This window comes from Acidovorax sp. Leaf73 (genome assembly GCF_916855635.1).
GTDB lineage: Bacteria > Pseudomonadota > Gammaproteobacteria > Burkholderiales > Burkholderiaceae_C > Acidovorax > Acidovorax facilis.
In genome coordinates this window covers 453,005-510,675 of sequence record NZ_CAKASI010000004.1, presented here as the reverse complement: position 1 = coordinate 510,675, position 57,671 = coordinate 453,005, and the positions used below count along the sequence as shown (strand labels likewise).

The following is a 57,671-nucleotide window of genomic DNA, read 5'->3' as shown; positions in this document are numbered from 1 at the left end:
GTTTTCAGCCGGCTCGACAGCCTGCGCAACTGGTAGATCAAAAAAATTCCCGGCTCGCACCACGCGACCCGGGATTTTTTCTTGGGGACTCCGCACCGCGCGGCTGCGTGAAACTGGCGTGGCCGAGGCCAGCACCCCCGCGCCAGGGCCGCCAAGCTGCGAATGCAGCGTTGCACTTGCGGGCGCTGGGGAAGGGCGCAAAGCGCCCACGGGGTGCTTTATTTCAACCGCTGGATGAGGGACGATGTATCCCAGCGGTTGCCACCCATTTTCTGCACATCGGCATAAAACTGGTCCACCAGGGCTGTCACCGGCACGCGTGAACCGTTGCGCTTGGCCTCATCGAGCACCAGGCCCAGGTCCTTGCGCATCCAGTCCACGGCAAAGCCAAAGTCGAACTTGCCGTCCACCATGGTCTTGCCACGGTTGTCCATCTGCCAGCTTTGGGCGGCGCCTTTGCCGATCACGTCGAGGACCTGTTTCATGTCCAGCCCCGCGTTCTGGCCAAAGGCCACGGCCTCGGACAGGGCCTGCACCAGCCCGGCAATACAGATCTGGTTGACCATCTTGGCCAGCTGGCCCGAGCCACTGGCACCCAGCAGCGTGAAGGCACGCGAGAACGCCATGGCTACGGGTTGGGCTGCCTCGAAGGCTGCGGCATCGCCGCCGCACATCACGGTGAGCAGGCCGTTCTGCGCGCCAGCCTGGCCGCCCGATACGGGGGCATCCACAAACTGCAGGCCCAACGCCTGGGCGGCTGCGTACAGCTCGCGCGCCACCTCGGCCGATGCCGTGGTGTGGTCCACAAAAATCGCACCCGGCTTCATGCCCGCAAAGGCGCCGTCCGCACCCAGCGTCACAGAGCGCAGGTCATCGTCGTTGCCCACGCAGCAGAACACGATGTCCGCGCCCGCAGCGGCTTCGCGCGGCGTTGCCGCATGTTTTGGCGCCTTGGCGCTTGCATATTCTGCGCACCAAGCTATTGATTTGGTAGCGGTCCGGTTGTAAACCGTCACCTCATGCCCGGCCAGTGCAAGGTGTCCGGCCATCGGGTAGCCCATCACACCCAAGCCCAGAAAGGCGACCTTGCGGGAAGGGGTGGCGTCGTAGTTGCGGGGGTTGGTGCTTGGCATGGAAATGGTTCTTGTGAGAAAAGGCCGCCATGTTGACGGCGTTTGAAACTGGCGCGGCCTGGGCCAGCGGACGCCGTGGAACTGGCTTTGCCAGGCCACTGGCGTCGTCCCCCTTCCCGCGCGCCGCGCAAGAGAAGGGGGAAGCGGCGCAGCCGCTCAGGGGGTTGTCACACAATCGCGAAATGCTCGGTACCCGAAGCCAGGTCTGGCGACTTGGCGCGCTGGCTGTTGAGCTTGATCTGCAGGCGCAGGTCATTGAGCGAGTCGGCATTGCGCAGCGCGTCTTCGTAGCTGATCACGTTGGCCTCGTACAGGTCGAACAGCGCCTGGTCAAAGGTCTGCATGCCCAGGTTGCGGCTCTTTTTCATGATCTCCTTGATCTCGGAGACATCGCCCTTGAAGATCAGGTCGGAGATCAGCGGCGTGTTCAGCATGATCTCTACCGCAGCCGCACGGCCCTTGCCGTCCTGCTTGGGGATCAGGCGCTGCGACACCATGGCGCGCAGGTTCAGCGACAAATCCATCAGCAGCTGCGCGCGGCGCTCTTCAGGGAAGAAGTTGATGATGCGGTCCAGCGCCTGGTTGGCGCTGTTGGCGTGCAGCGTGGCCAGGCACAGGTGGCCGGTTTCGGCAAAGGCCACGGCGTGTTCCATGGTCTCGCGGTCGCGGATTTCGCCCATCAGGATCACGTCGGGCGCCTGGCGCAGCGTGTTCTTGAGGGCCGCTTCCCAGCTGTCGGTGTCCAGCCCCACTTCGCGCTGCGTGACCACGCAGTTCTTGTGCGGGTGCACGAATTCCACCGGGTCTTCCACCGTGATGATGTGGCCGAACGAGTTCTCGTTGCGCCAGTCCACCATGGCGGCCAGCGTGGTCGACTTGCCCGAGCCCGTAGCACCCACCAGGATGCACAGGCCGCGCTTGGTCATCGTCACTTCCTTGAGCACCTGCGGCACGCCCAGGCCGTCGATGGTGGGCAGCGTGAGCGGAATCGTCCGCATCACCATGCCCACGTGTCCTTGCTGGATGAAGGCGTTGACGCGAAAGCGGCCGATGCCGGCGGGCGAGATCGCGAAGTTGCACTCCTTGGTGCGTTCAAAGTCGGCCACCTGCTTGTCGCTCATGATGGCGCGCGCCAGCGTGAGCGTGTGGTTGGGGGAGAGGGGCTGGGGCGACACCTTGGTCACCTTGCCATCCACCTTGATGGCGGGTGGAAAGTCTGCGGTGATGAACAAGTCGCTGCCGTTGCGGCCCACCATCAACTTGAGCAGGTCATTGATGAATTTACTGGCCTGATCGCGTTCCATCAGAAGTTCTCCCGGGGCTGTTCGTCGGCTGGACGATCATTGATCTTTTCGTGGCGCATCATTACTTGTGGTTGTCGCTCAGGCGCGCACTCACCACACGCAGGCGCAGCGACAGCTTGCGGGCCAGCAGTGCAATCAGGCTGGCTGCAAGCTGCGGGTCCTTGGTCATCATGTCGTCCATGGCTTCGGCGCTCAGCACGGCGATCTCGCAGTCGGTGAGCGTGGTGCAGGCCGAAAAGCGGATGCCGCTGTCGAGCAGCGACATCTCGCCCAGGATGTCACCGGGCCGCGTCTCGGCCAGGCGCAATTGCTCGCCCCAGGGCTGCACACGGTCCACGGCGATGGTGCCCGTGAGCAGCACCACCATGAAATTGCCGTACTCGTCCTGGCGGATCACATCGCGGTTGGACGGGATGGCCGCAAATTCGAAGAAGCGCTCCATGCGCTCCACGGCGTCCTTGTCCAGGTGCGCCATGTACTTGTCCTTGGCCCACAGCCCTTGCAGCAGCTTGCCGCCTCGGCTGGTGGGCAGGCGTTTGGCACCTACTTCCACGGCACGTGCCTCCCAGGGCACCAGCATCGAATCGTCTACGCCCTGGCCTGCAAAGGCCGTGGAGAACAGCACGGAATCCGTGTGGTCCTCCGCAGGCTTGCCGCCCCGGGTTTTCATTTTCAGAAGGCTCAGAATGCCTTTCATATCGGGCTCCGGTATGCGGCGCCTGCGGGGGCCGCAAAGTCGTTCATGGGTGTGTGATGCGGGGGGCTCAGCCAGGGAAGTTCTCGGGGATCTTGGCCTTGCTGCGGGCCTCGGCCGGGCTGATGATGTTGCGGCGCACGAGGTCGGTGAGGTTCTGGTCCAGCGTCTGCATACCCACGCTGTTGCTGGTCTGGATGGTGGAGTACATCTGCGCTACCTTGGCCTCGCGGATCAGGTTGCGGATGGCGCTGGTGCCCAGCATGATCTCGTGCGCGGCCACGCGGCCCGAGCCATCCTTGGTCTTGCACAGTGTCTGCGAGATCACTGCCTGCAGCGACTCGGACAACATCGCACGCACCATTTCCTTTTCTTCGGCGGGGAACACGTCGATGATCCGGTCAATGGTCTTGGCAGCGCTGGAGGTGTGCAGCGTGCCAAACACCAAGTGGCCCGTTTCCGCCGCCGTCATGGCCAGGCGGATGGTTTCGAGGTCGCGCATTTCACCCACCAGAATGGCGTCCGGGTCTTCGCGCAGTGCGGACTTCAGCGCGGCAGCGAACGACAGCGTCATCGGCCCCACTTCGCGCTGGTTGATCAGGCACTTCTTGGATTCGTGCACGAACTCGATCGGGTCTTCCACCGTGAGGATGTGGCCGTATTCGGTTTCGTTGAGGTAGTTCACCATGGCCGCGAGCGTGGTGGATTTGCCCGAGCCCGTAGGCCCGGTCACCAGCACCAGGCCGCGCGGCTTGAGGGCCAGGTCGCCGAAGATCTTGGGTGCGTTGAGCTGCTCCAGCGTCAGGATCTTGCTTGGAATGGTCCGGAACACGGCGGCGGCGCCCCGGTTCTGGTTGAAGGCGTTGACGCGAAAACGTGCCAGGCCTTCGATTTCAAACGAGAAGTCGACTTCCAGAAACTCTTCATACGTCTTGCGCTGGGCGTCGCTCATGATGTCGTACACCATGGCATGCACCGTCTTGTGGTCCAGCGCATCGACGTTGATGCGCCGCACATCGCCGTGGACCCGGATCATGGGCGGCAGGCCTGCGGAGAGGTGCAGGTCGGAGGCCTTGTTCTTGACGCTGAACGCGAGCAGTTGGGTAATGTCCACGGAATCCCTCTATCGTTTGGTACGCTTGCCAAACATTATGACCACGATTGCTAACAACCTCCAACAGGTTCTGGGCAGGATGGCGCAGGCGTGCAAAGCCGCCGGGCGCGATCCGGCCAGCGTTTCCTTGCTGGCCGTTTCCAAGACCTTTGGCGCCGATGCGGTGCTGGAGGCCGTGGCCGCCGGCCAGCGCGACTTCGGCGAAAACTACATCCAGGAAGGCGTGGACAAGATTGCAGCTGTGCACGCTGCCTTGCCCGGTGCAGCTTTGCAGTGGCACTGTATTGGCCCCATTCAGAGCAACAAGACCCGCCTGGTGGCCGAGCACTTTGACTGGGTGCATACGGTGGACCGGCTCAAGATCGCCGAGCGCCTGTCGGCCCAGCGGCCCGATCACCTGCCGCCGCTGCAGATATGTATCCAGGTCAATATCGATGGAGGCCCCACCAAGTCAGGGGTGGCTCCTGCTGAAACGCTGGAGTTGGTGCGGGCTGTCGCAAAACTGCCACGGCTGGTGGTGCGGGGGCTCATGAGCATTCCGGACCATGCTCCTGAATTTGGAGCGCAACTGGCAATCCACACCAGCGCCAAGAGGCTTTTTGACCAAATATCTGCCTTGGGCGAACCGGGCCTGGGGAAGTTCGACACCCTGTCCCTGGGCATGACGGCCGATCTGGAGGCCGCCATCCAGGCGGGCAGCACGCTGGTGCGCGTGGGCACCGGCGTGTTTGGTGGACGGACCTACCCCGCCGCCTGAGCGGGCTCAGCCCGGCAGCGTGAAGCGCGCCACGCAATCCAGCGCTGCCGTCACGTCCGCCTCGCTCACATCCAGGTGCGTCACCCAGCGCAGCCGGGTGGCGCCGCCATACAGGCTGCTGGTCACGCGCACGCCGTGCTGCGCCAGCCAGGCGGTGAAGGCTGGGGCCACCTCTGCGTGCAGGTCGGTGAAGAGGATGTTGGTCTGCCACGGCAGCACGGTGAGCTTGCCCTGCAGCACAGGGTGGCTGCGGTTGGCTTCAGCCAGCCCTTGCGCCAGCCGGTCCAGGCGGGCGTGGTCTTCCGCCAGGCGCCGCACATGGTGCTGCAGCGCATAGTGGCCGGCAGCCGCCAGCACACCCGCCTGTCGCATGCCACCGCCCAAAATCTTGCGGGTGCGGCGCGCCTGCCGGATGAAGTCGCGCGAGCCCAGCACCAGCGAGCCCACAGGCGCACCCAGGCCCTTGCTCAGGCACAGCGACGCGGAATCAAAGTGGCTGCACAGCGCGCGCGCTTCCGCGTACACATCGGTACCGTTGCGCGCGGCATTGGCCGTGGCGGCGTTGAACATGCGTGCGCCGTCCAGGTGCATGGCCAGCCCCCGGCTGCGCGCCAGCTGTGCCACCCCGGCGATGTAGGCGGGCGGCAGCACCTGGCCGCCGGTGGTGTTCTCCAGCACCACGAGGCGGGTGCGCGCAAAGTGCGGGTCATCGGGCTTGATCGCGGCGGCGATGTCGGCCAGACGCAGGGTGCCGTCAGGCTGCGTTTCCACGGGCTGGGGCTGGATGGAGCCCAGCACCGCCATGCCACCCGCCTCCCAGCGGTAGGTGTGCCAGCTCTGGCCCACGATGGCCTCGTCGCCGCGCTGGCAGTGGCCCCACAGTGCGATCAGGTTGGTCTGCGTGCCCGAGGGGGCGAACAGCGCAGCCTCGAAACCCAGCAGCTCGGCGGCATGTTCCTGCAGTGCGTTCACTGAAGGGTCGTCGGCAAACACATCGTCGCCCAGCGGGGCCTTGAACATGGCCTCGCGCATAGCGGGCGTGGGCTGGGTGACGGTGTCGCTGCGAAAGTCGGGCATGGGCGCGGTCCTTGTGGGTCGGGTCAATGAATGCAATGACCGGCCATGGTAGCGGCGGCCTGTGGCGGTTGCCGCTGTGGGGATTTCGGCGCCCTTCGGCGCCGTGGCATCAAGGCCGCGTCATCTTGCACTCGGTGCCTTGGGCTATTTCATTGCCGGTGTAGGCCGCATCGGTGCGAAAGCCATAGTTGGTGCCTTCCCAGCCCACCTTCACGGCCTTGCCGTCCACCGGCGCGATGGTGTTGACCACCTGGGGTAGCAGCAGCTGGTGGTCTTCGCCGCGCATGCGCACGGGGCCCACCACCGAATCAATCGTCAGGTCTTCCAGCGCGCGAGCCACGTTCACCGGGTCGGTGGACTGGGCCTTGTTGATGGCGGCGGCGAGGAAGCGCGGCGTCATCTCGATGCGCGGCGCGAGGAAGTCCTTGCCCGTCTTGGTCTTGTAGGTCTTGGCCAGCGCGTCCACCTTGGGGGTGTCGGCCTGTCCGGGGTGCCATTCGGCCACCCAGGTCAGCTGGCCTTGCTTGGCCTGCGACACCGCCAGCACCGTGCCGGGGATGGAGCCCGCGCTGTGGTTGAAGTAGCGCAGGTTGTAGCCCGCGTCACCCGCCGCCTTGAGCAGCAGCGTCATGTCCTGCCCCCAGTTGCCGGTGATGACCGAGTCGGCCTCGGTGCTCTTGACCTTGGCGAGGTAGGGCGCAAAGTCCTTCACGCGGCCGATGGGATGCAGCGCCTCGCCCACAAACTGGATGTCGGGCCTCGCCAGGCCCACCATCTCGCGGCCATAGTGCGCCCACTGCTTGCCGTGCGCGTAGTCCTGGTTCAGCAGGTACACCTTCTTGATGTCCGGCTGCTTCTTGATGTAGTTGGCGATGGCCTTCATCTTCATGGCCGTGTTGGCCTCGAACTGGAAGTGCCAGAAGTTGCACGCCTTGCCCGTGAGTTCGGGGTCGATGGAGGAGTGGTTCAGCACCAGGATCTCCTTGCCCGGGTTGCGCTGGTTGTGGCGCGCTGCCGCCTGCACCAGCGCCGTGACCACGGACGAGCCCGAGCCGCCCGTCACGATGGCCTTGGCTCCCTGGTCAATGGCGGCCTGCAGCGCGCTTTGGCTCTCTTGCGCCGAGAGCTTGCTGTCGAACTGCAGCAGCTGCAGCTTGGTGCCCTTGAGCACGCCGCCCTTGGCGTTGATGTCCTCGATGGCGTACTGCGTGTGGGTGAGCATCAGCTCACCCACGTTGGCGAACGGGCCCGACAGCGGGTCGATGTAGGCAACCTTGAAGGTCTCCTGTGCGCTGGCGGCCGTGCCGATGAGTAGTGCCGCCGCAGCGGCCAGGGGGGTGAGGAACACGGTTTTCATGGGTTTTGTCTCCGGTGGTTGTTGTGCTTGGTGTAGGGGTGCTGCGATGCGCGTCAGGCTGAGTTGCGCTTGCGGGTTCGCCGCAGCCCCAGCACACGCCAGGCCAGCTGCGCCAGCTCCTGCGCCACCTCGTCTTGCGACAGGCGGCCGTCAGGGCGGTACCAGTTGTAGAGAAAGCCGGGCAGGCTGCAGGCGGCCAGGGCGGTGATCTTGGTGTCGTTGAACTCGAACATGCCGTCCTGGCGGCCCTGTTCGAGCAGTGCACACAGCCGGTCGTAGAAGTGGTTCGCCAAATCCTTCTGCGCCGCCAGGTACTCGGGCCGGTACACCTGCGGCTCGCGGTACGGGAAGAACGCCGACGGGTGGTGCTCCAGCGTGGCGCGGATCAGCCGCTCGATGCCCACCGTCACCTTCACATGGGCAGGCCGGTCATCGTCCGCCGCAAAGTCCATCGCAGTGAAACACGCCACGGCAGGCGCCCACGACAGCGTCTCGAAGATCTCCTGCTTGTTGCGAAAGTAGTAGTACACAAAGGGCTTGGTCACGCCCAGCTGCTGCACGATCTGCTCGATGGTGGTGTTGGCGTAGCCCTGCGCATCGAACAGCGCCTCGGCCGCGCGCAAGATGCGTTCGCGCTTCTCGTCCGACCCGGCCGTGGCGGCCTTCTGGCGGCCGCTGGCCTGCACGGGGGGCTGCTGGTTCATCGGTGTCCTTTGCGCGACGTTGAAGTTATACCCATGGGTAGCATTGTTCTACCGAGCGGTATATATTGGCAAGACGCTGGCGGGTGAGGGCGCTCAGAGAAAACCCTGAGTAGCCGCCAAGAACCAGCGATTCCAGACACCTCGGAGACAACGCCATGCCTTCTGCCGCACCGCAGCTGCCGCTGCACGAACACCTGCGCCGCCACGCGCGCGAAACGCCCGACCGCATCGCCTACCTCTGGTACGGCCAGCCCCTCACGTGGGCGCAGCTTGATGCGGCCAGTGATGCATTTGCCGCGCGCCTGCAGGCGCTGGGTGTGGCCAAGGGCGAGCCCGTGGCACTGTTCATGAACAACTGCCCGCAGTACGTGATGGCGCACTACGGCATCCAGAAGATCGGCGCCATCGTCTGCCCTTGCGGGCCGCTGAACAAGGAGCATGAGCTGGAGTACCAGCTCACCGACCTGCAGGCGCGCGTGATCGTCGCGGCCGATGTGCTGCTGCCCGTGGTGGACAAGGTGCGCGCCAAGACCGCGCTGCAGCAGGTGTTTGTGGTGCGCTATGCCGAGCTGCTGCCCGAGAGCGAGCCCAGCATCGACGTACCCGCCGAGCTCCTGGCCATGCGCGCCGCCATGGCGCCGGTGCCTGCGGGCTGCGAAGACTTCCTGGCCGCCACCCGCACCGGCGCGCGGCCTGCGCCCGTGGCGCTGTCGATGGATGACGTCTCGCTCATGACCTACACCTCGGGCACTACCGGGTTACCGAAGGGCGCGATGCTGAGCTACGGCAACGCCACGTTCAAGACCGCGGCATCGGCGGACTGCAACGGCATGACACCGCACGAAACGCTGCTGGCGGTGGCGCCGCTGTACCACATCGCCGGCATGGTGATGGGCGTGAACCTGCCGGTCTACACCGGCGCCACCGCCGTGCTGCTGTACCGTTTTGACCCACTGGGCGTGGCCCAGGCGCTGGAGCGCCACCGCGTGACCTGGTGGTACAGCATCGCGCCCATGAACGGCGCGCTCATGCAGGTGCCCGGCGCACGCGAGATGGACTGGAGCGCGCTGCGCCGCAACCCAGTCACCAGCTTCGGCATCACCTTTACCGAGGCGCTGGCCCTGCAGTGGCAGCAGTTCGCGCCGAACTGCATCTCCCACGAGGCGGCCTATGGCCTGTCCGAAACCCACACGGTGGACACCGCCATGCCGGTGGACGCGATCCGCTGGGGCACCCAGGGCAAGCCCGTGCCGGGCAACACCCTGCGCATCGTCGACCCCGAAACCGGCGCGCCGCTGGCTGCTGGCGAGGTGGGCGAGATCACCATCCACGGCCCCGGCAACTTCAAGGGCTACTGGAACAAGCCCGAGGCCACGGCCAAGACCCTGCGTGACGGCTGGGTCTACACCGGCGACATGGGCAAGATCGATGCGGACGGCTATGTCACCTTCATCGGCCGTTTCAAGGAAATGATCAAGGTGTCGGGCTACAGCGTGTTCCCCGAAGAGGTCGAGACCCTGCTCATCAAGCACCCCGCCGTGGCCCAGGCCGCCGTGATTGGCGTGCCCGATGCAGAAAAGGGCGAGGTGGTGCGCGCCTTCATCGTCAAGAAGCCCGGCCAGGATGTGGACGCCGCCGGCCTGGTGGCCTGGTGCCGCGAGAACATGGCGCCCTACAAAGCCCCGCGCGAGGTGCGTTTCATCGACGCACTGCCCGCCACCGGCGCTGGCAAAGTGCTGCGCCGCCTGCTTCGGGATATTGCGTGATTGAATGAGAAATTGGCTGCTGGCGCCTGATGAATATGCGCTGGTAGCTATACAAAACATAGCGACTGCCCTATGCCATCTTCTGTTCTGTTCACCAAAGTGCTGGTTGCCAACCGTGGCGAGATCGCACTGCGCACTGTGCGCGCCCTGCACGACCTGGGCATTGCCAGCGTGGCCGTGTATGCCGACGATGACGCCACCAGCCCCCATGTCCACGCAGCCAGTGCGGCCGTGGCGCTGGGCGCCACCGGCCCGGCGGCGTACCTGGACGGTGCGCGCTTCATCGCCATTGCGAAGGCGCAGGGCTGCGACGCCGTGCACCCGGGCTACGGCTTCTTGAGCGAGCGCGCCGACTTTGCCCGCGCGTGCGCCGAGGCGGGGCTGCGCTTCATCGGCCCCACGCCTGCGCAGCTCGCGCTGTTCGGCGACAAGGCGCAGGCCCGTGCGCTGGCGCAGCAGCAGGGCGTGCCGCTCATGCCCGGCACGCAGACGGCCGTGAAGCTGCAGGAGGCGCAGGCCTTCTTCGCGCAGCACGCCCATGCTGGCATCGTCATCAAGGCCATCGGTGGCGGCGGCGGGCGCGGCATGCGCGCGGTGGCATTGGTCGATGACTTGCCTGCTGCCTACGCGCGCTGCCGCAGCGAGGCGCAGGCCGCCTTTGGTGTGGACGGCGTGTACGTGGAACGCCTGATGGGCAACGCGCGCCACATCGAGGTGCAGGTGCTGGGTGACGGGCGCGAGGTGATCGCGCTGGGCGAGCGCGAATGCACGCTGCAGCGGCGCTTTCAGAAGGTGGTGGAGATCGCGCCCAGTCCTTCGTTGCCCGCGCCGCTGCGCGAGCGCATCACCGCTGCTGCGCTGGACATGGCGCGCGCCGTGGCCTACGAGGGCCTGGGCACGTTCGAGTTTCTGGTGGACCTGGCCTCGAACGACCTGCCGTTTGTGTTCATCGAATGCAACCCACGCCTGCAGGTGGAGCACACCATCACCGAAGAAGTGACCGGCGTGGACTTGGTGCAGGCGCAGATCGCACTGGCCGCAGGCCGCACGCTGCAGGACATCGGCCTCGACCCCGCCGCACCGCCCGCCGTGTTGGGCTTTGCCGTGCAGTGGCGCATCAATGCCGAAACGCTGGACGCACAGGGCAACGCCACCCCCGGCAGCGGCACGCTCAGCCGCTTTGACCTGCCCGCAGGCCCCGGCGTGCGCGTGGACACGCACGGTGCAGCGGGCGCCACGCCGTCGCCGCACTACGACACGCTGCTGGCCAAGCTCATCGTGCACACGCGCAGCCCGCGTTTTGCGGATGCGCTGCGCCGCTCGCAGCGCGCGCTGGCCGAGTGCCGCATCGACGGCGTGGCCACCAACCTCGCGCTGCTGCAGGCCCTTGCCGCACGGCCCGAGATGGAGAGCCAGCAGGTGCACACGCGCTGGCTGGAATCCGTGTTGCCTGAATTGCTGGGTGCTTCCAATAACATAGCTTTCAGCGCTTATCCATCAAGCTCTGGCGGCCAAAAAGACTCAAATTTCTCAATGCCTGCACCCGAAGGTGCCGTGCTGGCCCCCATGCCCGCCCGCCTGGTGCAGCTGAGCGTGGCCGAGGGCGACGTGGTCGCTGCCGGCGCCGAGCTGGCCGTGCTCGAAGCCATGAAGATGGAGCATGTGCTGCTGGCCCCACACGCGGGCCGCGTCGGCGCGCTGCTGGCCGTGGCCGGTGGCTACGTCGCGCAGGGGCAGCCGCTGCTGGTGCTGGACGCGGTGGATGATGCGGCCGATGTCGAAGTGCAGGGCAGCGCTGCGCACGACCCCGACCACATCCGCGCCGACCTGCAACGCGTGATCGACCGCCACGCCTTCACGCTCGACGCCGCGCGCCCCGACGCCATGGCCAAGCGCCACGCGCAAGGCGGCCGCTCCGCGCGCGAGAACATTGCCGACCTGTGCGACGACGGCAGCTTCATCGAATATGGGGCCCTCGCCATTGCTGCGCAGGCGCGCCGCCGCAGCAAGGAGGACCTGATTGCCAACACGCCCGCCGACGGCATGGTCACGGGCATTGGCGGCATCAATGGCGCACTGTTTGGCGACGAGAAGTCCCGCGCCGTGGTCATGTCGTATGACGCCACCGTGCTCGCAGGCACCCAGGGCGCTCGCAACCACGCCAAGACCGACCGCATGCTGGGCATTGCCCTGGCGCAGAAGCTGCCGGTGGTGCTGTTTGCCGAGGGCGGCGGCGGGCGCCCGGGCGACACCGACATGCCCGTGGTGGCGGGGCTGCATGTGCACACGTTTGCGAGCTACGCGGCGCTGTCGGGCCAGGTGCCTGTTGTCGGCATCGCTGCGGGGCGCTGCTTTGCGGGCAATGCGGCGCTGCTGGGCTGCAGCGACGTGATCATTGCCACCCGCGCCAGCAACATTGGCATGGGCGGCCCGGCCATGATCGAAGGTGGTGGGCTGGGCGTCTTCAAGCCCGAGCAGATCGGCCCGAGCCGCGTGCAGCATGCCAACGGCGTGATCGACGTGCTGGTCGATGACGAGGCCGGGGCGGTGCAGGCCGCGCGCCACTATCTGTCGTTCTTCCAGGGCCGCACATCGCAGTGGTCTGCACCCGACCAGCGCCTGCTGCGCGCCGTGGTGCCCGAGAACCGCCTGCGCGTGTACGACACCCGCACGGCGATGGCCGGCCTGGTGGACGAGGGCAGCCTGCTGCCGCTGCGCACCGGCTTCGGCGCCGGCATCCACACCGCGCTGGCGCGCATCGAAGGCCGCCCCGTGGGCCTGCTGGCCAACAACCCGCAGCACCTGGGCGGCGCCATCGACGCCGATGCGGCCGACAAGGGCGCGCGCTTCATGCAGCTGTGCAACGCGCATGGCCTGCCTATTGTGAGCCTGGTGGACACGCCCGGCTTCATGGTCGGCCCCGGGGTCGAAGCCACGGCCCAGGTGCGCCACGTGAGCCGCCTGTTCGTCACCGCCGCCAGCCTGCGCGTGCCCACCTTCAGCGTGGTGCTGCGCAAGGGTTACGGCCTGGGCGCCATGGGCATGACGGCCGGGGGCTTCCATGCGCCCGTGTTCACCGTGGCCTGGCCCACGGGCGAGTTCGGCGCCATGGGGCTCGAAGGCGCCGTGCGCCTGGGCTTTCGCAAGGAGCTGGAGGCGCTGCCCGAGGGCGCCGAGCGCGACGCGCTGTTTGCCAAGCTGCTGGCCAAGTCCTACGCCAACGGCGAGGCGATGCACATGGCCGCCACGCTGGAGATCGACGCGGTGATCGACCCGGCCGACACCCGGGCGTGGCTGGCGCGGGGGTTGGCATCGGCGCAGGTGGCGCCGCTGGGTCCACGTTGCATCGATACCTGGTGAAGCAGCACGGCACCTGACACGGTGGTGCCTATCGGTGCATCAGGGCGAGCTTTGCGCCGAGCCCGACAAACGCGGCCGCAAAGCCGCGGCGCAGCCACACCAGCGTGCCGGGGCGCTGCAGCACCTGGTCACGAAACCGGGCGGCAAAGACGCCATACCCCAAGAACACCACAAAGGTCATGGCCATGAAGACCAGCGAGAGCTGGAGCATGCGCCACGCGGGCTGCGCTTCGCCCGGTGCGATGAACTGCGGCAGAAAGGTGAGGAAGAACAGCGACAGCTTGGGGTTGAGCAGGTTGATCAGCATGGCTTCCGCGATACGCCCACTGGCAGCGCGTGTGGGCGCGTCAGTGCGAACCTCCAGTGTGGCGGGCGAGCGCCACGTGGCCCAGCCCATGTAGACCAGGTAGGCGACCCCCGCGAAGCGCAGGACTTCGAATGCCGTGGCGCTGGCGTTGAGGAGCGCGGCCAGCCCGGTGATCGCCGCCAGCAGGTGCGGCACGATGCCGAGCGTGCAGCCCAGCGCCGTCACGGCGGCGGCCCGCGCGCCGCCCGAGAGTCCGGCCGCCACGGTCAGCAGGGTTCCTGGCCCCGGCGAGACGACCACGATGAGCGAGGTGATGAGAAATTCGATGCCCATGGCGAGAGGCCGCGCGGCGGCGGCGTGAAGTGGCGATGCCCGCAGCATCCGCCAACCCCCGCACAACGGTCTTGAACGAAATTGCAGGGGCCGGGCTGTCAGCCGCGTGCGCGGACGTAGGCGCCGGGTGTGATGCCAAAGCTGCGCGTGAAGAGGCGCGTCAGGTGGCTTTGGTCGGCAAAGCCACTGGCTGCGGCGACATCGGCCAGGGGCGTACCCGCACCCATCAGATGGCGCGCAAGCTGCAGTCGGCGCTGCAGCAGGTAGGCGTGTGGCGTCAGGCCCGTGGCCTGGGCAAATTGGCGCACGAGCTGGTAGCGGCTCATACTTGCTGCGTCGGCCATTTGCGCGAGGCTCCAGGGTGCGGTGGGATCGTCGTCCATCATGGTGCGAGCCCTGGTGATGGACGCGGCGGATTGTTGGTGGCCCTTCGGTCGCAGCAGGCCGCCCAGCACCTGCAACAAGCATTCCTCCACATGCAGCGCTGCGGCCGAGTGGTTGGGGCGGTGAGTGGCCGCGTCGAACAGCGCCAGTACCTGGGCCGCCAGCCGCGCATCGCGCATCGTCGGAGCATGGAATTCGAAAGCGGAGCCGAGCGGGCCCGGATGCACCTCGGCCGCCAATGGCGCCACCAGGGCAGGTTCCAGGTAGAGCATGCGCCAGGCGCGTCCACGCTCGTCCAGCGGCATGCCATCGTGGACTTCGCCGGGGTTGACCGTGATGGTGTCGCCTGGGCCCGATTCCACAATCCCCCGGCCGCTGGCCGATTTCTGCGCACCCCGCTCGATCACGCCCAGGCCGAACTGCAAGTGCATGTGCCTGCCGAAGACGAGGCGGGAGTCGGCCTGCATTGCTTCGATGCCGGGCAGTGCGGTGGGCAGGAATCGGAAGGGTTTTTGCTGCATGGCGCGCGGCCTTGGGGTGGCGCAGGGCCATGATAAGCTGACCTGATCGTCCCTTTTTCCTACCCCAGTTTCACACGCGGAGACTCCCCTATGCCCGGCCTTTTGCCCGATATCGACCCCGATGGTTTGCTCGAATTTTCGGTGGTCTACACCGATCGCGCGCTCAACCACATGTCCAAGCGCTTCACCGGCGTGGTGCAGGACATCCTGGGCACGCTCAAAGAGGTCTACCACGCCCACACGGCCGTGCTGGTGCCCGGCAGCGGTACCTTCGGCATGGAGGCCGTGGCCCGCCAGTTCGCCAACCGCGAGAAGGTGCTCATCGTGCGCAACGGCTGGTTCAGCTACCGCTGGAGCCAGATCTTTGATGCCGACACCGGTCTGGGCGGCGGTGCGGTGGTGTGCAAGGCGCGCCGCCAGGGCGATGGCCCGCAGGCGCCCTGGGCGCCGTGCCCGGCCGACGAGGTGGCGGCCACCATCCGCGCCGAAAAACCGAAGGTGGTGTTCGCGCCGCATGTGGAGACGGCCAGCGGCATCATCCTGTCGGACGACTACATCCGCACGTTGACGGCTGCTGCCCATGAGGTGGGCGCGCTGTTCGTGCTTGACTGCATCGCTTCGGGCGCGATGTGGGTGGACATGCAGGCCACGGGCGTGGACGTGCTCATCAGTGCGCCGCAAAAGGGATGGAGCGGCTCGCCCTGCTGCGCCATGGTGATGCTGAGCGAGCGTGCGCGCGAGGCCATTGAGGGCACCACGAGCAGCAGCTTCTCGTGCGACCTCAAGAAGTGGATGCAGATCGCCGAGGGCTACGAAAAGGGCCAGCACGCCTACCACACCACCATGCCCACCGACGCGCTGGTGCGCCTGTCCGAGGTGATGGCCGAGACGCGCGCCTACGGCTTTGCCAAGGTGCGTGACGAGCAGATCGAACTGGGCGCCAAGGTGCGGGCGCTGCTCGAATCGCGCGGCTTCCCCAGCGTGGCGGCCGACGGCTTCAAGGCGCCCGGCGTGGTGGTGAGCTACACCACCGACCCCGGCATCCAGAACGGCAAGAAGTTCATGGAAGTGGGCCTGCAGACTGCTGCGGGTGTGCCGCTGCAGTGCGATGAAGGGCCGGACTTCAAGACCTTCCGCATCGGCCTGTTTGGCCTGGAGAAGTGGCACAACGTGGACCGCACCGTGGGCCACTTGTCAAAGGCGCTGGACCAGATTGCGGCGGCGGCCTAACGGGTTGCGGTCTAGGTCGGCGGGCTTGCCCGGATGAAGCCAGAGACTGACAGCGCAACCGTCGCCCTGCGGCGTGCCAAACGGCAGGCGCTGGGACTGTTGCTGCTGGTGACGGCCGTGTTCATCGCCACCAGCGTGGTCGAACGCGGCCTGCTGCTCAACTGCGTGAAAGCCATGGCCGAGGCCGCCATGGTGGGTGCGCTGGCGGACTGGTTTGCGGTGGTGGCGCTGTTCCGGCGCCCGCTGGGCCTGCCCATTCCGCACACAGCGGTCATTGCGCGCAACCAAGCGCGCATTGGCCGCAACCTCGCCACCTTTGTGCGCGACAAGTTCCTGGATGTGTCCTCGCTGGTGTCTCTGATCCGCCGGCACGACCCCGCCGAGCGGCTGGCGCAGTGGCTGACTGCCCCCGGCAACGCCGCGCTGCTGGGCCACCAGGCCACGCGCCTGACATCGGCTGCGCTGGAGACGGTGCAGGACGCGCAGGTGGAGCGCTTCATCCACAAGGCCGCGCGTGCCTTGATCGGGCAGGTGGATATGTCGCGTGCCCTGGCGGCAGTGCTCGACACCCTCACGCACAATGGCCGTCACCAGGCGCTGCTGGACGACGTGCTGGCCAAGCTCATCGAACTGTTGCAGAACGAGCAAACCCGCACCTGGGTCGCGCAGTCCATCGTGGCCTGGCTCAAGAAGGACCACCCGCGCACCGAGAAGTTGCTGCCCAGCGACTGGCTGGGCGACAAGGGCTCGGCCCTGCTGGCCCGCGCGCTCGAGAGCCTGATGGCCGATGTGGCAACCAACCCGCAGCACGCACTGCGTGCGCAGTTTGATGTGGCGGTGCAGCGCTTTATCGAGCGCCTGCGCAGCGACCCGGAATGGGAGCGCAAGGGCGAGGAGATCCGCACCTGGCTGCAGACCGACGCCACGGTGGCAGGTTATGTGCAGACCTTGTGGCTGGATCTGCGCGGCGCTCTGCAACGCGACCTGGCCGATGCCGATTCGGTGCTGGCGCGGCAGGTGGGCAAGCTGGGGTTATGGCTGGGCGAGTCGCTGGCGGGGGATGCGGCGCTGCGGCAGTCGTTCAATGACCGGCTGGAGCGGTGGGTGGAGGGGCTGGCGCCGGATGTGTCGGCGTTTATTGCGCAGCACATTGAGGACACCGTGCGGCGATGGGATACCGAGGAGATGACGCAGCTGATTGAGCTGAACATTGGGAAGGATCTGCAGTACATCCGCATCAACGGGACCGTGGTGGGCGGGCTGATCGGGCTGGTGCTGTTTGTGGTGTCGCACGCGGGGGAGATTTGGAGGGCGGTGGTGGGCATCTGACCGCTCGTTCGGGCTGAGCCTGTCGAAGCCAGGGCATGCTGGTTCGAAAAGCATGCTGGTGTTGAGGGCGGAGGCCGGGACTCGCCCCGGCGGGCGAGGTACTTGTTCTTTGCTTCGCCAAAGAAAAGTACCCAAAAGAAAGGCGACCCCCAGTCTGCGACCCCTTCGCTGTGCGAAGGGGCAAACCTGCGGCGGGGCGGTTGCGGGGTGCGCCGTGGAACTCGCTTTGCTGCTGCGCAGCGCCGCTCGGACAACCACGGCGAGTCAGTTCACGAGGCATGCGCGCTCCGACGCGCATGCTCACCCCGCAACCGCCCCGCCGCAGGCGCAGCCAGCAGGGGTGGGGGAGCCGAACAGCCACACGGGCCATCGCGTTGCTCGGCCGCGCTCCGACGGCCTGGGGCTGGGCCTAGCGTGCCGCCTCATCCGCCGCCATGTGGGCCGCGTGTTCTTCCTGCAGGTGCTGCGCAATCTGCGCCCACGCCTGCTTGGCCTCGGCGTCCTGCGCCCAGGCGTAGCAACTGGCGATATGCATGGCCGTCACCGCATGGTGTGGGTCGAGAGCAAAGGCCACCTCGCATTGCAGCGCAGCCTGCCGCCACATGGCCGTCGCATCCTCTGATCCTTCTTTCTGCAGCGCATGGGCTTCTGCCACCCACGCCTGCCCCAGGCGAAACGCCGCAGCGTGCAGCCCGGGGTCGGCGTCATGCGCTCGTTGAAACAACACCCCCGCCTGCCGCCACAACGCCCGCGCTGCGGCAAAGTCCTGCGTGGCCACGGCCTGTGCCTGGACGACTAAGGCGTTGCCGGATTGGAGAAGGGTAGTGGCGGTTTCGCTGGGCATGGATTTGGAAGAAGGATAGGGTGCGGATTGTCGATGGTATTGCTGGGCCACTCTGACAGATTCTGCCGATGCAACAGCCGAAACGGTCACCTATGTGAAGGTAGCCGTTGGTGTGAGCGGGGAGATCGCGCAGCGCGCGGACACCGAGGCTTTAGTTCAACGATGAGCTAGCCCTCATCGCCGCGCCTCCAAAGAATGGACTGGACGGCATCATCGAAGTCGACCAGCGTATGCCTAGCGGCACGGATGAAAGCGACATCTTCCTTCAGTTGAATGAGGTCAACCTTTTTGTAGCGATGAATGACGCCCGCTCTCCCCGCCTGTGATTTCACCCGCACATATCCCATCTTTCGCACGTCTATCCAGTCCGCATGGGCATACTCATTTCGACGCGCTGCACACTCGGTGAGTAGCTTTCCTAGATCTCTTAGTTCATTCGGCTTCTCCGTTGCTCCCAAGATCTGTCCGTACAAGTTGAGCAGTGCTCGCGCTTTCGCTGCGTACATCATCTCTGTCAAGAACACCTCTAACCGCTCGTCTTGATACGGATCTCGGAGGATTAACTGCCGAATGAAATCCCCAATGTGATCTTCGAGAGAATTGAAGTAAACGACGATCCAACCGATCTGTGGAGCTACTTCTTCGAGATATGCCTCAAGCTCTTCGTCGCTTTCGACGAACTCGAACTCGTCTTCGGCTTCTCGACTCGAAAGGCTACGGTGCGACATAAGGGCTAGAGTAATTTATCCCGCAGAATCTGGGAGGAGGTGGAGTCTGGGCAAGCAAAGAAGGTGCGCCGCTCGACGTTTCTGGGAGCGATGCTCTCTGTAGCATTTTGGGCCTAATGGGTGTCGCCGAGGAATGGCTTCCTTCAAAACCTCGGCAAATCCGGATGCTTGATCTGCCCCCCGCGCACCAACATCTTCCCGTACTCCGCACACCGGTTCAGCGTGGGAATCACCTTCCCCGGGTTCAGCAACCCCGCCGGGTCGAACGCATGCTTGAGGCCGAACATCTGCGCGTTCTCCTCCGCAGAAAACTGCACGCACATGCTGTTGAGTTTCTCCACACCCACGCCATGCTCACCCGTCACGGTGCCGCCCATGGCCACGCTGGTTTCCAGAATCTCCGCGCCAAACAGTTCGCAGCGGTGCAGCTGGTCGGCGTCGTTCGCATCGAACAGGATCAGCGGATGCAGGTTGCCGTCGCCCGCGTGGAACACGTTGGCACAGCGCAGCTGGTATTTCTTTTCCATCTCCTGGATGGCCAGCAGGATGTCGGCCAGGCGCTTGCGCGGGATGGTCGAGTCCATGCACATGTAATCGGGGCTGATGCGGCCGCTGGCGGGGAAGGCGTTCTTGCGACCGCTCCAGAAGCGCAGGCGTTCGGCCTCGTCGCGGCTCACGCTGATGGCGGTGGCGCCCGCAGCGCGCAGCACCTCGCTCATGCGGCCGATTTCTTCTTCCACCTCTTCGGGCGTGCCGTCGCTTTCGCACAGCAGGATGGCTTCTGCGGTCAGGTCGTAGCCCGCGTGCACAAAGTCTTCGACGGCGGCGGTCATGGGCTTGTCCATCATCTCCAGCCCGGCGGGGATGATGCCCGCCGCGATCACCGCAGCCACCGCGTCGCCCGCCTTGCGCACGTCGTCAAAGCTGGCCATGATGCAGCGCGCCAGCTGGGGCTTTGGGATGAGCTTGACCGTCACTTCGGTGGTCACGGCCAGCATGCCTTCGCTGCCGATCACGGCGGCCAGCAGGTCGTAGCCGGGGGCGTCCAGCGCCTCGCTGCCAAATTCGACGGGCTCGCCTTCCACTGTGAAGCCTTTCACCTTGAGCACGTTGTGCACGGTGAGGCCGTATTTGAGGCAGTGCACACCGCCCGAGTTCTCGGCCACGTTGCCGCCGATGGTGCAGGCGATCTGGCTGCTGGGGTCGGGTGCGTAGTACAGGCCGTAGGGCGCGGCCGCCTCGCTGATGGCCAGGTTGCGCACGCCGCACTGGACCACGGCCGTGCGGCTTTCGGGGTTGATGTCGAGGATGCGGTTGAACTTGGCCAGCGACATCGTCACGCCCAGGGCGTGGGGCATGGCGCCGCCCGACAAGCCCGTGCCTGCGCCGCGCGCCACCACGGGCACCTGCAGCCGGTGGCAGACCTGCAGCACGGCCTGCACCTCGTCATACGTTTCGGGCAGGCACACCACCAGCGGGCGCTGGCGGTAGGCGGTGAGGCCGTCGCATTCGTACGGAGTGGTGTCCTCGTTGTGCCAGAGCAGTGCGTGGGCGGGCAGCACGCGGCCCAGGGCCTGGACAACCTCGGCCTGGCGCGCGGCGCGTTCGGCGGGTGTCGGGAGCGGGGCGGAAGAAGTGGCGGTGATCATGGCCGCCACTGTAGGGGATGGGGACGGGCGGGGTGTGAGGTTTTCTGCAGGTGTTTGTGAAAAACACCGAGTCGCTCACTAATTGATAGCTTCTAACGTTTGATGGACAAGCGCTGGGGCTGATTTTTGCCTGAACTTGGTGGAGGAGGGCATGGCTCGGGCGAGGGCCGCCGAGCAAGGGCCGCCCCGCAGCGAGGGCGGCGTCCCCCTTCCGGCGCAGCCGAGAGAAGGGGGAAGGCGCCAAAGGCGATTCAGGGGGATGCCTCGACTACGCCATGGTTTTGCGCAGCCACTCGGCAAACGCCGCACACTCCCACCGGTCCATCGTGCCGGTGCGCCAGCACAGGTAGTGCGCGTGCGGGCTGGCGGTGTCGGTGTCAAACAGGCGCACCAGCGTGCCGTTCTCCAGCCACGGTGCGCCCAGCTTCAGGCGCACCAGCGCTACGCCCATGCCGGCAGCGGCGCCGTCGCACATCAGGCCGATGTCGTTGAACTGCGAGCCCTCGCTGGGCTCGGCCCAGTCGAGGCCCGTGGCAGCAAACCAGGTGCGCCAGGGCTCCAGCGGGCTGCGCAGCAGGGGCACGCCCTCCAGGTCCTCGGGGCGGTCAAAGGGGCCGTGTTCGCGCACGAAGGCGGGCGAGGCCAGGGGCGTGACCACGTCGCGGGCCAGTTCTACGTGCTCCACATCGGCATAGTGGCCGGGGCCGAAGCGCACCATCAGGTCGGCGTCTTCGGCCACCACGTCCAGCAGCGGGATGGAGACCTGCAGCGCCAGGTCGATCTCGGGGTAGGCCTCGGTGAACTGGCGCAGGCGGGGGATGAGGATGGTGCGCGCGAATGTGGGCGTCACGGCCAGCTTGAGCCGCCGGCGCCCGGGCGCGGCCGCCTGGCCCGGAAAGCGCTGTAGCGCGCCCAGCCCCTCGCGCACATGGGCCAGGTAGGCGCTGCCCTCGGTGGTCAGCGAAAAATCGGCCCGGCCAAACAGCCGCACGCCCAGGATCTGCTCCAGCTGCTTGACCCGGTGGCTCACGGCGCTGGGCGTGACGCACAGCTCGTCGGCCGTCTGCGTCACGCTGCGCAGGCGGGCCAGGGCCTCAAAGGTCAGCAGGCACTGGATGGGCGGAATGCGCCGGGCTGCGCTGCTGAGGAAGGATGAGGACGGGGCTGCCGTGGCCATTGGGCAGAACGGGTTGGCGGGTTAGCGGAAGACGACGGTCTTGTGGCCGTTGAGCAGCACGCGGTGCTCGCTGTGCCACTTCACGGCGCGGGCCAGCACCTGGCTTTCGGTGTCGCGGCCCCGGGCCGTGAGGTCTTCCACGGTGTCGGTGTGGTCGGCGCGGGCCACGTCCTGCTCGATGATCGGGCCTTCGTCCAAGTCGGCCGTCACATAGTGGGCGGTGGCGCCAATCAGCTTCACGCCCCGGTCATGGGCCTGGTAATAAGGCTTGGCGCCCTTGAAGCTGGGCAGGAAGCTGTGGTGGATGTTGATCGCCCGACCGGCCAACTTTTGACATAGGTCAAGAGAAAGTATCTGCATGTAACGGGCCAATACCACCAACTCGGCCCCTTCGCCCTCGATAATCTCAAGCTGCTTGGCTTCGGCCTGGGCTTTGGTGCTGCCCGTCAGCGGGATATGGTGGAACGGCACGTTGTAGCTGGCCGCCAGCTGGTAGAAGTCGCGGTGGTTGCTGATGATGGCGCGGATGTCGATGGGCAGCAGGCCACTCTTCCAGCGGAACAGCAGGTCGTTGAGGCAGTGGCCCTCCTTGCTGACCATGAGCACGGTTTTCATGGGTGCAGCTGTTGCGTGCAGGCGCCAATGCATGTTGTAGGGTTCTGCAAACGTGGCCAGGCGGGCCTTGAGCGTTGCGTGATCGTGCTGGTCGCAGGCAAACTGAACGCGCATGAAGAACAGGCCGGTGGCGTGGTCGTTGTACTGCGCGGCTTCTTCGATGTTGCCGCTGTGCTCCAGCAAAAAGCCCGAAACGGCATGCACCAGCCCCAGGCGGTCGGGGCAGGACAGGGTAAGGATGTAGGCGTTGGTCATAGCGGTGCGATTGTCGCAGCATGGCCTGAGCGCTTGTCGAACAGGGAAATCAATGACCAATCCGGGCGATGCGTCGCGTATTGTCCCCTGGCGGGGAATGCTGCTGTACCTGGTGCTGGGGGTGGCCTGGGTGTTCGTGGGCGACGCGCTGTTGGCCCGGTGGGTGAGCGACCCGGTGCTGCTCACGCGCTTTCAGACCTGGAAGGGCTGGGGCTACGTGCTGCTGACCAGTGGGCTGGCCTGGTGCCTGCTGCGCAGCATGCGCCACGCCGAAAAGGTGCGCCTGGCCATGGCCAGGGAGCTGTCGCAGATCGTGCGCCACGTGCCGGCAGGTATCGCGCGCGCGGCGCCAGACGGGCGGTTCCTGTGGGCCAACACCCGCCTGTGTGATCTGCTCGGCGCGCCGCTGGAGCGGGTATGCAGCCTGAATGTTCGCGATGTGCTGATGGCGCCCGACCGTGACCGGGTGGCTGCCCAGTTGTCGCGCCTGCTGGCGGGCGAGATCGACCACTATGTGGGTGAACACGAATGCCTGCGTCCGGGCGATGGGCGCAAGGTGGCCGTGCTGTGCACGGTAGCGCTGGTCCCCGAGGCGGATGCCGAGCCCGCCCATATGGTCTGCGTTCTGCAGGACCTGGACGAGATCAAGGCCGCCCGCGCCGCACTCAAGAACAGCGAGGCCCGCCAGCGGCTGGCCGCCACGGTGGTGGACAACACCATGGAGGGCGTGGTGGTGACCGATGCGCAAAGCCGCATCCTGTCGGCCAACGCCGCCGTCACCCGCCTGCTGGGCTATACCGAGGAAGAACTGCTGGGCCAGACGCCGCGCGTCTTCAAGTCGGGGCGGCATGACAAGGCGTTTTACGAGGCCATGTGGGGCACATTGCGCCAGACGGGCCATTGGCAAGGCGAGATCTGGAACCGCCGCAAGAACGGCGAGGTGTTTCCGGAGCACATGTCCCTGTCGGCCGTGCGCGACCCTGCCGGGCAGATCACGCACTACGTGTGCATGTTCACCGACATTTCTGAAGAAAAGGTGCAGCAGCAGCGGCTGGAGTTCCTGGCGCACAACGATGCGCTCACGGGGCTTTCCAACCGCGCGTGGTTCGGCCACCAGCTGGAGCAGGCCGTGCTGGAGGCGCGAGCCAGTGGCGAGCACATTGCTGTGCTGCTGCTTAACCTCGACCGTTTCAAGGACGTGAACGACAGCTACGGCCATGCCACCGGTGACGAGGTGCTCAAGCACATCGCGCGGCAGGTGCAGTCAGCCTTGCGGCCGGGCGACGTGATGGGGCGGCTGGCGGGCGACGAGCTGGCCGTGGTGGCGCGCCACCTGCGCCATGCCGACGGCGCCGCTGCCGTGGCGCGGCACCTGATCACGGCCGTGGCCGAGCCCTGGCGTTCGCCCGATGGCTTTGAAGTGGTGGCGGGTGTGAGCGTGGGCATCTGCATGTTCCCTGAGCACGCGAACACCACCGAGCTTCTGCTGCAGGGCGCCCATGCGGCGGTCTATGGCGCCAAGGCGCGTGGCCGGGGGGCGTGGTGTTTCTTCCACGAGGCGATGACCCAGGCTGCGCGCGAGCGGCTGGCGCTGGAGTCGCGCCTGCGCCTGGCGCTGGCGCAGGGCCACCTGCAGATGTATTACCAGCCGCAGGTGGACATTGCCACCGGCCACATCCAGGGCGCCGAGGCGCTGGTGCGCTGGAACGACCCGGTGGAGGGCCTGATCTCGCCCGCGCGCTTTATCCCCGTGGCCGAAACCTCGGGCGTCATTGGCCCGCTGGGCGAATGGGTGCTGCGCGAGGTTTGCCGCCAGGGCCAGGCCTGGCGCCAGGCAGGCCTGCCCGACCTCACGCTCGCCGTGAACGTGTCGCCGCGCCAGTTCCACCTGACGGACCTGGCCGGTTGCGCGTCGGGCGCGCTGGCCGATTCGGGCTTCCCGCCCGAGCTGCTGGAGCTGGAGATCACCGAAACCGCCCTGGCCGAGCGCACCGAAGAGGCGCGCCAGGTGCTGATGCGCCTGCGCGCGCTGGGCCTGCGCATTGCGGTGGATGACTTTGGCACAGGGTATTCGTCGCTCGCGCAGCTCAAGCGCTTTCCGATTGATGTGCTCAAGATCGACCAGGGCTTCATCCGCGACATTCCGCAAAGCGAGGACGACATGGCCATCAGCGCCGCCATCATTGCCATGGGGCACAGCATGGGGCTGTCGGTGCTGGCCGAAGGGGTGGAGACCGACGGCCAGTTGGCCTTCTTGCGAGAGCGGGGCTGTGATGCGTACCAGGGCTATCTGTGCAGCCGGCCCGTGCCCGCCGATGACTTCGCAGCGCTGCTGCGGGCTCAGCCCGTGACTGTGGCACCGTAGGTCACGGTGCTGGGCGCGCCGGGCGCCACTTCTCGCGCAGCTCTGCACAGGCATCGCGGGGTGGCAGGGCAGGGGTTTCAATCACCGCATCCGCATCGCTTGGTTTGTTTGCTTCATTTTTGATAGCTGTTGGCGCTTTCCCAGATTGCGCCAGGGCCACTTTTGACACCAAACTGGCTGGCCAGTGGGTGGGCACTCCCAGGCTGCGCAGCACATGGCCGCCCCCAGCCACCAGCAGCACCGTCTGCCCGGGGCGCAGGGCCTGCTGGGCGGTGCGCGCCATGCTCGCGTCGCGGGCGATCTGGATGCGGGCCATGGGGGCAATTTGCGATTCCGGCAGCAGGCCGCAGTGGCCCTCGCGCAGCGCCTGGTGTTGCTGTGCCAGTGCGGGGGCGGGCAGGTGCTGGTCCCAGCGGGCCTCGCCCATCGTGGCGCGCATCTGGGCGCGCGGCAGGTTGCCACCCAGCACCGGCACGCCAGCAGCCACGGCGGCCATCACCACGGGGCCATAGGCTTTCCACGGCCAGGCGGCGTCGTTCCATTGCAAGGCGGCCTGGGCCTGGGCGTCGGTGGCGTCGCGCGGCAGGGCCTGCGTGCTGTGGCCGCTCTCGGCCATCTCCATCACCACGGCCGCCAACTGGCCTTTTGCGGCCAGCCACAACACGGTCTCGCGCTGCAGGCGCTGGTGGTCGGGCGCATCGTGCTGTTCGCCGAGCAACAGCACATCGGTGGGGAGCAGGGCCTGCAGGCGGTCGGGCCACGCAGCGAGTGGGGTGCTGGGGGGCGTGGTGCCCGTGCTGGCACAGCCTGCCAGTGCTCCCGTGGCTATCAGGGCTCCGGCCAGCAGCAGACGGGCACAGAGGTGGGTGTCGGATGATCGTTGCATGGCGCCATGCTACGCGGGTGAGACTTGACCCAGGTCAAGAGTCGGCGCAAGCTCGGTGCCTACACTGCCCTGCATGCGCACCAAGCCCACCCTGTCCACCAAGCTCCTGGCCATGGGCGCGGGTTTTTTGCTGGTGGCGCTGGCCTCCATCAGCCTCACGCTGTGGGTAACCTGGAAGCTCGAAGGCGGCGCCGCCGCTGTCAACGAGGCCGGCCGCCTGCGCATGAACATGCTGCGCATGGTGCTGGTGCTGCAGACCGAGCCCGCCGAGGCGGTGCAGGAGCGTGCCCGCCTGTTCGATGCCAGCCTGGACCTGCTGCGCACGGGCGACCCCTCACGCCCGCTGTTTGTGCCCTGGAGCGACGAGACCCGCTCGCGCTTCGAGGCCATACGCACCCAGTGGGCCCAGGCGCACAGCGGCTGGGTGACCACGTTGCCCCCCGATCGCGCGCAGACCTTGGCGCAAGCCGATGCGTTTGTGCAGCAGGTCGATGGTTTTGTGGATGCCATCGAGATCCAGATTGCAGGCTGGACGGCAGCGCTGCACCTGTTCCAGCTGTTCATGATGGCGCTGGCCATTGTTGCCGCCGTGACCTTCATGGCCGCAAGCTATCTGCTGGTCATCAACCCCGTGGCGCGCCTGCAGCAGGCCCAGGCCCGGCTGCGCCAGGGCGAACTCGGCACCCGCCTGCCGGTGGATACGGATGACGAATTCGGCCAGCTGTCGGCGGGCTTCAACCTCATGGCGCACGCATTGCAGGCATCGCACGACGACCTGGAACACAAGGTGGTGGAGAAAACCGCCAGCATCGCCGTGCAGAACCAGCGCCTCGCCGCGTTGTATGAGGTGAGCGCGCTGGCTTCCACCGCCAGCAGCCTGGAGCTGCTGGCCCAGGGCTTTGTGCAGCAGATCCGGCGCGTGGCTGGGGCCGATGCGGCGGCGGTGCGCTGGTCCAACGAGGCCAATGAACGTTATGTGCTGCTGGCCGGTGACGGCCTGCCCCGCACCATGGCCGAGGGCGAGCACTGCCTGCACACCGGCACCTGCCTGTGCGGCCAGCCCCAGGCCCAGGCGCACACGCGGGTGATTCCCATCACGCCATCAACCACCGTCGCCTTGCCACATTGCCGCGAGGCGGGTTTTGAAACCATGGTGACCATCCCGGTGCAGATGCAGCAGCGCTTGCTGGGTGAGGTGGACCTGTTCTTCCGCTCGCCCATTGAGCTGACCGACGAACTGCGCGATTTGTTAGAAGCCATGACGCGCCACCTGGCCAGCGCCATGGAAGGCCTGCGCGCCACAGCCCTGGAGCGCGAAGCCGCGGTGGCCGAAGAGCGCAGCATGCTGGCGCGCGAGCTGCACGACTCCATCGCCCAGTCGCTGGCCTTCCTCAAGATCCAGACGCAGCTGCTGCGCGACGCCGTGAACCGTGGCGACGAGGCCAAACGCGACCGCAGCATCAGCGAGCTGGATGTCGGCGTGCGCGAGTGTTATTCCGACGTGCGCGAGCTGCTCGTGCACTTTCGCACCCGCACCAACGACGAGGATATTGAATCGGCCCTGCGCGCCACGTTGTCCAAGTTCGAGCACCAGACCGGCATGGCCACCACACTGGGCATGGTGGGCCATGGCCTGCCGCTGGCGCCCGATTTGCAGATCCAGGTGCTGCACATGGTGCAGGAAGCGCTGTCGAACGTGCGCAAGCATTCGGGCGCCACGCGGGTGGACCTGCTCGTGCACCGGCACCCACGCTGGCGCTTTGAGGTGCAGGACAACGGCAAGGGATTCGACGTGGCCACCGTGCCGCCCGATTCGCTGCATGTGGGCCTGGGCATCATGCGCGAGCGCGCCCACCGCGTGGGTGCCGTGCTGCAGGTTGAATCCACCCCGGGCCAGGGCACGCGCGTGTGCATCGAGCTGCCCACGGTGACTGCTGCCACCACCATGCCCTCCCAGTCTGCACCTCCGTCCGCAGCGGCCATAGCCCCCCAAGGCGCGGCTTCTGGCGAAGAACTCACACCCGCCGTGGCCGCAGGCCGGGTGGCCACCACCGCATGACCATCACCACCGCCATCCCCTTGGCCCCCCCCGCCGGTGCGGGCCCCCAACCCCCCGCAGAGCCGCCTGTGACGCTGCTGGTGGTGGACGACCACACGCTCTTCCGCCGGGGGCTGATTGCACTGTTGGGGCAGGACGCGGGCCTGCTCGTGGTGGGCGAGGCGGGCGATGCCGCCGAGGCCCTGCGCCTGGCGCCGCAGCTGTTGCCCCAGGTGATCCTGCTGGACAACCACCTGCCCGGCGTGATGGGCGTGGACGCCATCCGGGGCCTGCGCGAAGTCTCGCCCGCCTCGCGCGTGCTCATGCTCACCGTCAGCGAAGACGGGCAGGACCTGGCCGCCGCACTGCGCAACGGCGCGCAGGGCTACCTGCTCAAGACCATCGACGGCGATCTGCTGGCCCAGGCCATCCGCCGCGCGGCCCGGGGCGAGCCCGTGGTGAGCCCCGAACTCATGGGCAAACTGGTGGCCGCGTTCCAGTCGCAAGGGGTGGCTGAAGCGGCAGCGCTCATCGCCCCAGCCGGGCCTGCCGGGGCGGGTGCGTCCACGCAGCTGCCCGAGGCTGCCAACAACGGCGCCGCGCCCCTGTCCCCGCGTGAGGAAGACGTGCTGCGCGAGATCGCGCGCGGTGCCAGCAACAAGGAAATCGCGCGCGCACTCGACATCGCCGAGACCACGGTCAAGATCCATGTGCAGCACATCCTGCGCAAGCTGGGCCTGAGTTCGCGCGTGCAGGCGGCGGTCTACGCATCGGACCGCCAGCGCTAGTGTGCAACACCACACTAGGAGTAGCGCGGCAGTGCAACCGCCGTGGTCGGCCAGGGATTTGTCGCTGACCACCCTGCGCGCGAGCCGGTGCACCTGCACAAGCGCGCCCTGCGCGAGGCCCGGCGCATGAAGCCGTCACGCCCGCTACATCGCCAATCGCACATAGCGCATAGGGCCTGTCGTCATGCAACCCCTGGGGGTGGGGCGCAGCGCGGGGGAACTTCATAGACTTCTTTCCAGTGTTCTACCTGCCACTGGCCAACGGCCGCATTGCTGAGGAAGCCTTTGATCTCCCCCGAACAAATCCATCTGGTTCGCCAGAGCTTTGCGCAGGTTGCTCCTGTCGCCGCGAAGGCGGGTGCGCTGTTCTACGCCAAGCTGTTCGCCCGCGATCCCGCTATCAGCGGGCTGTTCGCCTCGTCCGACATGAACGAACAGGCGCGCAAGCTGCTGGACATGATCGGCAGCGCCGTGCGCATGCTCGGCCAACCCGAGCAGCTGGACGCCGCACTGCGCGCACTTGGCAAACGGCACGCGGGCTATGGCGTCGAGGCCGCGCACTACGACACGGTGGGTGCGGCGCTGCTCGACACACTGGACGAAGCCCTTGGCGGCGCCTTCACCACCGCCACGCGCGAGGCATGGGGTGCCTTGTATGCCCACGTGGGCACCACCATGCGGGCGGGGGCCGCAGGGGCGTAGCGTTGCAGCGGTGGGCGGTTTGCTTGCCCGGGTGACCGATCCTTGTCTGGTTGCACGCCCCGGGGCATGATGCTTTTGTCAGCACCCGGTGCCGGGGCGCTGGCCCCCATCGATACAGGAGCAACAACGCATGAAAACCACCTCCTTGCGCCGCTTCGGCGCAGCCGTAACCCTGGCAGCAGTCTCCCTTGCTACCGTCTTCGCCTCTGTCACTGCCGTGGCCGACACCACCAAGCCGCTGCTGTTCAAGATCGTTACGGTCAAGGACGATGTCATCGTTGCCGTGCCGCCGGACGAGGCCGGTGCCCCGCGCCCCGAAGCCGCCGCCATTGGCCAGGCCCTGGCCGCCAAAGGCGCGCTCACCTTCTGGCAATACGCCACACGCAAGGCAGCCGACGGCGCACTGGAAATGGCCCCCCGCGCCAAGATCAGCGTGCTGGCGCACGACAGCCTGCGCGTGGAGCCCTACACACCAGCGGTGCGGGTTGTGCCGTTGCCGTAGTGGCGCTGGCTTGGCTGGACCTGCCCTGGTAGGGCTGAAAAAAAAGCCTAAGGGAGCGAAGCCCGGGTGCTTCTTCATGAAGCCCCTTTTGAACGGGCTCTTACCCTCGCCCCACCGGAGACTTGTCAACTGGGTGCCAGCAGACGGGCTTGCAGCTCCAGCCGGTTTTGCACCCCCAGCCGTGTGTAAATCTGGCGGCGGTGGTAGGTGGCGGTGTTGGCACTGATCCCCATGCGTTCGGCAATCTGCGCTTCGGGCAGGCCCCGCGCCAGCCAATAGGCCAGCTCGTGCTGGCGCTGCGGCAGCCCCAGCGCGCGCAGTGCGGGCAGCAGGTGCGCCACGCGCGGCACCCGGTGGGTGATCTGAATGCCCACTGCCTGGCCTTCGCCCGCTGCGGCGGCCATCTGCGTGGCGCGCAGGCTGAACCAGCCGCTGGCGTTATGCAGGTCCAGCTGGGGCAACGCAGGCGCGGGGCCACTGCGGCTGTCACCGCTGCGGCCCGAAAATTGCAGGCGCTGCAGCAGCATGTCCAACTTTGGCGGCAGCTCAGAGCGGCGATGCCAGCTCGGCCCAAAGGCCAACGCCATCAGCAGATCCGATTGTTGGGACGTCCATACCAGTCTTCCTTGGGGCGTGACTACCAGCATGGCACTGTCGTGTACCACGCTGTCCTGCGCGTCCAGCTCGCCCGGTTGCAGAATCCGCGCCAGCCACGGCTCCATCCGTCCAAACATCGCCACGTCGTCCACGTTGAAGCGTGACGAGGCGGCGCTGCGATACAGCTTGAGCGCACCCAAGCCAGCACCCTGCGGCGTGCGCAACACGAGGCTCAGGCAGTCAAACACCTCGGCGGGCCGCAACGCCAAGTTGTAGAAATCGCTGCGCAACAGCTCGCTGATGGGCACCGCCAGAAGTTGCTCCAGCACTTGCGGCCCATGGTCAAAGCGCACCGCCTCGGCAAAGTGGTGAGCGCTGCGGCGAATCACCTTGCGTTCGCTGGCTATTACCTGTGGCTCGAAGTAGGTGTGCATGGTGTCCCTCGTGATCGACGGCTCGACATACGCATCCAGCCCAACGTCGCCGCCTGGATAGAAATAGCAACCCGAGTCAAAGCCAATGAGGTGATGCAACTCATGCAAAACGGGCTCGATGAGCTGGGGCCCGTTGAAGTCAAGGCCAGCCATCTGCTGTAAGCGCGCAATGGCCTGCTGCTGAATTCGGGTGAGGGACATGAAGTGGTGTGTTTGTTTGCTGCATCGCTTCAACGCAATGCGCGTGCCCCAACGTAGCACATCGAAAGTGTCGTTTCCCAACCCCTGGGGGTGGGGCGCTGCGCAGGGGGGCTCCATAAACTTCTTTTCAGCCCAACCCCCCTTCCATTGAGGTTTTCATGCGCTCGATGAGATATCGCGCCTCAAAAGCCAACCCCCGCAGACCACGCCATGAAAAGAACCGATGTTTCCCTCGCCCCGGCCTACCACCACGCCTGCGCTGCGGGCTGCGTGGGGGTGGCCATGCACCACCCGGCGCGGTGGGCTCCATTTGCTCATCAAGAGATAGCTACTTGCGCTTGTTAGATATGCGCCAAGGCCATTTTTGGCATCAACCCTGCCACCTGCCGCCTTATCTATCCACACAAGAGGACATCTATGCAGTCACAACCCCGTTCTAAACGCCCCCCGCGCACGCCCTGGCCCCGGTGGGCTGCGGGCTTAGCTGCACTGCTGCTGTCAGGCGCTGCCTGTGCCGACATGGTGGGCGGCCTGCTGGTATCGCCCACATCGCTGAACTTTGGAAGTGTGGCGCTGGGCGCCACCAGCGCCAGTCAGCAGGTCACGGTAACCAACACCACCTCCGCGCCGATCGGGCCGCTGAGTGTGGGCAGTGGAGTTAGTGCTCCTTGGGGTTCCGGTACAGGTTGCAGTGGCGTCACGCTCGCGGCCGGTACGAGTTGCTCCAGCACGTACACGTTTACGCCGACGGCACTCGGTCCACAGGTGAGCTCCGAAGAGGGCATCACGATCAATGGCGTGAAGGTGCCGATGAGCTTCGTCGGCACTGGTGTGCAGGGTTTACGGGTCACACCCACCAGCTTTAATTTTGGTGACGTGATTATGAACACGACCAGTCCCGGCCAAGTGTTGACGGTGACCAACATCACCTCTGCCCCCGTCACTATTGCAAGCAGCAGCGCTGGGGCAATGGCGCCTTTTGCCTACAGCGGCAACTGCCCTGGCATCACCCTGGCCTCGGGCGCCAGTTGTACCTACACCTACACCTTTCTCCCTACGACCCTTGGAGCAAGAGCTACCCCTGCGGGAACCGAATTTGTCGTCAATGGCCAAGCAACGCCGATCTCCCTTCAAGGCACGGGGGTTGCATCTATCCCCCCGGGGTCACTGCTGGTCACTCCTTCGGCATTTGATTTTGGTGATGTTCCTATCGGGTCCACTAGCGTGCCGCAAGCCGTCACCGTCACCAACCCCACTGGCGCGGCTATTGCACTGAACCTGAGCGGAGGCGGTACAGGCGCTGCGCCGTTCAACACTTTTCAGGGCGACTGTGGCGCGAGCTTGGCGGCGGGATCGACTTGCACGCTGCGCAACTTTTCCTTCAGTCCCATTGCGACAGGGTCGCAAACCGACGGTGCCGCGATTCAGGTCAATGGTGTCAGTTACACCTTTGGCGTTTCGGGTCGTGGCGTATCTGGCGTTACGGTAGGTCCTGCCAATCTGGATTTCGGCCCGGTTCTGGTCGGCGCGGTCAGTCCGCCGCGAGCCATAACCGTGACCAACCCTACGGGTGCGGCTATTTCACTGAACCTAAGCGGAGGCGGTACAGGCGCTGCGCCGTTCAACACTTTTCAGGGCGACTGTGGCGCGAGCTTGGCGGCGGGATCGACTTGCACGCTGCGCAACTTTTCCTTCAGTCCCATTGCGACAGGGTCGCAAACCGACGGTGCCGCGATTCAGGTCAATGGTGTCAGTTACACCTTTAGCGTTTCGGGCATCGGCATCAACGCTGGGCAGTCCCTTATCGCCCCGGTCATCACCAGCGCCCCACCGCCCGGCGGCACGGCAGGCGCACCCTACAACTTCATCGTCACCGCCACGGGCACGACGGTATTCACTTTCTCCGACGCTGGCACGCTACCGCCCGGGCTGACCATCAATCCCAGCACAGGCGCCATCACCGGCACGCCGTCTGCAGCTGGCAGCTACAACGTCACCCTCGCGGCCGCCAACGGAATTCTGCCCAACGGTGCGCAGGCATTCACCATGGACATTGCGCTCGCCCCTGTTGGCAGCGTGACGGCAGTGCCCACGCTGGGCGAATGGGGCCTGCTGCTAATGGCCTGCCTGGTGGGAGGCACGGGCTGGTGGCAGGTGCGGCGCCGCAGCACATCGCGCTGGCCCGCGCCATGAGCGTGCAAACACTTTTGCAGCGGGGGCGCGCGCCTGCCAGGCCTCTGCTGCATCGGTGGTGCCAGGTGCGTTACCGCTCTGCCGCCGCGCAGTATTTCCGAATTGCTATACAAAACATAGCTATATGCGCTTGCTGAGTAAGCGCTAGAGCCTCTTTTTATTGAAATTTTGAGTGCGCCGCCGCACCCACTCCGTCTACGTTGCTGCCAACACCATGAAGAAATACCTTGCACTCCTGGCTGCGGCCTTTCTCCAAACCAGCGCCTTGGCGGCCACTTACACTTTTACCGGCCCCACCTACGTCAACCTGCTGGACTACACAGCACCCTGCGCCGCCGGTACCTGCGTCAACTTCAGCACGGTCATGCGGCAAACAGGCCACTTCACCACCAACCAGCCGCTGCCCGCCAACCAGGTCAGTCTCGACATTGCACCCCTCATCACCTGGTACGACTTCAACGATGGAGTGACCAGCTACAGCATGAACGGCCTCAACACTCGGTTGGTCAAAGCCCATGTTTCTACCAACGCAGCAGGCGAGATTGTTGATAACGACATGGTTTTTCTGTGGTGGCAAACCGGCAGCCATGGCGTGGGCGACCGATTGAGCTACATGTCGGTCAACTTTGCCAGCTACTTCAACCGCCCCTGCGTTTCCCTGAGCAGCCCCGACATCTGCCATAGCTACGCTGACGACGGCGCCACCAGCCACGGCTTTGCCCATGGCAGCGGTGGCTGGACGAGCGACGTCCCCGTGGTGGGGCCGGGTGGGGCGCAGTCCGTACCCGTGGACAACCCATTTGCCCTGGTGCTGACAGCCGTCGGCTTGCTGGGTCTGGCCTTGCGTGGTCGGCAGAAGTTGCTCTTGAAAAGATAGCTAATTGCGCTTTCCAGATAAACGCTGGAGGCAAATTTTTTATCCACCCCTCAGCCCTTCCATTTTGCGCACTGGGCGACAAATCACCATGAAAAAATACCTTGTATTCCTGGCTGCGGCCCTTCTTCAGGCGGGCGCCTGGGCTGTCACGTACACCTACACGGGCTCCAGCTATACAGCCCCCACCCTGACCAACCACGCCGGTCCCGGATGTCCGATCGGGGCCTGCGGTGACTTCACCACGTCCATGTCGCAGTACGGGACCTTCACCACTGTTTCCCCGCTGCCCCCAAACTTCAACGGCAATATCGCACCGCTCATCACCGGTTTCAACTTCAACGATGGACTGACAACCTACTCCAGCGTGGATCCAAACACGACGCTGACGTCAGCCATCGGATGGACTGACGCAAGTGGTGCGTTGGTCGGCGCGGGTCTGAATTTCCAGCGCTGGCACACGAGTGCCCCGCATAGCATTGGCGACCGCGTAGACCAAATGGTTCTGGAGCAAGGCGCCTACAGGAATAGTCCGTGCAATGTAGTCACCACACCACCCGGGGGCGACGTGTGCAATGCGGTTTCTTTTGATGCTTCCAGCAGTAATGTCTTTGGCGTCCCCAGCGCTTCCGGCACGTGGACCGCTATTGGTATCCCGCCAATGGTGGGCGTTACCTCTGTCCCCACGCTCAGCGAATGGGGTCTGATGATGCTGGCGTGCCTGCTGGCAGCGCTTGGCCTGCGTCAGCGACGCAAGCTCTGATCTGATCTGATCTGAGTTTCATTCGCTACTGCCGCTCCTGCGCGCAGCCCGGGCGGTGGTTCTTTTATCCTTCAAGAGCTTCCCCGATCAGCGGTGGGAAAACCGTTCTGGCCCGTTGAGTCCCGGGTCGGTGACATCGGTGCCCCAGGCGAATGGGTTCGTTGCTGCTGATCTGCGCTGCGCCAAACAGCGGCAGGTACGACGGCAACCCGCCGCCGCCCGTGGGTTACGTTGTGAGCACGCTTAGTTTCTGGTACCGCTGAACGCAGCCTTCTTGCCAGTTTGCGCATGCCGCGCAGTAGCGGCCGCAGTGCCGCACCATAGTTCTTTCGAACGATGCTTTCACTCCGCGCAGTAGTCCTTCTGCCGCACCACGTGCTGGTCGAGCGAAGGATGTGCAAAGGTCGCTGCAAACGCGACCATTCCTCTCATGCAAAAAGAGAGGAACCGCGCAATGGCACATACCCCTTTGCCCCCGGGCGACAGCCCACAGCGCACCCGCCAGGCTTGGTCGGTGCTGATCGTCAGCACCTTCGCTTTCACGGTCTGTTTCATGGTGTGGATGATGTTCGGCGTCATCGGCATCCCTATCAAGAAGATGCTGAACCTGAACTCCACGCAGTTCGGGTTGCTCATGTCCATGCCTGTGCTCACGGGCTCGCTGGTGCGGGTGCCGTTGGGCATCTGGACCGACAAGTTCGGTGGCCGCATCGTGATGGCCGCCGTGATGGCCACCACCGTGCCCGCCATCTGGCTGATGGGCTACGCCACGGAATACTGGCACTTCCTGACCATCGGCCTGTTTGTGGGCCTGGCGGGGGGCTCGTTCTCGGTGGGCACGCCCTATGTGGCGCGCTGGTTCCCCAAGCACCGCCAGGGCACGGCCATGGGGGTGTATGGCGCTGGCAACTCGGGCGCGGCGGTGAACAAGTTCGTCGCACCGGTGCTGCTGGTGGCATTTGGCTGGACCATGGTGCCGCAGGTGTATGCGGCCATCATGCTCGGCACGCTGGTGCTGTTCTGGTTGTTCAGCTACAGCGACCCGGCCCACCTGGTGCCCAGCAACGTCAAGTTCACCGACCAGCTCAAGGCGCTCAAGGACCCCAAGGTGCTCAAGTACTGCCAGTACTACAGCATTGTGTTTGGCGGCTATGTGGCACTGTCGCTGTGGATGGTGCAGTACTACGTGGGCGAGTTTGGCCTCGATATTCGCGTGGCGGCACTGCTGGCCGCGTGCTTCTCGCTGCCCGGCGGTGTGCTGCGCGCCATCGGCGGCATGCTGTCTGACAAGTACGGCGCCCACAGCGTGACCTGGTGGGTGATGTGGGTGAGCTGGATCTGCCTGTTTTTGCTGAGCTATCCGCAGACCGACTTCACCATCGTCACCGTCAACGGCCCCAAGACCTTTCACATCGGCCTGAATGTGTACCTGTTCACGGGCCTCATGTTCCTGCTGGGCATTGCCTGGGCCTTTGGCAAGGCCAGTGTCTTCAAGTACATCAGCGACGACTACCCCCAGAACATCGGTGCCATCAGCGGCATCGTGGGCTTGGCCGGTGGCATGGGCGGCTTCATCCTGCCCATCCTGTTCGGCGCGCTGATGGACCTCACGGGCATCCGCTCCAGCGCTTTCATGCTGATGTACGGCGTGGTGTGGGTCTCGCTCATCTGGATGTACTTCACCGAAGTGCGCCGCACCGATCTGATGGCCACGCAGGCAGCACCGGCTGCTGCGGCTGGCCGCTGAACTTTCACTTTCCAAGGAAACACCATGTCTGCCACACCCGCCAGTAGGCGCCAGGGGCGTCTGCTCACCCTCTGGGCTCCTGAGGACAAATCGTTCTGGGAGCGCGAAGGCGAAGCCATCGCCAAGCTCAACCTGTGGATCTCGGTGCCCGCGCTGTTCCTGGCCTTTGCCATCTGGCAGGTCTGGAGCGTGGTCGCCGTGAGCCTGCCCGGCCTCGGATTCAAGTATTCGACCAACCAGCTGTTCTGGCTGGCCGCAGCGCCCGCGCTCAGCGGCGCCACGCTGCGTATCTTCTATTCGTTCATGGTGCCGCTGGTGGGTGGACGCCGCTGGACGGCGATCTCCACTGCCAGCTTGCTGATCCCTGCGATTGGCATCGGCTTTGCGGTGCAAGACAACACCACGACCTATCCCACCATGCTCATCCTGGCGCTGCTGTGCGGCCTGGGCGGCGGCAACTTCAGCTCCAGCATGGCCAACATCAGTTTCTTCTTTCCGAAGGAGCGCAAGGGCTCAGCGTTGGGCGTGAATGCAGGCCTGGGTAACTTGGGCGTTTCGGTGGTGCAGTTTCTGAGCCCGCTGGTCGTCACGGCAGGCATCTTCGGCATCTTTGGTGGCGAAGGCCAGACCATCGTCAAGAACGGCCAGACCGTGCAGGTGTGGACGCAGAACGCCGCTTTCATCTGGGTGCCATGGATTGCGCTGACGGCGCTGGCCGCCTGGTTCGGCATGAACGACATTGCCGATGCCAAGGCCTCCTTTGCCGCGCAGGCCGCCATCTTCAAGCGCAAGCACAACTGGCTGATGTGCGTGTTGTACCTCGGCACCTTCGGCTCGTTCATCGGCTATGCAGCGGGCTTTCCGCTGCTCATCAAGAGCCAGTTCCCTGGTATCAACCCGCTGGCCTACGCCTGGCTGGGCCCGCTGGTGGGCGCCGTGATCCGCCCCTTTGGTGGCTGGCTGGCCGACAAGCTCGGTGGTGCGCGCGTCACGCTGTGGAATTTCATCGTCATGGCCGTGGCCGTGATGGGCGTGACGTTCTTCCTGCCCTCTGGTGGCCCTGGCGGCAACGAAGGCCAGTTTGCAGGTTTCTTCGTGTGCTTCCTGGTGCTGTTTCTCACCACCGGCATCGGCAACGGCTCGACGTTCCGCATGATCCCCGTGATCTTCCTGACCGAAGCCATGCGCGGCGTGGACAAGCACAACGCCGCCGCTGTGGCCAGCGCCAACAAGGAGGGCAACACCCTGGGCGCGGCCACGCTGGGCTTCACCGCCGCCATGGCCGCCTACGGCGGGTTCTTTATCCCCAAGAGCTATGGCAGCTCCATCGCGCTGACCGGCAGCCCCCACGCCGCACTGTGGACGTTCTTCGCCTTCTATCTCGTTTGCATCGTGATCACCTGGTGGACCTACGCACGCAAGCACGCCGAGATGCCTTGCTAGTCAACCCCAGAACAGAAATCAGAAAAGGAGCCCTTCGATGAGCCATTTCCTCGATCGCCTTTCGTACTTCTCGCAGCCCCGCGAGACCTTTGCCCAAGGCCATGGCGAAACCAACGGTGAAGACCGCACCTGGGAAGACGCCTACCGCGACCGCTGGGCGCACGACAAGATCGTGCGCAGCACCCACGGCGTGAACTGCACAGGCTCCTGCTCGTGGAAGATCTACGTCAAGGGCGGCATCGTCACCTGGGAAACCCAGCAGACCGACTACCCTCGCACCCGCCCTGATCTGCCCAACCACGAGCCCCGTGGCTGCGCGCGGGGCGCTAGCTACAGCTGGTACCTGTACAGCGCCAACCGCGTGAAGTACCCCATGGTGCGTGGCCGCCTGCTCAAGCACTGGCGCGCCGCCATCGCCCTGGCCAAGAGCCCTGTGGACGCCTGGGCCAGCATCGTCGAGAACGATGCCTCCAAGCGCGAATGGCAAAAGCAGCGCGGCCTGGGCGGCTTTGTGCGCAGCACCTGGGACGAAGTCAACCAGATGATCGCTGCGGCCAACGTGTACACCATCAAGAAGCACGGGCCCGACCGCATCATTGGCTTCTCACCCATCCCGGCGATGTCGATGATTTCGTACGCTGCAGGCAGCCGCTACCTCAGCCTGATGGGCGGCGTGTGCATGAGTTTTTACGACTGGTACTGCGATCTGCCCCCCAGCAGCCCGCAGACCTGGGGCGAGCAGACCGACGTGCCCGAGTCGGCCGACTGGTACAACAGCTCGTACATCATTGCCTGGGGCTCCAATGTGCCCCAGACGCGCACGCCCGATGCGCACTTTTTGACCGAGGTGCGCTACAAGGGCACCAAGGTGGTGTCCATCACGCCCGACTACTCCGAAGTCGCCAAGCTGGGCGATCTGTGGATGCACCCCAAGCAGGGCACCGACGCCGCCGTAGCCATGGCCATGGGTCATGTGATCCTCAACGAGTTCTACTTCAAGGACGGTGGCAAGGGCCGTAGTGCGTACTTTGACGACTACGCGCGCCGCTACACCGACCTGCCGCTGCTGGTGGTGCTCAAGGAAAAAACGCTGCCCGATGGCCGCACGGTGATGGTGCCCGACCGTTATGTGCGCGCCAGCGATTTCCCAGGCCAGCTTGACCAGTCCAACAACCCCGACTGGAAGACTGTGGGCTACGACGAGCTGGGCCAGGTCACGCTGCCCAATGGTTCCATCGGCTTTCGTTGGGGGGCGGACGGCCGCCCCGACCAGGGCCTGTGGAACCTGGAGAACAAGGAAGCACGCACCGGCAACACCGTCAAGCTCAAGCTGTCGGTGATCGAAGATGGCGAGCAGGCCCACGACATTGCCGATGTCGCCTTCCCGTACTTTGGCGGCGTGGCAACGCCCAACTTCACGGCCAACGAACAAGGTGGCGACGTGATGGTGCGCCGCGTGCCGGTGTCCCACCTGGAGCTGGCCGGGCATGAAGCCCAGGGCCGCGTGATGGTGGCTACCGTGTTCGACCTGCTGGCGGGCAACTACGGCATTGACCGAGGCCTACCGGGCGAAGAGCCCGGTGGCGGTTACGACGCCGACCGCCCCTACACCCCTGCCTGGCAAGAGGCCATCACCGGCGTGCCGCGCGAGCAGATCATCACCGTGGCGCGCCAGTTTGCCGACAACGCCGACAAGACGCATGGCAAGTCCATGGTGATCATCGGCGCGGCCATGAACCACTGGTACCACAGTGACATGAACTACCGGGGCATCATCAACATGCTGATGCTGTGCGGCTGTATTGGCCAAAGCGGTGGCGGCTGGGCGCACTATGTGGGCCAGGAAAAGCTGCGCCCACAGACGGGCTGGACGGCACTGGCCTTTGCGCTGGACTGGATCCGCCCACCGCGCCAGATGAACAGCACCAGCTTCTTCTACGCCCACACCGACCAGTGGCGCTACGAGAAGCTGGGCATGGAGGAAATCCTCTCGCCCCTGGCTGACAAGAAGGCCTACCACGGCGCGCAGATCGACTACAACGTGCGCGCCGAGCGCATGGGCTGGCTGCCATCAGCGCCCCAGCTCAAGACTAACCCCATGCAGGTGGCCAAGGATGCCGCTGCAGCGGGTATGGACGCGAAGGATTACGTCGTCAAGTCTCTGAAGGACGGCACGCTCACGATGAGCTGCGAGGACCCGGACCATCCGTCCAACTGGCCGCGCAACATGTTCGTGTGGCGCTCCAACATCCTGGGCTCGTCGGGCAAGGGGCATGAATACTTCCTCAAGCACCTGCTGGGCACCACCCACGGCGTGCAGGGCAAGGACCTGGGTAAAGACGAGGCCAAGCCTGAGGAAGTGCAGTGGCACACCAACGCACCCGAAGGCAAGCTGGACCTGCTGGTCACGCTCGACTTCCGCATGAGCACGACCTGCTTGTATTCGGACATCGTGCTGCCCACGGCCACCTGGTATGAGAAGAACGACCTCAACACCAGCGACATGCACCCCTTCATCCACCCGCTGTCCACGGCGGTGGACCCTGCCTGGCAGGCCAAGAGCGACTGGGAGATCTACAAAGGTTTCGCCAAGGCCGTGAGCGAGGTCAGCGTGGGCCACCTGGGCGTGGAAAAGGACGTGGTGCTCACGCCCATCATGCACGACACGGCGGGTGAAATGGCCCAGCCCTACGGCGTGCGCGACTGGAAGCGGGGCGAGTGCGAACTCATCCCCGGCAAGACGGCGCCGCAGGTCACCGTGGTCGAGCGCGACTACCCCAACCTCTACAAGCGCTTCACCGCCCTGGGCCCCTTGATGGACAAGGCAGGCAACGGCGGCAAGGGCATCGGCTGGAACACGCAGACCGAAGTCGGCCAACTGGGCGACCTGAACGGCCGTGTGAAGGAAGAGGGCGTGACGCAAGGCATGCCCCGCATCGTGACCGACATCGACGCCACCGAAGTGGTGATGATGCTGGCGCCCGAAACCAACGGCCATGTGGCCTGCAAGGCCTGGGAAGCCCTGGGCAAGCAGACGGGCCGCGACCACGTGCACCTGGCGCTGCACCGCGAGGACGAGAAGATCCGCTTCCGCGACATCCAGGCGCAGCCGCGCAAGATCATCAGCTCGCCCACCTGGTCGGGCCTGGAAAGCGAAAAGGTCAGCTACAACGCCGGCTACACCAACGTGCACGAGTACATCCCATGGCGCACCCTCACGGGCCGCCAGCAGTTCTACCAAGACCACCCGTGGATGCGTGACTTTGGCGAAGGCTTTGTGAGCTACCGCCCACCCGTGCACCTCAAGACGCTGGAAGAAGTCGAAGGCAAGAAGCCCAACGGCAACCGCGAGATCGCGCTCAATTTCATCACGCCGCACCAGAAGTGGGGCATCCACAGCACGTACAGCGACAACCTGATGATGCTGACGCTGAACCGGGGCGGCTCCGTGGTGTGGCTGAGCGAGGACGACGCCAAGGTCGCTGGCATCGTGGACAACGACTGGGTCGAACTCTTCAACGCCAACGGCGCGATTGCAGCCCGTGCGGTGGTGAGCCAGCGCGTGAACCCCGGCATGGTGATGATGTACCACTCGCAAGAGAAGATCATCAACACGCCCGGCTCCGAGATCACCGGAACGCGCGGCGGCATCCACAACTCGGTCACGCGCATTGTGCTCAAGCCCACCCACATGATTGGCGGCTATGCGCAGTTGAGCTACGGCTTCAACTACTACGGAACCATTGGTACCAACCGCGACGAGTTCGTGCTGGTGCGCAAGATGGACCGCGTGGACTGGCTCGACGACGAGCCCGTGTCCAGCACGGCAGCCCACGCCTGAAGCCGAAGACAAGGAGAAACACGATGAAAATTCGCGCACAAATCGGCATGGTGCTGAACCTGGACAAGTGCATTGGTTGCCACACCTGTTCCGTCACCTGCAAGAACGTCTGGACGAGCCGCCCCGGGGTGGAATACGCCTGGTTCAACAACGTCGAAACCAAGCCTGGCATCGGCTATCCCAAGGAGTGGGAAAACCAGGACAAGTGGAACGGCGGCTGGGTGCGCAACCCCGACGGCTCCATCGCCCCCCGCCAGGGCGGCAAGTGGAAGCTGCTCATGCGCATCTTCGCCAACCCCAACCTGCCGCAGATCGACGACTACTACGAGCCCTTCACGTTCGACTACGACCACCTGCAGTCGGCGCCTGAAACGAAGGCCGCACCCACGGCCCGCCCGCGCAGCCTGATCACCGGCAAGCGCATGGAGAAGATCGAGTGGGGCCCGAACTGGGAAGAAATCCTGGGCGGCGAGTTCAGCAAGCGCAGCAAGGACAAGAACTTCGACGATGTGCAAAAGGACATCTACGGCCAGTTCGAGAACACCTTCATGATGTACCTGCCGCGCCTGTGCGAGCACTGCCTGAACCCGGCGTGCGTGGCATCGTGCCCCTCGGGCTCGATCTACAAGCGCGAGGAAGACGGCATCGTGCTGATCGACCAGGACAAATGCCGTGGCTGGCGCATGTGCGTCAGCGGTTGCCCTTACAAGAAAATCTATTACAACTGGCAGTCGGGCAAGGCCGAGAAGTGCATCTTCTGCTACCCCCGCATCGAAGCGGGCCAGCCCACCGTGTGCTCGGAAACCTGCGTGGGCCGCATCCGCTACCTGGGTGTGCTGCTGTATGACGCAGACCGCATCCAGGAAGCTGCCAGCGTGGAGCGCGACCGCGACCTGTACCAGGCGCAGCTCGACATCTTCCTGGACCCGAACGACCCGGACGTGATCAAGCAAGCCCGCATCGACGGCATCCCGGACAGCTGGATGGACGCCGCGCGCAACAGCCCCGTCTACAAGATGGCCGTGCAGTGGAAGGTGGCCCTGCCGCTGCACCCTGAGTACCGCACGCTGCCCATGGTCTGGTATGTGCCGCCGCTCTCGCCCATCACGGCCGCTGCCAACGCGGGCCATGTGGGCGTGAATGGCGATATCCCCGATGTGTCGCAGCTGCGCATCCCCGTGCAGTACCTGGCCAACCTGCTCACCGCTGGCGATACCGGCCCTGTGGTGCGGGCGCTGGAGCGCATGCTGGCCATGCGCACCTACCAGCGCGACAAGCACGTGGAGCAGCGCCAGAACCTGGCCGTGCTCAAGCAGGCCGGCCTGTCGATGGCCGAGGTCGAGGAGATGTACCACGTGATGGCAATTGCCAATTACGAGGACCGCTTCGTCATCCCATCGGCCCACCGCGAATACGCCGAAAACGCGTTCGACATCCGGGGCGGCTGCGGCTTCTCGTTTGGCAACGGGTGCTCGGATGGCGCCACCGAGACCAGCATGTTCGGTGGCAAGAAGCCCCGCACGATCCCGATCAAGGCCACGGTCTGATTGCACACAGGAAGGAATCACCATGTTCAAGAAGAACCCGACCTCTGTGCGCCTGACCCTGCGCGCCCTGGGCTACCTGCTGAGCTACCCCGATGCGCAGTTGCGCAGCGTGATGCCGCAGCTCATCGACGCGCTGCAGGCCGAGCAAGCCCTTACGGCTGATCGCATGGATGAGCTGAAGGCAGTGTGCGAGCACCTGGCTGCACTCGATCCGCTGGAAGCCGAAGCCCGCTACGTGGACAACTTCGACCGGGGCCGCCAGACCTCGCTGCACCTGTTCGAGCATGTGCATGGCGACTCGCGCGACCGGGGGCCTGCGCTCATCGATCTGCTGCAGACCTACGACAAAGCAGGTCTGAAGTTTGAAGCCGACGAGCTGCCCGACCACCTGCCGGTGGTGCTGGAGTTCGCCTCCACCCAGCCGCCCGAAGTGGCCAAGGAGTTCCTGGGCGAAATGGCCCACATCCTGAACGCGCTGTTCAGTGCGCTGGTGGCAAGAAGCAGCCCCTATGCCAGCGTGATTGCTGCGGTGCTCGAAGTGTCGGGCCAGCGCGTGCAGTCGGTGGCGCTCACCCCCGAGCCGCCCATGGACGAGGTCTGGGCCGAGCCCGAAGCGTTTGGCGGTTGCAGCACCCAGGGCCAGGCCAAGCCTGACCAGCCGCAGCCCATGCATTTTGTTCGTACTCCCCGCGCCGAGCGGGCACCAGAAGGAGTCTCCGTATGACCGCCTGGCTTGACACCCTCTTGTTTGGCATCTATCCCTACATTTGCCTGGCCGTCTTTTTCATTGGCAGTTGGGCGCGGTTTGACCGCGACCAGTACACCTGGAAAAGCGATTCGTCGCAGCTGCTGCGCACCGGCAGCCTGCGCTGGGGCAGCAACCTGTTCCATATCGGTGTGCTGTTCCTGTTCTTTGGCCATACCGTGGGCATGCTCACGCCGCACTTCCTGTACGAAGGCTTTATCACTGCAGGTGCCAAGCAGATCATGGCGATGGTGACGGGCGGTATCGCGGGCGTGCTGGGCTTCATTGGCCTGTCCATCCTGCTGCACCGGCGCCTGTCGGATGACCGCATCCGCGCCACGTCCAAGACCAGCGACATCCTGATCCTGGTGCTGCTGTGGCTGCAGCTGGCGCTGGGCTTGGCCACCATTCCGCTGTCGGCGCAGCATCTGGACGGCTCCATGATGATGAAGCTGGCCGAGTGGGGTCAGCGCGTGGTGACCTTCCGCAGCGGCGGCGTCGAGCTGCTGGCCGAAGCGGGTTGGATCTTCAAGGCCCACATGTTCCTGGGCATGACGATCTTCCTGGTGTTCCCCTTCACCCGCTTGGTGCATGTGTGGAGCGGCTTTGGCACGCTGGCCTATGTGCTGCGCCCCTACCAGGTGGTGCGTGCGCGCCGCCTGAACCTGCCCCCAGGCCACATGCAGTCGCAAGACCGCCGCGCCTGAAACCCACTGACCCAAGGAGCACACCATGAGCGGATGTGGAACCGGGAGCTGCGGATGCGGCTCCACTGACAGCAGCGTGGCGGCAGCACCTGCCAGCACGCTGACCCCTACACAGGCTGTGGCCTACGAGGCACTGGTTGCAACGATGGACGATGCCCCCCAGCAAGCCACCCTGGCACCACAAGCCGGCGCTATGGGGGGCATGGGCTCGGTGACGGCCGAGATGGCACGTGTCAATGGCGTGGCCCTCAACGCCCCGCACGAGCTGCTGGACGAAGAGGCCTTGCGCCAGCGTGCCTGCACCGAACTGCTGCGCCAGGCGGCCCAGCAGGCGGGTTTGCTTTCAGCAGACGATGTGCCCGGCGTCGAGGGAGCCATCAGCACCGAGGCCTCCAACGCCATCGAGCAGCTGCTGGAGCGAGAGCTACCCATCCCCGACCCATCGGAAGAAGCCTGCCGCCGCTACCACGACGCCCACCCTGCGGCACACGCCCAGGGCGAGCGGGCCCAGCTGCGCCACGTGCTTTTTGCCGTGACGCCGGGCGTGGATGTGAAGCAACTGCGCCTGCGTGCCGAGGCCATGTTGATTGACTTGCGCTGTGCAGACGATGGTGGCGCCAAGTTTGCCGAGGCGGCTGCGCAGTGGTCCAACTGCCCCAGCGGCCAGCAAGGCGGCGACCTGGGCTGGCTCACCCGCGCCGACTGTGCCCCCGAATTCGCCCGCGAGGTGTTTGGCAGCGCCGAGATCGGTGTGCTGGCACGCCTGGTACACAGCCGGTTTGGCCTGCATGTGGTGGAGGTGGTGGCGCGCGATCCGGGGCAGCAGCCTTCGTTCGAAGAGGTGCGCCAGGCCATCGCCCTCACGCTGCGCCAGCAGGCCTGGGTGAACGCATTAAGGCAGTACCTGCAATTGCTGGTGGGCGCTGCCGTGGTGGAGGGCGTGGCACTGGACGCGGCCGATTCTCCGCTTGTACAGTAGTTGCATTGCACGCCATCTGATCGCACCATGCCCGACGAGCTGCTTGATCGCCTGCGTCGTTTTCACGACGACGCCTTTCCCCAGTACCGCGAACAGTTCCAGACGCTGGTGGACGAGGGGCAGCACCCCACCACGTTGTTCATCGGCTGTTCCGACTCGCGCCTGGTGCCCTACCTGTTGACCGGCGCGGGCCCGGGGGAACTTTTCCTGGTGCGCAACGTGGGTGCGTTCATCCCGCCGTATGACGGATCTCACGGCCACCATGGCACGACGGCTGCCATTGAGTTTGCAGTGCTCAACCTGCAGGTGCGCCGCATCGTGGTGTGCGGCCACAGTCACTGTGGGGCTATCAAGGCGATGTATGGTGAGGTTTCGCCCGAAGCGCCCAACCTGAACCGCTGGCTGGACCTGGGGCGCGAGGCCCTGCTGCCCATGCAGGCGGGCCCCGAGGTGCTGCGCCGCACTGAGCAGCGCGCCGTGGTGCTGCAGCTCGAACGCCTCATGGAGTACCCGATGGTGCGCAGCCGTGTGCAGTCAGGGCAGATCAGCCTGCACGGCTGGCACTACGTGATCGAGGAAGGAGAAGTCCATGTGTTTGATGTCAAGACGGGCGGTTTTGTGCCGGCCTCGCTGGCGGACAACAGCGGCACCGGCCCCTACCACCCTTACGTGGAGCATGATGGGCAAGTTCTTCTGGACGAGCTATGACCTTGTCCGGCATTCTCGCGGCAGATCCGTGAGGAATGAGGCCCTCTTGATGGAACGCAAGACCTCACAGGCGTGAAACCCAAATCATCGGCCCCCATGAAACGCGAACCTCAGCCCCCCCTCAAGCCCACCTCGTCCCTGCAGCCCATCAGCCTGGATGTATTGCGCGAGAAATACCTCAAACCTGGCGAAACCTCCGCCGACGAGCTGTACCAGCGTGTGGCGCGGGCTCTGGCCTCGGTCGAAAAACCGGAGCTGCGCGATAAGTACGAAGCCTTGTTCCTCGCCAACCTGAAGGCAGGCGCCATCGGTGCGGGCCGCATCATGAGCGCGGCAGGCACCGACATACAGGCCACCCTTATCAACTGCTTTGTGCAGCCCGTGGGTGACTGCATCCAGGGCGTGGATGACGAAGGCTTTCCGGGCATCTACGAAGCGTTGCGTGAGGCGGCCGAGACCATGCGCCGTGGCGGGGGCGTGGGCTATGACTTCTCCCGCATCCGTCCCAAGGGCGCACAGGTGAAGGCCACCGCCTCCATGGCATCGGGGCCGTGCAGCTACATGAACGTGTTCGATCAGTCCTGCTCCACCGTGGAGAGCGCGGGCGCGCGGCGGGGGGCGCAGATGGGCGTGCTGCGCATCGACCATCCCGATGTGCACGAGTTCATCACGGCCAAGCGCACGCCAGGGCGCTGGAATAACTTCAATGTGTCGGTGGGCGTGTCGGACGAGTTCATTGCAGCCGTGCAGAACAACGCACAGTGGGAGCTGGTGCACAAGGCTCGCCCCGGCGCTGCGTTGCTCGCCCAGGGCGCCCGCCAGCGTGCAGACGGCCAGTGGGTGTATGCCACCGTGCCCGCACGCGAGCTGTGGGACACCATCATGAAGTCGGCCTACGACTTTGCCGAGCCCGGTATCCTGTTCCTGGGGCGCATCAACGAAGACAACAACCTGCACTATTGCGAAGACATCGCGGCGACCAATCCCTGTGGTGAGCAACCGCTGCCGTCGTACGGTTGTTGTGACCTGGGCCCCATCATCCTCACCCGCTTTGTGCGCCACCCCTTTGGTTTTGGCGGCGTGGCGGCGTTTGACTTTGACGCGTTCACCAAGGCCGTGGCGCTGCAGGTGCGCGCGCTCGACAACGTGCTCGATGTGACCTACTGGCCGCTGCCGCAGCAGCGCGACGAGGCCATGGCCAAGCGCCGCATTGGTGTGGGCTTTACCGGCATGGGCAACACACTGGCCATGCTGTGCCTGCGCTACGACCTGCCCGAGGGCCGCACGATGGCTGCGCGGATTGCCGAGTACATGCGCGACGCAGCGTATGCCGCATCGGTGGACCTGGCGCGTGAGAAAGGGGTGTTTCCGAAGTTCGATGCGCGGGGCTATCTGGCCGAAGGCACGTTTGCCAGCCGCCTGCCGGAATCGCTCCACGCTGCCATCCGCCAGCATGGCATCCGCAATAGCCATCTGCTCTCCATCGCACCCACGGGCACCGTGAGCCTGGCCTTTGCCGACAACGCTTCCAACGGCATCGAGCCGCCGTTTTCGTGGATGTACAAGCGCAAGAAGCGCGAGTCCGACGGCAGCACGACCGAATACGCGGTGGAAGACCATGCCTGGCGCCTGTACCGCGAGCTGGGCGGGGATGTGGAGGCGTTGCCAGACTACTTCGTCTCGGCGCTCGCCATGCCCGCCGAAGGCCACATCGCCATGATGGAGGCCGTGCAGCCCTTTGTGGACACGGCCATCTCCAAGACTGTCAACATCCCTGCCGACTACCCCTACGAAGGGTTCAAGGACCTGTACCTTCAGGCCTGGCGCGCCAAGCTCAAGGGCCTGGCCACCTACCGGCCCAACAGCATTCTGGGTTCCGTGCTCGAAACCCATGCGGAACCTGCGCCCGCGGCCGCTGCCGCGCCTGTGGCTCCACCCGCACCGCCGGTGGACCCCATGCGCACCGTGATCGAAAGCCGTCCGCAAGGGGGCCTTTCGGCGGTGGCTGAGAAGCTTGAATACTGGACGCAGGAAGGTCACAAGACCCTGTACCTCATCGTGTCCTTCCTGCCCGTGCCCACGGGCGTGGGCAACGGTACGGTGGACCGCGCCATCGAGTTCTTCATGCCGGTGGGCCAGAGCGGCGAGTCGCAGCAGTGGATCACGTCCAGCATGCGCATGCTGTCGCTCGCAGCGCGTGGCGGCTTTTTGGAGCGGGCGCTGTCGGACATGCGCAAGGTCGCCTGGGACCGCGGCCCTGTGCGCCTGGGCACCCATCGCAAGGACGATGGGACGCTGGTGCCCATGTGGCACGACTCCGAGGTGGCGGCCATGGCCTATGCCATCCAGAACATCCTGGCGCGCCGCGTGGCCGACCCGGTACAGCAGCAGCTGCCGCTGGATGAGCCTGCACCCCCCCCGGTGGCTGTGCCCCAGGCCATGGCGGGCAAGAAATGCACCGAATGTGGCGCCCATGCCGTGATCCGCAAGGATGGTTGTGACTACTGCACGCAGTGCGGGCATCTGGGGACCTGCGGGTGACCTCTCGCCCCGTCATCCCCCTGCGCACCGCGTCGGGAAAACCGTCGCCGGAGGTGCTGGCGTCGCTGGACAGGCAATGGCGCTGGCGCTATCTGATGCTGGCACCGCACCGGTTGGGGTTTTTCCTGGCCATGGTGGTGCTGGTGGTGTCAGGGGGGTGGTGGGCGTTGGTGCAGGTGGCGCGGTCCAGCGGTGGGTGGGGGCTTTACTATGCAGTGTCTCCCACACTGGTGCACTCGGCCGTGATGGCGTTCGGATTCATTCCCCTGTTCTTTTCCGGCTTCCTGTTCACAGCAGGCCCTAAATGGCTCGGGGTGGAGCCTTTGCCAGTGGAGGCGATTCGCGCACCGCTGGTGGCGCAGGCGGTGGGGTGGCTGTTGTGGCTGGCGGGCGCGCACCTGTGGGTGGGCGTGGCGCTGGTCGGGTTGGCGGTGGCGACGGCGGGCCTCGTCTGGATGACCGCGCAGTTCTGGGGGCGTGTGCGGCGCAGCCAGGCCGAGGACCAGTTGCATGCTCGCACCATCGCTTGGGCATGTACGCTGGGATGCATCAGCCTTGTTGGGCTGTGGCTGGGGCTAGCCGTGGGCACCCATGCGCTCGCACGTGCCTGGGTCTTCACCGGCCTGTGGGGGTTTGTAGTGGTGGTGTATGTCACGGTGGCGCACCGCATGATTCCATTTTTCACCTCCAGTGCCATGCCCATGGTGCAGGCCTGGCGGCCTTTCTGGGTGCTGTGGCTGATGCTGGCGGCCGCCGTGCTGCAGGTGCTGGCGGTGTGGCTGGATTGGCTCGGGTTGCCTGCCAGCGCTGCGGGGCCGGCCTGGGGGTTGGTACACGGCACGCTGCAGTTGGTGATCGGGGGCGTGCTGGTCTGGCTGGCCTGTGTCTGGGGGCTGGTACAAAGCCTCAAGAACAGGTTGCTGGCCATGCTGCATATCGGTTTCCTGTGGCTCGGCCTTGCCTTTCTGCTCGGAGGGCTTTCGCGGTGGCTGGCGTGGGGCTATGGCATGGGAACCCTGGGCCTGGGAGCGCTGCATGCCCTGACCATGGGCTGCCTGGCATCGCTGATGCTGGCCATGGTGACGCGGGTGTCGTGTGGGCACAGTGGCCGTGCGCTGGTTGCTGACCACACGGCTTGGACATTGTTCTGGCTGCTGCAGGTGGCTACCGTGTTGCGCATTGCGGCAGAAGTGCCGGGCGTTTTTGGCATAGCGTGGGTGTGGGTGCTGCCGGTGGCGGCTTTCCTGTGGGCCGCCACCATGGGCGTATGGGGTGTGCGGCTGGGCCGGTGGTACGGTTGCCTGCGGGCCGACGGCCGGCCGGGCTGAAGAAGCTTCTTTCAAGGACCTGTGATGGCTGTCATTCCCTGGCCTTTGCACCATGCCCCCCGGCAGGTGCCAACTGCTGCGCTCCCGCCAGACGATACCGCCGCCATGGCCGCCGCGCTGATCCACTCGCGCCAGACCATCCTGCCTAAACGCCTGGCTGCTCCCGGACCCAGTGCGGGGGAACTGGCCCAGATTCTCAGCGCTGCGGCCCACGCGCCGGACCACGGCCAATTGACGCCCTGGCGTTTTGTGCTGGTGCCCGCCGCCGCGCGGCCGGCGTTGGCCGACGTGTTTGCGCAGGCTCTGTGCGAACGAGATCCTGCCGCCACGCCCGAGCAGGCCGAGCAGGCTCGCGAAAAGGCCTACCGTGCCCCGGTACTCATGCTGGTGGTGGTAGATAGCCAGTGCGGCGACCCTGCCATCGACCTGTCAGAGCGCTTGGTGTCCGCTGGCTGCGCGGTGCAGAACATGTTGCTCATGGCCACTGCACAGGGCTTCGGATCGGCCCTCACCAGCGGCAAGGCCCTCAAGTCCCCCGGATTGCGCGGCTTGTTCCAGCTGGACGCCTGGGAGCAGGCGCTGTGTTTTGTCAGCATTGGCACCGTGCAATCGCGCAAGGCGGCGCGTGCTCGACCTGTAGCAGACAGCTATGTGAGCACGCTAGATCCGCAAAAGGGCGTGGTGCCAGGCTTCTGAGAAGACCGAGCCTCCCTCGCAGCATTTTTAATTCATCGAAAATTTTTATGAACATTTCCAGCTTCGACGATCTACTTGAGGCGGCACGCATGCAGCCTGAACCCCAGCGGCTCCTGTTCGTGTTTGCTGCCGTTGAATTGCCCGACGATGCCACCCCCGCGCAGCGGGCCCGGTTTGAAGCCGGGCAGGGCGGCGCGCTGGTGCCACTGATGTGCGTGGACAAGACGCCACAGGAGCTGCCGTCGTTCGACGCGCTGGTCGGTGAGGCCAGCCAGTTCACGGCCCCTGGCCACGACTGGGCCATGGTGTTCGCAGCCGCCATGTCGGGCACCCTGAACAAGGCGCCCACGAGCGCCGATGCCGAGGCGCCTTTGCAGCGCATGGTGGATGCGATCAAGGGCGGTGCGCATGGTGCCTACATCCCCTTCGACCGCCAGGGCCAGCCCGTGCGCTTTGGGTGAGGCGAGGATGGCGTCCACTTCTGCACCTGCTCGCCACGTTCCTGGCTTCAGCGCGCCTGCAGTCGGGTTCGAAGAGCCCTTCGCCATGCTGGAGGCCTGCCACGAGCGCGTGCAGCGCACGCTGGCACTGCTGGACCGCCTGCGTGAACATGTCCGCCGGCAAGGTGCCGATGAGAGCGCGCGCCAGGCCGCGCGCGATGTGTTGCGCTACTTTGATGTCGCTGCGCCATTGCACCATGAGGATGAGGAGCTCCATGTCTTCCCGCTGTTGCTGGCCCAGGCTGCACCGGAGATGAGGACTCTGGTGCAGCGGCTGCACCAGGACCATGTCGACATGGTGGCTGACTGGGCGGCGGCGCGAGTTCCGCTACAAGCGCTGGCGCAGGGGGAAATCGAAGGCTTCTCGGAATCGGCAGAGGCGATTTTTGATCGATTTGCGGCGCGCTATGCGAGCCATATCCACCACGAGGAGCGCCAGGCCTACCCCGCGGCGCTGCATCTTTTGGAGCCCGCTGTGCTGGGCAGGATGGGACAAGAAATGGCACACCGGCGGGGCGCGCCTGAGCGCTGAAAAGCTCCGCCAGTGCGCTCTGCGCGCCCAGAAGGAGGAGGCCACAGTACCCGCTTTCCATGGCGGTTTGCTTTGCGGTGGACTTGGCTGTTGTCCCTGGAGCCGCCCGGCTGGCGCTGGACGGCGGTTCGATGCCGCGCAGGTGTTTACCATGGCGGGATGTCAATCTCTCATCTGTATCGGGAAGCACCTTGACCGACACAAAGAAACCCCATTTCGGGCAGTCCTTCAAGCCTGGTGCCATACCAGCCAGCCAGCCCAGTTTTAAATTCGGAATCAACTATGGAACGGGCTTGGTTGCGGGCGTTAGATCTGTGGAGTCGCCCCTCCCCGATGATGCGACGGCGTGCAACACCCGAGGCAATGAATGGCTGATGGCCAACCGGCCCGCAGACGCTATTCGCGCCTACGACCGAGCCATCGCTCTCAAGCCCGACTACGTTGACCCCTACTTCAATCGTGGCAACGCGCTGCTACGCCTGCAGCGCAATCAGGACGCGCTGGCTTCGTTCGATCAGGCCATTGCACTCTCGCCTGGGTTGGGGCTCGCACATTACAACCGGGGAACGGTCCTGCAAACCTTGGATCGGTTGCCGGAGGCCATGGAAAGCTACCGCAAGGTGCTGGCGATAGATCCTGCGAATGTGCAGGCGCGTTTCAATCTGGGCTGCATTCACCTGCAGATGAAGCAGTTTGATGAAACCCTGGAGTGCATGGACCAGGTGATCGAACGCGCACCCGAGATACCGGAGCCGCACAACAACCGGGGCACGGCTTTGCTGAGGCTGGGCCGGTATGCAGAAGCGGTTGCTGCCTTCAGCCGGGCGCTGGAGATTAACCCGCAGTCCGCCGAGGCGTACAACAACCGTGGCGAGGCGCAACTGCAACTGAGAAATCTGGAAAGCGCACTGGCGGACGTTAGCCGCGCGATCGAGCTTCGGCCCCAGCAGGGGGAGTCCAGATTCCTCATGGGTCGGCTTTTGCGGGAGATGAAGCGGTACGACGAGGCTTTGCAGCAGTTCTATCTGGCCCAGCGGCTGCCCGCTCCTTTGGCGATGCTGCAAAGCGAGATCGTTACCGCCAAGGTCCATGGCTGTATTTGGCAAAACCTGGATGAAGAACTGCTTCAGCTCCAGCAGGACATCCGGGCTAGGAAGCCTGTCCTTGAGCCATTCTCTGCTCTGTCCGTGTTCGACCAGCCTGCCCTTCACAAAGAGATTGCAAGCCGTCTTGTAGAACGCGATATGCCTGGCTCTGCAGCGTTGGGCGCGATTCCTGTTCGTGCGAGGGGCGAGAAGATTCGCATCGGTTACTACTCTGCAGATTTTCGCAATCACCCCTCGGCGTACTTGATTGCAGAGCTGATTGAAGTGCATGACCGCGAGCGATTTGAATTGTTCGCGTTTTCGGTCAGTCCCCAGGTGCACGACAGCATGCGCGAGCGACTGGTGGTGGCCTTTGACCATTTTCTGGATGTGCGTGAGCGTACCGATCTTGATATTGCACAGCTTTCACGAGAGCTTGGTATCGACATCGCTGTGGATCTGATGGGCTTTACGCAAGCGACGCGTTTGAGATGTTTTTCCTACCGGTGTGCACCCGTTCAGGTCAGCTACCTGGCGTACCCTGGCACCATCGGCGCCAGTTACATGGACTATGTGATCGCCGACAAGGTGGTGATTCCTCCCCATGCCCAGGCCGACTTCACTGAAAAAGTGGTCTATCTGCCGCACAGCTACCAGGTCAACGACTCCCAGCGGAAAGTAGCTGACCGGACATTTTCCCGCGACGAACTGGGTTTGCCCGCCACTGGTTTTGTGTTTTGCTGCTTCAACAACAACTTCAAGATCCTCCCACCCACGTTTGACGGCTGGATGCGCATCCTCCATGCCGTTGAAGGCAGCGTCTTGTGGCTGCTGGAAGACAACCCGATTGCGGCGCGGAATCTGTGCCGAGAGGCGCAGGCCCGGGGGATTTCTGCAGACCGCCTCGTGTTTGCCAGCCGCGTGCCCATGGACCTGCATCTCGCCCGCCAGCGGATGGCCGACCTCTTCCTTGATACGCTGCCCTACAACGCGCACACCACCGCGAGCGATGCCTTGTGGGTAGGGCTGCCGGTTCTGACGTGTTCAGGACAATCGTTTGCGAGCCGAGTGGCGGCGAGCCTGTTGCATGCCGTGGGGTTGCCCGAGCTTGTCACCCAGACGCAGTCTGCATTTGAGGCCCGAGCCATAGAGCTTGCCCGCGATGTGGTGCAACTCAGGAGCATTCGGGACAAGCTGGAGGAACAGGGGCCCCAGTCGCCCTTGTTCAATGCCCGGCTCTTTGCGGGGCATATCGAGTCGGCATACACCACAATGGTCGAACGCGCGCACCAGGGGCTGCCTCCCGATGTGATTGAGGTGTGAAACTTCACGGCGCCCTTCGCGTGGGCGCGAGCCCCATGTCTTGTATTTTTCAGTTTTTTTGCCCCCTCCATGAATCTCACCTTGTTCGGAACCGGTTATGTGGGGCTCGTTACCGGCGTATGCCTTGCGGAGCTGGGCAATGATGTCCTGTGCATCGACACGGATGCCGAAAAAATTGCCACACTGCAGCGCGCAGAGATTCCAATCTACGAGCCAGGGCTGCAGGAGTTGATCGTCGGCAATGTCCGCGCCGGCAGGCTGGCGTTTTCCACCGACATGGCGCGCGGTGTTGCCCACGGTGACGTGCAGTTCATCGCGGTGGGCACGCCCTCTGCGGACGATGGCAGTGCGGACCTGAGTCATGTGTTCGAGGTGGCGGGTGCCATCGCGACCCACATGACCAGCTTCAAGGTGATCGTCAACAAATCTACCGTGCCTGTGGGCGCGGGCGAAGCGGTGCACAAGGCCGTCGCTACTGTGCTTGCCCAGCGCTGGCCCGGTGCCCATCCAGCACCTGGCTTTGCGGTGGTCTCGAACCCGGAGTTCCTCAAAGAGGGCAGTGCGATCAACGACTTCATGCGGCCTGACCGGATCATCGTTGGATTGGGTGAGTCGCCTGAAGAGCAGCGCGCTGGTGATCTCATGCGTGCGTTGTACCGCCCGTTCGGGCATGGCCATGATCGCGTTATCTGCATGGACCGCCGCAGCGCAGAGTTCACAAAGTACGCCGCCAACGCCATGCTCGCCACGCGCATCAGTTTCATGAATGAAATGGCCAATCTGGCAGATCGTCTGGGGGTGGATATCGAACCTGTGCGGGTGGGTATTGGCGCTGATCCGCGCATTGGTGACAGCTTTCTTTATCCCGGCGTTGGTTACGGTGGCAGTTGCTTTCCCAAGGACGTGACAGCGTTGCAGCGCATGGGCGATGACGTCGGGCTCCCGCTGCGGTTGTTGGCGGCGGTGGCGCAGGTCAATGAAGGACAGAAGCGGCAGCTGGTGGATAGGCTGGTGCAGCGGCTCGGCCCGGATTTTTCGGGCCAACGGTTTGCGTTGTGGGGGCTGGCCTTCAAACCCAATACCGACGACATGCGCGAGGCTCCCAGCAGGGTGCTGGTGCGCGAACTGCTGGAGCGTGGTGCGGTGCTGCAGGTGTTTGACCCGGTGGCCATGCAGGAGGCTCGCCGATGCCTGCAAGACGATTTGCAGGATCGGCCCGACCTGTTGGAGCGTATCCGTTATGCCCAAAGTCCTATGGATGCGGCGCGCGATGCCGACGCATTGTTGATCGTGACCGAATGGCAGGTGTTTCGCAGTCCCGACTTCGATGCCCTGCGGGCGGTCCTGCGGCAGCCGCTGGTCGTGGATGGGCGCAACCTCTACGAGCCTCGGTCCATGCGTGCTTTGGGGTTCGACTATCTGACGGTGGGGCGGAATGCGGTGGATGCACCTGGGGCCACCACACCATGAAGAAGGCTAAGTCAATCCTGGTGACCGGGGGCGCGGGCTTCCTCGGCTCTCATTTGTGCGAGCGTTTGTTGCAAGATGGTCATGGGGTGCTGTGCGTGGATGACTTTTCCACGGGCTCCGAAAAGAACATTGCCCACCTCCAGGCTTCGCCGCGTTTTCGTTGGCTTCGGCACGATGTCACCCAGCCGCTGGCCGCTGAGGTGGACGAAATCTACAACCTCGCCTGCCCCGCATCGCCCGTGCACTACCAGGCCGACCCCGTGCGGACCCTGCGTACCAGCGTGATGGGGGCTCTGAACCTGCTGGAGCTGGCCCGCCAGTGCAGGGCCGTCATTCTTCAGGCTTCCACCAGCGAGGTGTATGGCGACCCCAGCGTGCACCCACAGCCGGAGTCCTACTGGGGCAACGTCAATCCCATTGGCGTGCGGGCCTGCTATGACGAGGGAAAGCGCTGTGCGGAGACCCTGTTTTTCGATTACCGGCGCCAGCATGGCGTGCGCACGAAGGTGGTGCGGCTGTTCAATACCTATGGCCCCCGCATGCGCCCTGACGATGGCAGGGTGGTCTCCAACTTCATCGTGCAGGCGTTGCGCGGCGCAGACCTGACCGTATACGGCTCAGGTGACCAGACCCGCAGCTTCTGCTACGTGGACGACATGGTGGAAGCACTGGTGCGCATGATGGCAACGCCTCATGAAGTGGCGGGGCCTGTCAACTTGGGGAATCCTGGGGAATTCACTATCCTGGAACTCGCCCAGAAGGTCCTTGCTCACACGGGGGCCGCCGCCCGGATCACCCACCACACCCTGCCGGGAGATGACCCCCGGCAGCGGCAGCCCGACATCACGCTGGCGCACCAACTGCTGGGCGGCTGGGAGCCCCGTATCGATCTTGATGCTGGATTGCGCCAGACCATTGCTTACTTCAGGGGCGCTGGTGCCCCCTGAACCTGAAAGGCAAAGGGATGCGGCTTTTCACGTTGTCTCCCTTTCCCATTTGGACTGGTCGCCAGGTCGAAAGTGTCGGTATGGTGGCTGCAGGGTGTACTGGTCATCGACTGATGCCGTCTCACTTTCACCATGCCTGTGAATTCTTTCTTTCGCGTTCTTGCAACGCTTGTTCTGGCCCTTGCCGCCGCAGTCGGCTGCGTGGCTCTGCACACGCCCTTGCCCTGGATGATCGGGCCGTTGCTGGCGACTTCCGTCGTGTCGATCGCTGGCGGCCCTACGCAGAGCTGGGGGCCACTGCGCAATGCCGGGCAGTGGACCATTGGCGCAGCGCTGGGCCTTTATTTCACACCCCAGGTGGCGGCGCTGATCAGCGGGCTGTGGTGGGCCATCGTGCTGGGCATCGTGTGGGCGCTTTTTCTCGGCTGGCTGTTTGGTGCCTGGCTGTACAGGCTGCATGCACCGCGCATGCACGGTGTGCCTGCACCCATGCTGCGCGCCACCAGTTACTTCGCCGGTGCAATTGGTGCTGCGTCCGAGATGACCTTGCT

The 57,671-nt window shown here is 65.0% G+C and carries 46 protein-coding genes (1 of these 46 cut by a window edge); 30 read left to right on the top strand and 16 right to left on the bottom strand.

Annotated features, from left to right (window positions below):
• Positions 1 to 218: 218 nt before the first annotated feature.
• The 4 genes from LPA35_RS15575 to LPA35_RS15560 all read right to left on the bottom strand — a co-directional run bounded on the left by LPA35_RS15575 (position 219) and on the right by LPA35_RS15560 (position 4,245).
• Positions 219 to 1,133: an NAD(P)-dependent oxidoreductase gene (locus LPA35_RS15575; protein ID WP_055398401.1), complete on the bottom strand. Its 915-nt coding sequence runs from the start codon at positions 1,131 to 1,133 to the stop codon at positions 219 to 221.
• A gap of 167 nt (positions 1,134 to 1,300) precedes the next feature.
• Entirely contained in the window at positions 1,301 to 2,437 is a 1,137-nt protein-coding gene (locus tag LPA35_RS15570) for a PilT/PilU family type 4a pilus ATPase (protein ID WP_218299054.1), read from the bottom strand.
• A 61-nt stretch (positions 2,438 to 2,498) separates the two neighbouring features.
• Entirely contained in the window at positions 2,499 to 3,134 is a 636-nt protein-coding gene (locus LPA35_RS15565; RefSeq protein ID WP_055398403.1) for a Crp/Fnr family transcriptional regulator, read from the bottom strand.
• Positions 3,135 to 3,201: 67 nt separating this feature from the next.
• A complete protein-coding gene (locus LPA35_RS15560) occupies positions 3,202 to 4,245 on the bottom strand; it encodes a type IV pilus twitching motility protein PilT (protein ID WP_055398404.1) in 1,044 nt (347 codons plus the stop codon).
• A gap of 37 nt (positions 4,246 to 4,282) precedes the next feature.
• On the opposite strand from LPA35_RS15560, the gene LPA35_RS15555 reads away from it, so the two are divergent.
• Positions 4,283 to 5,002: a YggS family pyridoxal phosphate-dependent enzyme gene (locus LPA35_RS15555; protein ID WP_228897600.1), complete on the top strand. Its 720-nt coding sequence runs from the start codon at positions 4,283 to 4,285 to the stop codon at positions 5,000 to 5,002.
• Positions 5,003 to 5,008: 6 nt separating this feature from the next.
• Here LPA35_RS15555 and ltaE read toward each other — a convergent pair whose 3' ends face one another.
• The 3 genes from ltaE to LPA35_RS15540 all read right to left on the bottom strand — a co-directional run bounded on the left by ltaE (position 5,009) and on the right by LPA35_RS15540 (position 8,140).
• Positions 5,009 to 6,079 carry a low-specificity L-threonine aldolase gene (gene ltaE / locus LPA35_RS15550; protein WP_228897599.1) on the bottom strand — a complete coding sequence of 357 codons (1,071 nt, stop codon included), beginning with the start codon at positions 6,077 to 6,079 and terminating at the stop codon, positions 5,009 to 5,011.
• A 109-nt stretch (positions 6,080 to 6,188) separates the two neighbouring features.
• Complete coding sequence (locus LPA35_RS15545) at positions 6,189 to 7,436, bottom strand: branched-chain amino acid ABC transporter substrate-binding protein (protein ID WP_228897598.1); 1,248 nt, start codon at positions 7,434 to 7,436, stop codon at positions 6,189 to 6,191.
• A gap of 53 nt (positions 7,437 to 7,489) precedes the next feature.
• Positions 7,490 to 8,140, bottom strand: coding sequence for a TetR/AcrR family transcriptional regulator (locus LPA35_RS15540; RefSeq protein ID WP_228897597.1), 651 nt, complete (start codon positions 8,138 to 8,140; stop codon positions 7,490 to 7,492).
• A gap of 155 nt (positions 8,141 to 8,295) precedes the next feature.
• On the opposite strand from LPA35_RS15540, the gene LPA35_RS15535 reads away from it, so the two are divergent.
• Both LPA35_RS15535 and LPA35_RS15530 read left to right on the top strand, forming a co-directional pair.
• Complete coding sequence (locus LPA35_RS15535) at positions 8,296 to 9,906, top strand: AMP-binding protein (RefSeq protein WP_228897596.1); 1,611 nt, start codon at positions 8,296 to 8,298, stop codon at positions 9,904 to 9,906.
• A gap of 87 nt (positions 9,907 to 9,993) precedes the next feature.
• On the top strand, positions 9,994 to 13,266 hold the full coding sequence (locus LPA35_RS15530; RefSeq protein WP_228897702.1) for a carboxyl transferase domain-containing protein: 3,273 nt from the start codon (positions 9,994 to 9,996) through the stop codon (positions 13,264 to 13,266).
• Between the two features lie 28 nt (positions 13,267 to 13,294).
• On the opposite strand, the gene LPA35_RS15525 is transcribed toward LPA35_RS15530, so the two are convergent.
• Together LPA35_RS15525 and LPA35_RS15520 are read right to left on the bottom strand one after the other, a co-directional pair.
• Entirely contained in the window at positions 13,295 to 13,906 is a 612-nt protein-coding gene (locus LPA35_RS15525; RefSeq protein ID WP_228897595.1) for a LysE family translocator, read from the bottom strand.
• A gap of 98 nt (positions 13,907 to 14,004) precedes the next feature.
• Positions 14,005 to 14,811, bottom strand: a complete 807-nt coding sequence (locus tag LPA35_RS15520) for an AraC family transcriptional regulator (protein ID WP_228897594.1) — start codon at positions 14,809 to 14,811, stop codon at positions 14,005 to 14,007.
• A 90-nt stretch (positions 14,812 to 14,901) separates the two neighbouring features.
• On the opposite strand from LPA35_RS15520, the gene LPA35_RS15515 reads away from it, so the two are divergent.
• Together LPA35_RS15515 and LPA35_RS15510 are read left to right on the top strand one after the other, a co-directional pair.
• Positions 14,902 to 16,041 (top strand): aminotransferase class V-fold PLP-dependent enzyme, encoded by a 1,140-nt coding sequence (locus LPA35_RS15515; RefSeq protein ID WP_228897593.1) that lies wholly within the window; start codon positions 14,902 to 14,904, stop codon positions 16,039 to 16,041.
• Between the two features lie 33 nt (positions 16,042 to 16,074).
• The gene (locus LPA35_RS15510; RefSeq protein ID WP_228897592.1) at positions 16,075 to 17,370 is read left to right on the top strand and encodes a DUF445 domain-containing protein; all 1,296 of its coding nucleotides are present in this window, start codon (positions 16,075 to 16,077) and stop codon (positions 17,368 to 17,370) included.
• A 409-nt stretch (positions 17,371 to 17,779) separates the two neighbouring features.
• Here the strand turns inward: LPA35_RS15510 and LPA35_RS15505 are convergent, their stop codons facing one another.
• The 5 genes from LPA35_RS15505 to purU form a co-directional block, all read right to left on the bottom strand.
• A complete protein-coding gene (locus LPA35_RS15505) occupies positions 17,780 to 18,214 on the bottom strand; it encodes a hypothetical protein (RefSeq protein ID WP_228897591.1) in 435 nt (144 codons plus the stop codon).
• Between the two features lie 167 nt (positions 18,215 to 18,381).
• Complete coding sequence (locus LPA35_RS15500) at positions 18,382 to 18,942, bottom strand: hypothetical protein (RefSeq protein ID WP_228897590.1); 561 nt, start codon at positions 18,940 to 18,942, stop codon at positions 18,382 to 18,384.
• A gap of 143 nt (positions 18,943 to 19,085) precedes the next feature.
• Positions 19,086 to 20,591 carry an FAD-linked oxidase C-terminal domain-containing protein gene (locus tag LPA35_RS15495; protein WP_228897589.1) on the bottom strand — a complete coding sequence of 502 codons (1,506 nt, stop codon included), beginning with the start codon at positions 20,589 to 20,591 and terminating at the stop codon, positions 19,086 to 19,088.
• 268 nt (positions 20,592 to 20,859) lie between these two features.
• Positions 20,860 to 21,768, bottom strand: coding sequence for a LysR substrate-binding domain-containing protein (locus LPA35_RS15490; protein WP_055398416.1), 909 nt, complete (start codon positions 21,766 to 21,768; stop codon positions 20,860 to 20,862).
• Between the two features lie 21 nt (positions 21,769 to 21,789).
• Entirely contained in the window at positions 21,790 to 22,638 is an 849-nt protein-coding gene (gene purU, locus LPA35_RS15485) for a formyltetrahydrofolate deformylase (RefSeq protein WP_121507789.1), read from the bottom strand.
• A gap of 52 nt (positions 22,639 to 22,690) precedes the next feature.
• On the opposite strand from purU, the gene LPA35_RS15480 reads away from it, so the two are divergent.
• On the top strand, positions 22,691 to 25,003 hold the full coding sequence (locus LPA35_RS15480) for a bifunctional diguanylate cyclase/phosphodiesterase (RefSeq protein WP_228897588.1): 2,313 nt from the start codon (positions 22,691 to 22,693) through the stop codon (positions 25,001 to 25,003).
• Position 25,004: 1 nt separating this feature from the next.
• Here the strand turns inward: LPA35_RS15480 and LPA35_RS15475 are convergent, their stop codons facing one another.
• Entirely contained in the window at positions 25,005 to 25,889 is an 885-nt protein-coding gene (locus LPA35_RS15475) for a ChaN family lipoprotein (protein WP_228897587.1), read from the bottom strand.
• Between the two features lie 73 nt (positions 25,890 to 25,962).
• Between LPA35_RS15475 and LPA35_RS15470 the strand changes: the two genes are divergently transcribed.
• The 4 genes from LPA35_RS15470 (at position 25,963) to LPA35_RS15455 (ending at position 29,919) form a co-directional block, all read left to right on the top strand.
• Positions 25,963 to 27,948, top strand: coding sequence for a type IV pili methyl-accepting chemotaxis transducer N-terminal domain-containing protein (locus tag LPA35_RS15470; RefSeq protein WP_228897586.1), 1,986 nt, complete (start codon positions 25,963 to 25,965; stop codon positions 27,946 to 27,948).
• Complete coding sequence (locus LPA35_RS15465; protein WP_228897585.1) at positions 27,945 to 28,715, top strand: response regulator; 771 nt, start codon at positions 27,945 to 27,947, stop codon at positions 28,713 to 28,715. Before LPA35_RS15470 ends, LPA35_RS15465 begins: the two co-directional genes overlap by 4 nt.
• 285 nt (positions 28,716 to 29,000) lie before the next feature.
• On the top strand, positions 29,001 to 29,417 hold the full coding sequence (locus tag LPA35_RS15460; protein ID WP_228897584.1) for a globin domain-containing protein: 417 nt from the start codon (positions 29,001 to 29,003) through the stop codon (positions 29,415 to 29,417).
• A gap of 130 nt (positions 29,418 to 29,547) precedes the next feature.
• Positions 29,548 to 29,919 carry a hypothetical protein gene (locus LPA35_RS15455; RefSeq protein ID WP_218299041.1) on the top strand — a complete coding sequence of 124 codons (372 nt, stop codon included), beginning with the start codon at positions 29,548 to 29,550 and terminating at the stop codon, positions 29,917 to 29,919.
• A 125-nt stretch (positions 29,920 to 30,044) separates the two neighbouring features.
• On the opposite strand, the gene LPA35_RS15450 is transcribed toward LPA35_RS15455, so the two are convergent.
• Complete coding sequence (locus tag LPA35_RS15450; protein ID WP_228897583.1) at positions 30,045 to 31,151, bottom strand: helix-turn-helix transcriptional regulator; 1,107 nt, start codon at positions 31,149 to 31,151, stop codon at positions 30,045 to 30,047.
• 417 nt (positions 31,152 to 31,568) lie between these two features.
• Here LPA35_RS15450 and LPA35_RS15445 point away from each other — a divergent pair, with 417 nt between their 5' ends.
• From LPA35_RS15445 to LPA35_RS15350, 20 genes are all read left to right on the top strand, one after another.
• Complete coding sequence (locus tag LPA35_RS15445; RefSeq protein WP_228897582.1) at positions 31,569 to 33,344, top strand: IPTL-CTERM sorting domain-containing protein; 1,776 nt, start codon at positions 31,569 to 31,571, stop codon at positions 33,342 to 33,344.
• A gap of 214 nt (positions 33,345 to 33,558) precedes the next feature.
• Positions 33,559 to 34,221: a hypothetical protein gene (locus LPA35_RS15440; protein WP_228897581.1), complete on the top strand. Its 663-nt coding sequence runs from the start codon at positions 33,559 to 33,561 to the stop codon at positions 34,219 to 34,221.
• Between the two features lie 88 nt (positions 34,222 to 34,309).
• Entirely contained in the window at positions 34,310 to 34,981 is a 672-nt protein-coding gene (locus LPA35_RS15435) for an IPTL-CTERM sorting domain-containing protein (RefSeq protein WP_228897580.1), read from the top strand.
• Between the two features lie 454 nt (positions 34,982 to 35,435).
• Positions 35,436 to 36,728, top strand: coding sequence for a nitrate/nitrite transporter (locus LPA35_RS15430; RefSeq protein WP_055398425.1), 1,293 nt, complete (start codon positions 35,436 to 35,438; stop codon positions 36,726 to 36,728).
• Between the two features lie 24 nt (positions 36,729 to 36,752).
• Positions 36,753 to 38,171, top strand: a complete 1,419-nt coding sequence (locus tag LPA35_RS15425) for an MFS transporter (protein ID WP_055398426.1) — start codon at positions 36,753 to 36,755, stop codon at positions 38,169 to 38,171.
• Positions 38,172 to 38,208: 37 nt separating this feature from the next.
• Entirely contained in the window at positions 38,209 to 42,012 is a 3,804-nt protein-coding gene (locus LPA35_RS15420; RefSeq protein ID WP_228897579.1) for a nitrate reductase subunit alpha, read from the top strand.
• 23 nt (positions 42,013 to 42,035) lie between these two features.
• A complete protein-coding gene (gene narH, locus LPA35_RS15415) occupies positions 42,036 to 43,559 on the top strand; it encodes a nitrate reductase subunit beta (protein ID WP_121422051.1) in 1,524 nt (507 codons plus the stop codon).
• Between the two features lie 22 nt (positions 43,560 to 43,581).
• Complete coding sequence (gene narJ / locus LPA35_RS15410; RefSeq protein ID WP_228897578.1) at positions 43,582 to 44,283, top strand: nitrate reductase molybdenum cofactor assembly chaperone; 702 nt, start codon at positions 43,582 to 43,584, stop codon at positions 44,281 to 44,283.
• Positions 44,280 to 45,011, top strand: coding sequence for a respiratory nitrate reductase subunit gamma (narI, locus tag LPA35_RS15405; RefSeq protein ID WP_228897577.1), 732 nt, complete (start codon positions 44,280 to 44,282; stop codon positions 45,009 to 45,011). The genes narJ and narI overlap by 4 nt, the downstream gene beginning before the upstream one ends.
• A 145-nt stretch (positions 45,012 to 45,156) precedes the next feature.
• A complete protein-coding gene (locus tag LPA35_RS15400; RefSeq protein ID WP_370641456.1) occupies positions 45,157 to 45,990 on the top strand; it encodes a peptidylprolyl isomerase in 834 nt (277 codons plus the stop codon).
• Between the two features lie 27 nt (positions 45,991 to 46,017).
• Positions 46,018 to 46,698, top strand: a complete 681-nt coding sequence (locus LPA35_RS15395; RefSeq protein ID WP_121422054.1) for a carbonic anhydrase — start codon at positions 46,018 to 46,020, stop codon at positions 46,696 to 46,698.
• Between the two features lie 96 nt (positions 46,699 to 46,794).
• Positions 46,795 to 49,239 carry an adenosylcobalamin-dependent ribonucleoside-diphosphate reductase gene (locus tag LPA35_RS15390; RefSeq protein WP_228897576.1) on the top strand — a complete coding sequence of 815 codons (2,445 nt, stop codon included), beginning with the start codon at positions 46,795 to 46,797 and terminating at the stop codon, positions 49,237 to 49,239.
• The gene (locus tag LPA35_RS15385) at positions 49,236 to 50,567 is read left to right on the top strand and encodes an NnrS family protein (protein WP_228897575.1); all 1,332 of its coding nucleotides are present in this window, start codon (positions 49,236 to 49,238) and stop codon (positions 50,565 to 50,567) included. The genes LPA35_RS15390 and LPA35_RS15385 overlap by 4 nt, the downstream gene beginning before the upstream one ends.
• Before the next feature lie 24 nt (positions 50,568 to 50,591).
• Positions 50,592 to 51,263: a nitroreductase gene (locus tag LPA35_RS15380; protein ID WP_218299034.1), complete on the top strand. Its 672-nt coding sequence runs from the start codon at positions 50,592 to 50,594 to the stop codon at positions 51,261 to 51,263.
• Positions 51,264 to 51,310: 47 nt separating this feature from the next.
• On the top strand, positions 51,311 to 51,724 hold the full coding sequence (locus LPA35_RS15375; protein ID WP_055398435.1) for a hypothetical protein: 414 nt from the start codon (positions 51,311 to 51,313) through the stop codon (positions 51,722 to 51,724).
• 7 nt (positions 51,725 to 51,731) lie between these two features.
• Complete coding sequence (locus LPA35_RS15370; RefSeq protein ID WP_228897574.1) at positions 51,732 to 52,295, top strand: hemerythrin domain-containing protein; 564 nt, start codon at positions 51,732 to 51,734, stop codon at positions 52,293 to 52,295.
• Positions 52,296 to 52,354: 59 nt separating this feature from the next.
• Positions 52,355 to 54,703, top strand: coding sequence for a glycosyltransferase family 41 protein (locus LPA35_RS15365; RefSeq protein ID WP_228897573.1), 2,349 nt, complete (start codon positions 52,355 to 52,357; stop codon positions 54,701 to 54,703).
• Between the two features lie 69 nt (positions 54,704 to 54,772).
• A complete protein-coding gene (locus LPA35_RS15360; protein WP_228897572.1) occupies positions 54,773 to 56,173 on the top strand; it encodes a UDP-glucose/GDP-mannose dehydrogenase family protein in 1,401 nt (466 codons plus the stop codon).
• Entirely contained in the window at positions 56,170 to 57,120 is a 951-nt protein-coding gene (locus LPA35_RS15355; RefSeq protein ID WP_228897571.1) for a UDP-glucuronic acid decarboxylase family protein, read from the top strand. The genes LPA35_RS15360 and LPA35_RS15355 overlap by 4 nt, the downstream gene beginning before the upstream one ends.
• A 132-nt stretch (positions 57,121 to 57,252) precedes the next feature.
• A protein-coding gene (locus tag LPA35_RS15350; protein WP_228897570.1) for an AbrB family transcriptional regulator crosses the window boundary here: on the top strand, positions 57,253 to 57,671 show its beginning. It continues 649 nt past the right edge of the window; only the first 419 of its 1,068 coding nucleotides appear in the window; its start codon is at positions 57,253 to 57,255; its stop codon lies beyond the right edge, outside the window.

Bases quoted from the DNA above. Each gene is read 5' to 3' on its own strand.
- LPA35_RS15440 (WP_228897581.1), top strand. From the start codon at position 33,559: ATGAAGAAATACCTTGCACTCCTGGCTGCGGCCTTTCTCCAAACCAGC.
- LPA35_RS15380 (WP_218299034.1), top strand. From the start codon at position 50,592: ATGGCTGTCATTCCCTGGCCTTTGCACCATGCCCCCCGGCAGGTGCCA.
- narI (WP_228897577.1), top strand. From the start codon at position 44,280: ATGACCGCCTGGCTTGACACCCTCTTGTTTGGCATCTATCCCTACATT.
- LPA35_RS15450 (WP_228897583.1), bottom strand. From the start codon at position 31,151: ATGTCCCTCACCCGAATTCAGCAGCAGGCCATTGCGCGCTTACAGCAG.
- LPA35_RS15470 (WP_228897586.1), top strand. From the start codon at position 25,963: ATGCGCACCAAGCCCACCCTGTCCACCAAGCTCCTGGCCATGGGCGCG.
- LPA35_RS15390 (WP_228897576.1), top strand. From the start codon at position 46,795: ATGAAACGCGAACCTCAGCCCCCCCTCAAGCCCACCTCGTCCCTGCAG.
- purU (WP_121507789.1), bottom strand. From the start codon at position 22,638: ATGACCAACGCCTACATCCTTACCCTGTCCTGCCCCGACCGCCTGGGG.
- LPA35_RS15425 (WP_055398426.1), top strand. From the start codon at position 36,753: ATGTCTGCCACACCCGCCAGTAGGCGCCAGGGGCGTCTGCTCACCCTC.
- LPA35_RS15430 (WP_055398425.1), top strand. From the start codon at position 35,436: ATGGCACATACCCCTTTGCCCCCGGGCGACAGCCCACAGCGCACCCGC.
- LPA35_RS15420 (WP_228897579.1), top strand. From the start codon at position 38,209: ATGAGCCATTTCCTCGATCGCCTTTCGTACTTCTCGCAGCCCCGCGAG.
- LPA35_RS15555 (WP_228897600.1), top strand. From the start codon at position 4,283: ATGACCACGATTGCTAACAACCTCCAACAGGTTCTGGGCAGGATGGCG.
- LPA35_RS15515 (WP_228897593.1), top strand. From the start codon at position 14,902: ATGCCCGGCCTTTTGCCCGATATCGACCCCGATGGTTTGCTCGAATTT.
- LPA35_RS15370 (WP_228897574.1), top strand. From the start codon at position 51,732: ATGGCGTCCACTTCTGCACCTGCTCGCCACGTTCCTGGCTTCAGCGCG.
- LPA35_RS15360 (WP_228897572.1), top strand. From the start codon at position 54,773: ATGAATCTCACCTTGTTCGGAACCGGTTATGTGGGGCTCGTTACCGGC.
- LPA35_RS15395 (WP_121422054.1), top strand. From the start codon at position 46,018: ATGCCCGACGAGCTGCTTGATCGCCTGCGTCGTTTTCACGACGACGCC.
- LPA35_RS15540 (WP_228897597.1), bottom strand. From the start codon at position 8,140: ATGAACCAGCAGCCCCCCGTGCAGGCCAGCGGCCGCCAGAAGGCCGCC.
- LPA35_RS15455 (WP_218299041.1), top strand. From the start codon at position 29,548: ATGAAAACCACCTCCTTGCGCCGCTTCGGCGCAGCCGTAACCCTGGCA.
- LPA35_RS15475 (WP_228897587.1), bottom strand. From the start codon at position 25,889: ATGCAACGATCATCCGACACCCACCTCTGTGCCCGTCTGCTGCTGGCC.
- LPA35_RS15480 (WP_228897588.1), top strand. From the start codon at position 22,691: ATGACCAATCCGGGCGATGCGTCGCGTATTGTCCCCTGGCGGGGAATG.
- LPA35_RS15400 (WP_370641456.1), top strand. From the start codon at position 45,157: ATGGACGATGCCCCCCAGCAAGCCACCCTGGCACCACAAGCCGGCGCT.
- ltaE (WP_228897599.1), bottom strand. From the start codon at position 6,079: ATGCCCGACTTTCGCAGCGACACCGTCACCCAGCCCACGCCCGCTATG.
- LPA35_RS15545 (WP_228897598.1), bottom strand. From the start codon at position 7,436: ATGAAAACCGTGTTCCTCACCCCCCTGGCCGCTGCGGCGGCACTACTC.
- LPA35_RS15565 (WP_055398403.1), bottom strand. From the start codon at position 3,134: ATGAAAGGCATTCTGAGCCTTCTGAAAATGAAAACCCGGGGCGGCAAG.
- LPA35_RS15505 (WP_228897591.1), bottom strand. From the start codon at position 18,214: ATGCCCAGCGAAACCGCCACTACCCTTCTCCAATCCGGCAACGCCTTA.
- LPA35_RS15535 (WP_228897596.1), top strand. From the start codon at position 8,296: ATGCCTTCTGCCGCACCGCAGCTGCCGCTGCACGAACACCTGCGCCGC.
- LPA35_RS15510 (WP_228897592.1), top strand. From the start codon at position 16,075: ATGAAGCCAGAGACTGACAGCGCAACCGTCGCCCTGCGGCGTGCCAAA.
- LPA35_RS15525 (WP_228897595.1), bottom strand. From the start codon at position 13,906: ATGGGCATCGAATTTCTCATCACCTCGCTCATCGTGGTCGTCTCGCCG.
- LPA35_RS15465 (WP_228897585.1), top strand. From the start codon at position 27,945: ATGACCATCACCACCGCCATCCCCTTGGCCCCCCCCGCCGGTGCGGGC.
- LPA35_RS15495 (WP_228897589.1), bottom strand. From the start codon at position 20,591: ATGATCACCGCCACTTCTTCCGCCCCGCTCCCGACACCCGCCGAACGC.
- LPA35_RS15435 (WP_228897580.1), top strand. From the start codon at position 34,310: ATGAAAAAATACCTTGTATTCCTGGCTGCGGCCCTTCTTCAGGCGGGC.
- LPA35_RS15445 (WP_228897582.1), top strand. From the start codon at position 31,569: ATGCAGTCACAACCCCGTTCTAAACGCCCCCCGCGCACGCCCTGGCCC.
- LPA35_RS15575 (WP_055398401.1), bottom strand. From the start codon at position 1,133: ATGCCAAGCACCAACCCCCGCAACTACGACGCCACCCCTTCCCGCAAG.
- LPA35_RS15500 (WP_228897590.1), bottom strand. From the start codon at position 18,942: ATGTCGCACCGTAGCCTTTCGAGTCGAGAAGCCGAAGACGAGTTCGAG.
- narH (WP_121422051.1), top strand. From the start codon at position 42,036: ATGAAAATTCGCGCACAAATCGGCATGGTGCTGAACCTGGACAAGTGC.
- LPA35_RS15570 (WP_218299054.1), bottom strand. From the start codon at position 2,437: ATGGAACGCGATCAGGCCAGTAAATTCATCAATGACCTGCTCAAGTTG.
- LPA35_RS15365 (WP_228897573.1), top strand. From the start codon at position 52,355: ATGGCGGTTTGCTTTGCGGTGGACTTGGCTGTTGTCCCTGGAGCCGCC.
- narJ (WP_228897578.1), top strand. From the start codon at position 43,582: ATGTTCAAGAAGAACCCGACCTCTGTGCGCCTGACCCTGCGCGCCCTG.
- LPA35_RS15490 (WP_055398416.1), bottom strand. From the start codon at position 21,768: ATGGCCACGGCAGCCCCGTCCTCATCCTTCCTCAGCAGCGCAGCCCGG.
- LPA35_RS15375 (WP_055398435.1), top strand. From the start codon at position 51,311: ATGAACATTTCCAGCTTCGACGATCTACTTGAGGCGGCACGCATGCAG.
- LPA35_RS15520 (WP_228897594.1), bottom strand. From the start codon at position 14,811: ATGCAGCAAAAACCCTTCCGATTCCTGCCCACCGCACTGCCCGGCATC.
- LPA35_RS15355 (WP_228897571.1), top strand. From the start codon at position 56,170: ATGAAGAAGGCTAAGTCAATCCTGGTGACCGGGGGCGCGGGCTTCCTC.